The organism is Gracilimonas sp., from assembly GCF_031581265.1.
Classification (GTDB): Bacteria; Bacteroidota; Rhodothermia; order Balneolales; family Balneolaceae; genus Gracilimonas.
The window spans coordinates 1-54,134 of sequence record NZ_JAVLBQ010000020.1; the positions used below are offsets into that span (position 1 = coordinate 1).

Sequence of the window (54,134 nt, forward strand, 5' to 3'; positions counted from 1 at the left end):
TAACTGCTAACTGCTAACTGCTAACTGCTAACTGCTAACTGCTAACTGCTAACTGCTAACTGCTAACTGCTAACTGCTAACTGCTAACTGCTAACTGCTAACTCTCCTGCGATCCATCCCCCACATTAGCTTGTTGCGAAGCGTTTCAAAATAGTCCTGCCCGGGTAAATGAATGAGATTAAAGGTAAGATCTGATTTCAAAATTTCGATACTAAAGGGGAATGACTCAATCTCGTGTACCTGTCCGTCATAAGAAAACAGTACTTCATTTTCTTGTTTCTCGATGGTCACTTTTAAGGGATGATTGGAATTTAACACCAGTGGCCGTGTAGTAAGGGTGTGCGGATTAATGGGCGTTACTAAAAAAACTTCCGTGCCCGGAGCAACAATGGGCCCGCCAGAAGCAAGACTGTAGGCCGTAGAGCCAGTTGGTGAAGCTACAATCAATCCATCTGCCCAATAGGTATTAATAAGACTTCCGTCATATTCGGCACTGACATTTACCATTGAAATAGAATCTTTTCGAGTGAATAGGAACTCATTTAAGGCATGAAAGGTAGTACCGTCTTCGGTGGTGGCTTTCAAAAAAGAGCGTTTGTCGAGCACAAAGTCGTTTTTAAGGAGACATTCCAACGCTCGTTCCAAATCTTCAATTTGGGTGTTTGCCATAAAACCAAGTCGTCCGCTGTTCACCCCTAAAATGGGCTTGCCAATATCTTTAGAAATCCGTGCAGTGTATAAGATGGTTCCGTCTCCGCCAACAACAAAAATATAGTCACAAGCAGCTATGGATTCTTCATCGGTACCAGTTTTCTGAACTGCTGAACTCTCAGGAAGCTCCGTTTCTTTACAGGTTCCTGTGGTTATGAATAGAGAGATGTTTTTTTGTTCCGCCCATTTAATGGTTTTTTCAAGTACTTCCCGAACTTCATACTTCTTTGGATTGGCTATAATTCCCAATTTCATTAATTGACCTCGTTTAATTCAATGGATGATACATCAAGATTCCATGGAGCTGCCTCAATTTTAATACCTGAAACAGAGTTATGATGAAGAATATACAACGGTGCTCTCCAAGATAAAATTGGTCTTGCATTTGAATATGGTCGGGTGCTAAAAGCTGTGATATTATTTATGGCATAGGTCGGGCTCATACTAAAAGTATAGCCTAAGCTATTGGCTACCGGACCAAGATTATTTAATAGATACATTTCGAAAGGATGCTCAGTTTGAGTAGATATAAGTTGAACACTGTCTGTTTCATTGACTGTTAAAGAGTCGGGGATGTAGGTGCTTATAGAACCCAAAGCCGGACTACTTAGTAAATCATCGGAATTTAAAGATTTAAGCAGGTGATATGCCTGTTGTCTTTGATTTGAGTCCCTGTTGTAGTAAAGGTTATAATAAGAATAAACGGAGGGGGATTGCAGCGCGTAATTTTTATAGATGCTTGATTGTAATGTTCCTGTAGAATCCGCTACGGTTGTAAGGATAGATGGGCTAAGTTCAATAAGTGCATGCAGATTAGTGCTGGCAAATTCCTGGAATAAATCTCGCTCAGATAAACCAGAAATAACATCTAAGCGATTAATACTGGGTTTTTGTCCGAAATAATCTTCATTGACTGTTAATAGGTGGCTGTTGTTCTCATGTTGAATAAATCGAAACACTCCACTTCCGGCTGCCTGTTGAATGGTAGCTCTTGATGAGGGGACGTTTTCACGCGGGTATACTGATGCCCTTGGATGAGCAAGACGGGTTAAAAAATTTCCGGATGGCCGTTTTAGAATAAAACTAATTGTAGAATCATTACGAACCCGAATACCCTCGATAGAATTTATAACTCTAAGTTCTGGGTTCTTCACATACTCGTTTTCATTTTGATACGCATTAAACCCTCTGATATCATTGAAATAACGAGAGGCGAAACCGGGAACATTGGCTTGTGCCATACGTTCAAAAATATACTTCACATCCGATGCAACCACTTTCCGTCCTGTATTACCTTCAAAAACAGGAGAATCATGGAAAAAAGCATCCGATCTTAAATGAAAAGTATATTGTGTAGAGTTATTACTTACGGTCCACCTTTTAGCTAATGCAGGGCCGATGTTTCCGTCCAAATGTAGTTTCACCAGTCGGTCATAAACCAGGTTCAATATCCTGAATTCACTGTTTGAGGTAGCAAAAAGGGGATCAAGTGATTCAATTTTAGCAATTTCGCCCAGCTTAATATGAATAAATTCTTCATCTTCTGAGGTTTCTGTTTCAGCGGATATAGAATCTGTTGGACTAAATAAATTAGAATTATCGGCGTTGACGGTGACTGTTTCAGGTCCTTTACCACATGAAATCATTATCACCATCGAGAATAAAAGTAGCAGTACATTTTTCATAGGACACGTCCTTCTTTAATAAAGGTAAAATTATCAGGCCTGAAATAATTCCATGTCAGCAAATACCTAACTCTTGGAACCTTTTAGCCCCTTTATTCCCTGTACAGCTTTTTCACTCAAAAGGTTGGTTTCATAACTACGGATTCTGCCATTTTTCTGCCGATGTCGCTTCAACCCAATATCAACCAACTCTTCGAGCAATGCATCAAAAGATAATCCCGATTCTTCCCACAGGTAAAAAGAAAAAGAGCCCGGGATGGTATTAATTTCATTAAAATAGACTTCTTCTGTGTTTGCATTTACAAGGAAGTCGAGCCGTGCCAGTCCTGCCGCATCTAAAGCTGAAAATGTTTTAACTGCGAGTTTCTGAATTTTCTTGGTGAGATCATCAGAAATATCAGCTGGAATAACCCGGTCGGCCGAGGCCATTCCTTTGTCACCACCTTCACCACTCTGGTATTTATCCTCAAATGAAAGCGTTTCAGTTTGTCCCAATGGTTTTTCGCAAACACTGGCCCGGCAGTCATCCGGAGTTCCAATCACCGAGCAATTGATTTCCATGAGGGGATTTACGGCTTCTTCAATAAGTAAGTGGGCATCATAACGAAAAGCAGTTTCGACAGCGTCTATGAGTTCTTCCCTGTTGTCAGCAATGGCTACTCCTATGCTGCTCCCCAAAGAAACAGGCTTTACAATCAGCGGATATTCATATTCTTCAGCCACAGTGATGATGTCATCCTGTTCTTTTTCCCAATCACTTTCATAAAAATTCACGGCTTTTGTAACGGGAATTCCGTTTGAGGTAGCAATCGTCTTGGCTTTTACTTTATCCATACCCAACGAAGAACCTAAAACCCCACTGCCAGAATAAGGAATATTCATCATTTCACACACGCCCTGAAACGACCCGTTTTCTCCTTCACTTCCATGGAATGCACACAGAACGGCATAGACGGATTGACTTTTGGGTTTGGAGAAAAAGCCGCCGCCATCTTGTTCTTTCAGAAAAGTTTTCCCGGTATCGTCTTTTACAAAAGCACAGGAAGTGCAATCGGCCTCAAGCTGTGATAAGTTTTTATAGTTGCTTAAATCCAGCAATTTTTCTCCGGTTAGCCACCGTCCGGATTTGGTGATGTAAAGAGGAATGCAATTGTAGTTACTTTCTTCGAGCGCACTTATAGCTTGAATAGCCGTTAAAACGGATACTTCGTGTTCGGGAGACATCCCCCCAAAGGCGACAATGAGATTTTTTTGTGACATAAACGGATTTTCTGTTTCTGCGAAAATAGTATTGTTTACGGATAATTGTTAAGAAGAGATAAAAGAAATCAGAACTTAATATTTGATACCCTCTGAGTTCTGAATTCCAGCTTCTATTTTCTTTTATTATAGTAAACTTGAACTTGTTCCGTATTGGGATATTTTCAATACTTGCCGTCCTATTCAATCGTCAAAATATAAGCTCATGAGTAAGGTAATCACATCTGTTAACCAATTAGATTTTTCACTTTCCGATCTTGAGGATATGCCGGCTCCCGGTAAGGTGTTGCTGGTTAAACCGACCTACTTTTCTGTAGAATATGTGATCAATCCCCATATGGAAGGAAATATCGGGGATGTTGACAAACTTCAGGCCCAAAATGAATGGGAACACTTGAAAAGTGCCTACGAAGAATTGGGGTTATATGTACATGTGCAGGAGGGCAAGCGAGGATACCCTGATATGGTTTTCTGTGCCAATCAAAGCTTGCCGAATATCACCAAAGAAGGGAAAAAAGAGGTGATCATGGGGGTAATGCATTCCGACCAACGTAAAGGGGAAGTGCCCTACATACAAGAAGTCTATGAAAAAAGTAGCTACGATATTGTCCATTTGGATAAGGATCGTTTTAGTGATTTTGAGGGAATGGGGGATGCCCTCTGGCACTTCGAGAAGAGATTAATTTGGGGCGGATATGGTTACCGCTCTTCCAAAGAAGTGTATGATGTGATCTCAGATACTTTTGATACTCCCGTAATCGCATTGGAACTTATTGACGAGCGATTTTACCATCTTGATACCTGCCTTTGCATACTGGATTCGGAAACAGCACTCATTTACCCAAAAGCGTTTACGGATGAAGGACTGGAACTCATCAGGACGATCTTTAAAAATGTGATTGAAGCGTCAAAGTATGAGGCTGAAAAACTGTTTGCCTGCAATGCCACTTGTCCCGATGGCAAAAATGTATTCATTCAGCAGGGCTGCGTGGATGTAAATCATAAACTGAAAGATGCCGGCTTTAAAGTCCACGAATTCAGTACCTACGAATTCCTCAAAAGCGGCGGCTCTGTTTTCTGTATGAAGATGTTGCTGTGGTAGTGTTGTAATTTTGAATGTTACGGATGACCATAATAAAAAAATTGATGTAGTTGGGAGATTCTGAATAATGCACGAGTTGGCAAGCCGTGGAATGTCGCAAATGGGCTGACAACTTAGAAAGGTTATAGTGTTTTGAAATTTGGTTAAAAGGACAAACCAAGCAACGTTATTTGATCAGTTGCATTTTGATTTCTTTTGTGAATACTTCTCCGGATGTCCCCGTGGCATTCATTTTCGCGATATAGACTCCACTGGCTAAATTTTCTGCATCAAAGGAGATCTTATGAAATCCGGCTTTTTTATAGGTATGTACCAACTCTGACACTACCTGTCCCATGATGTTATAGACCCTAATAGAAACCTCTGAGTCTTCTGGTAAATTAAATCTTATTTCAGTAGTGGGATTGAAAGGGTTGGGATAATTATTTTGCAGTGCAAACTGTTCGGGCAGATCAACCTCCGGCTTTTCAAGTCTCTTGAGGGGAGCCATTCCATTGGTTCCCACACGATTTGAAGGATAGGACTCTAAGTCATTATCAACGACGGTTACATAGTAGCAAACTAAAATATCTTCCTGAGGGTCAATAAATACTGAATAATCGGTCCAATTCGTATTTGAAATGGACCATGAGGAATAAAAATCATCCAGATCCCCACAACTTGAAGCTCCGGTTTCTGCATCCCGGTAAATATTATAAGAATCGGCCCCGCTTACTGCATTCCAATCGATTTGAGGGTGTGTTCCTGAAATATCAATTGTTATACTTGGGGAATCGGGCAAACTCCCGACTCCTTTATCAGCAAATGCATATCCAATTTCATCCATATAATTGCCAAATAATAAACTTTGATCCGCGGCAATCATAGCATCCCTGAACTCCAAAAAATCAGAAGAAGAACTCATTCTGAACAATGCATCAAAGACTATCTCATCGGTATCAGATGAGCCTATTTCATCGCGAATATCCCATAATATGGACGAAAAAAATTCCCCACCAGCATGTTTACCAACAATCAAATCCCCGCTCCCATCTGCAACCTCAGTATAATGGGTTTTATCAGGATTTTTCATATCTCTAGAAAATGAGACCCCTTCTATCTCTGTTTCAGAATATTCACCAATTAATGAACGGCCAGTAAATGAACCTGAAAAGTAATCAGACAATCCTTCACTAATGGCCCCTTGTTCATCATCAAAATAACTTAGTCCTTCCCCTACAATATAGCTGGTCACTGCATGGGTATATTCGTGATATACCACTTTATCTTCTCGGGTGAAGGGAAAAGACATTTCTATATAAAAACCGGGCCAGTCAAATCTAGCTTCAGAACCGGCACCATTCTCAGCAACGCCACCTAATACTCTTCCATCAATTTTTTCAAATAGATTATTATCTACATCAAGTCCTTCAATATAATCTCTTCTAAAAGTATCTATATGGTAATACATACTTACTCCATCAAAATTCGTTACCGTATATGCATCATCGTAATGGAACTCTAACGAAGAACTGTAGGCATCGGGATCCTCTGTATTTTCTATATCAACATATTCTCCATTCAAATATCCACTACCATCTAATCCGGGTAAATCTTCTATGGTGGTGTTTAGCGTTCTAAGAGGGTGTTCTTTATAAACGGTTCCTTCTCCGGTTGCAATTGGTACTCCCGATGTATTATTCTTATTCTTGGAATTAGTCATCATGTTCATAGGACTATTACTCGAATCAGTATTTGCAAAGTTATACTGATTAAAACGATGGGCTTTTTTTATAATTTTTCCATCCTTCGCATCAACGATATACTTCCACGGATTAAAAGCATTAAGCACAACTTCATATGCCAGTGTTACGGTACTATCGGTAAAAGGATAAATCAACAATTTAGTTTTTGAGTCAAATGTATCTTGTTCACTTAACCCTAAATCATTTCTAACGATGTCATTTGCTTTGGTATTTGAAATCGAGGGAGTGGCTGATATTGAAACACCAGGGTAATAATGACCATTTGCCATATCTACCCTTCCTGACTCTCGTATATGCACTTTATACTCTGCCTTATATACCGGGAGCTGCTTGTAATATTGCTGAAATGTTACATGATGAACCCTCTGTGGGTTAACGTTTTTACGTGTCGTAAATCTGTTAACCCTTCCTTCATCGAAAATAAAGACCGATATTCAGTTAAAAACTGGCGAGCTATTGATTCGGGAGTTCCCCTGTAGCCCTTGGTTAGTCCACCAACAATAGTTCGCGGTACGTCTTTGCCCTCACTCCATCTTATGTTCCATTCAATTCCCTCCTTTGCTTCAAATGAATTCCATTCAGTTTCACGGTTATTCGTGTTTCCATCTTGAGCATATAAGTTATAGGCTCCAATTAAAATGGCAAGGATTGTTACTAAGAATATGGTACTATAGTTGATACGCATTGTAACCCCCTATTTTCGATTTTAAAATTGTAAATTTTACTTATGCTAAGAATTGGCCTCTACCTCATAATGCCAATCAATATCGTCCACGGTTGCATCAAGTTCAGTTAACCGGAAGTTTTGAATATGCCTCCAGTTCAGGTTGTATAAGTCAAAAACAAGTTCCCCGGTCTCCAAATCATAGCTTACTATAAACAGACTTTCTCCTTCTGGATACCAAAGCACCTCCTTCAGGTAGCCCACTTTTATATCTCTGGCAATGGTCTCCCGTTTACCTGTATCAATATTAATAAGAATTACATCTTTTAAATCTGTTTGATGGTTGTGGCGCAAGAAAAGAACTTCATTCTCCCTGATCCATTCAAACCATTCGTAGTCTTCCCCTAAAGTGGTCAGCCGGAAACTTTCTCCTTTACCACTCGCATTAGCCAGATACAAATCTTCCCGCCAGTGGTCTTCCTCCTCATCCTGGTATGCTCTTCCGGAAGAATACACAAGATATGCCCCATCCGGACTCCATGAGGGATACCATCCCCCACTTATGTATTTGAGTGAATCACTTTCCAAGTCATATACGGAAACAAAGCCACAACCCGGAAAGCCCAGACATCGATTAAAAGCAATCATGTTTCCATCTGGACCCCAAGAAGAGTGCGCACCTGTAATTTCATCATCTGGGTATGGACTACTCATTCCCATGGGACCTTTTCCACTGCCTTCCTCATTCATTAGGTAAACACACGGATCTCCAGAACATTCAATTAGATCCGTTGAGTATGCAATTCGGTTGCCATCCGGGCTCCAGGCAGGATACCCCGATGCACGGCGATTATCAGTCAGCCGGATTAGCTCGCTGCCATCTATGTTCATGGTGAAGATTTGCCGCTGCTCCGTCGCTGAGTCTTCCATGGAAAATACCAGTTTTCCGCCAACCGGGGGCGGATCTTCAAGCGGGGTTTCCTCTGAGTCATTTTCCCCTAACAGGGTACAAGCCCCAAAAACAATCATGAGCGTGACAAAACTAATTCTTTTAAAGACCTTTATTGTTTTCATATCCCTTACTTTAATTCTCTTCGTTATTCTATATAAACCATTAAAAAATTGCAAATTAGAAAATGGTTTTTGTTTTTCTTCAGAGCAAGGCTGCTGGATGGCTGATATGAGTAAAAGGGTATTTGCTTCGAAGTTAGAGGGGGAGCCTAAGGTAGGGTGTCCGGCCCTAAATGGAGATTAAACTAAGAGAAGTTGCCCTTAAAGTATACAAATTCAGCACCTATGAATTCCTCAAAAGCGGCGGCTCTGTTTTTTGTATGAAGATGTTACTCTGGTAGTGTTGTAATTTTGAATGTTAAGTGTTAAATGTGGGGTGTTCATTTAACACTTAACATTTTGCATTTAAAATTTCCCCCATGAACTATGTAAAGTCGGGAATATCTTTTCTCATCCTTATTACCCTAATAATCTCCCTCAACACCAAATTCGGAGCCGTTCCGCCGTTGGGAAAGTTTTTTGATCCGGATGCAGGTTTCTGGGCGAATGCTGTAACGTCAGAATCAGAATCTCTGTCGTTGGAAATTCCGGGACTACAGAATGAAGTCACCGTCTATTTTGATGACCGGAATGTGCCTCACATCTTTGCTCAGAATGAACACGACCTTTTTATGGCGCAAGGTTATATCGTAGCTCGCGACCGCCTTTTTCAAATGGAAATGCAAACCTATGATGCCGCCGGTCGATTGGCTGAAATTGTGGGCCCTCAGGCTATACCAAGAGATTTAAACACGCGCCGGATGGGAATGGCTTACGGTGCAGAAAAAGCAATGGAAGCCATCTCGGAAGACCCTGAGATAAAAGGTATTTTGGGGGCATACTCACAAGGGGTAAATGCTTTGATCAATGAACTTTCTCCGGCAGATTATCCCGTAGAGTATAAAATTTTGGATATGTCACCGGAGCAGTGGGAGCCTAAAAAAACGGCCTATTTATTGAAGAATATGACCCGAACGCTGGCCGGTCGACATAATGATGTCCGTACCAGTAACACCCTGCAATATTTTGGGGATGATTTCATCGAGAAATATTTTACCCAAAAGCCGGAACTCAATGATCCCATCATTCCTCCATCGAGGGAATGGAATTTTGAAGCTGATATTCCGGAAAAGCCGGATTCATTGTTTGTACCTTCCGTTTCTAAGGTGATTGATCCGTTTCCGCATCCGGAAGGAATTGGCAGTAACAACTGGGTAGTCAGTGGTGAGAAAACAGCGTCGGGCTATCCCATTCTGGCCAATGATCCTCACCTTGGGCTTACCCTTCCTTCTATTTGGTATGAGATGCAATTGTCAGCGCCGGGATACAATTCCTATGGCGTGACTCTGCAAGGTTCACCCGCAATCATCATTGGCTTTAATGAGCAGACCGCTTGGGGGACTACAAATGTTGGCTCTGATGTGATGGATTGGTATGAAATTCAATTCCGCGATGAAAGTCAGCAGGAATACTTTCACGATGGCGAATGGAAGCCAACGACGCAGCGGGTGGAGGAAATTAAAGTCCGGGGAGAAGAGACCGTGTTGGATACGGTCATATATACTCATCACGGGCCGGTGTTTGAAGTGGAAACGGCAACAGGAGAAGGAGAGCCGGTGTACCATGCGCTGAAATGGATTGCCCACGAAGCTTCTAATGACCTCCGTACGTTCTATGGTTTTAATAAGATGGAGAACCTGGAAGATTATAAAGAAGCAGTTAGCAATTATACCGCGCCGGCTCAAAATTTTGTATTTGCGGATACGGGCGGTAATATTGCTTTGTGGATATCAGGTAAACTCCCGAAAAAGTGGGAGCATCAGGGACGAACGGTAAGCGATGGGACTGACCCAACTTATGACTGGCAAGGCTGGATTCCGACCGATCAAAATCCTCATATTATAAATTCTGAACGGGGGTTTGTGAGCTCAGCCAACCAAGAATCGGTTGCCCCCGATTATCCCTATTACCTGGATGATGATTTTGCTCCCTATGAACGGGGCCGGCGTATTAATGATCTGCTGGAAGAAATGGAGAATATCACCCCACAAGATATGCAGAATATGCAGATGGATAACTTTGCCTACAACGCTTCCAACATCATTCCTGAAATGGTAGCATGGACTGATACGGAAAATCTATCTGATACAGAAATGGAGGTTTTGGAGATGATGCGAAACTGGGATTTCATGATGGAAGCCGAACTCATTCAGCCTACAGTATATCAGAACTGGTTCAATCAATTTTATTACGATGTGTTCAATGATGAGTTTAGTTCGTTAGCGGCAGAGCTGAGATATCCATCCCGAGATATTTTTGTGGAAGTGATTAAAAGAGAACCGGACATGATGTTTCTTGACAATATTAATACTCCGGAAGAGGAAGCATTGGAAGAAATAGTGACAGCAAGTTATAAAGAAATTATAAGCAGATTGGCAGATGCCTATGGTGATGACCATGAAAATTGGAAATGGGGATATTTAATAGATAACGATGTGGATCATATTGCCAATATTCCCGGGTTTGGAGCACAAAACCTATTCAGCAGTGGTGCGGCCGAGGCGATCAATGCTACTCGTGGAACACATGGCCCTTCATGGAGAATGGTGGTAGAGTTAGGCCCTGAAGTTAAAGGTTGGGGTGTATATCCCGGCGGACAATCTGGAAATCCAGGCTCACCCATTTACGATGATATGGTAGAAGACTGGAGAACCGGACAGCTATTTGAACTAAACTTTATGCGGGATGAACCAACTGACTACTTATATAAAATCGAAATGAAGAGTGAGGGGTGACAACTTCTTGAAGCTTTTAATCGAGCTCAGGAAAAGAGAATAATTGGTACCCTGCTCCGTAGGAGCAATATGTTGTTACAAGGGTAATGATGAGATAATTGCCTATATCATTCGCTCCGACGCAGAGCATCAGGAGCGAGTCAGTGAAGAGGTTCACCGTTGAACGTCGGATGTCCTTTGTTCAATATCCCCTTCGTTCTTCATTCCCAAAAACTTATCGATAGCTAAAAGAGCAGGAGATGAAATGAAGATAATCAACAACGTAGCAGCGTGTGAAATAGTGGCATAGGCAAGTCCAGTGGCCTCAGGAACACCATAAAAAATGAAAAGCGCTTTAGTAATAAAGAGGTGATAGGAACCAATTCCCCCCGGCGTTGGAATAGAAATGCCGACCGCGCTGACAACCGTTAAAACGATAGCCTCGGTAATGCCAAGATTAAATTCTGTCTGCATGTCAAACATCCAGAATCCGGCATACGTCATAAAAATGTAGAGCACCCAGATCAAGCCGGAATGAAAGATGAAAAGTGGCCAGTTTTTGAGTTCGCGAATAGCTAAAACCCCATCCACAAAAGTTCTTATGATCTTTTGAATTTTGGTTACGATTTCAAAGATCTTCCCTTCAGTTTTCTCTGCAGCAAGTTTGAATAACCAGTACAGTAGTCCAATTCCAGAGAGTCCAATAATCCCAAAAATTCCCAGGGTTAAAAGTAGGTCAATTTGTGTGTCCGTATTGGTGATATCAATCCCAAACAAACGTGAAAGCACTTGCGGATCAGCGATCAGGAAAACAACAACAAAAGCCATCAAAAGTAACATTCCAATTAGGTCTACTACGCGCTCCAATACAATAGTACCGATGATCTTGGAATTACTTTCTCCTACTTGTCGGGCCACATATACCGGTCTTGCTACTTCGCCTACACGGGGCAGAGGAATATTAACGAGATAGCCAAACATCACGCCGGTATAAAGTGTGATTTTAGAAGGTGTTTTTTCTTTGTTGGTGAACAGCATTTCCCAGCGGAGGGCGCGAATATAGTGTGCAAAAAGAGTAGCTGCAGTAAAAGGAGTCAACCACCACCAGGTCATTCCCCGGGCCGATTCCATAACTTCCGAAAATTCAATTCCTCGGAAAGCAAGCCAAAGGAATAATATCCCAAGCAGTACACTACCAGTAATTTTTAAAACCTTTTTCCGGTCCATTCGCTAATGGTTCTTGTATTGATTATAAAGGATTGTGTTGTAATGATATTGAAGAATAACAAATAACCATTAACCAGATTAATAACGCATATCCACAATTTCGGCATCCTCTGGGTAGTCGAGTTCAAATAATCCGGATTCAGGATTGAGGAAGCGCCCGTTGTTGAATGTAGTTACAATTTCATTATCTGAAATATCCCAGGCAGTAATACGCTGTGGGCGAAGCTGGTTATCTAATACAATTTCAACGAGCGTGAATACGGAAAAATCATCATTTGAAGTGAGCGTGATGATAGTGCGCGAATCTTCTCTTTGTTCGGAAACCGAATAGGTTGAATCGATACCACTTAGCATTCGTGAGGGAGCAAAATCGTCATCTTCAGGATTGTAAGTGTCAATGATGACCCGGTTTCTGTTAGCATCATAAACGCGGGAGGTTTCTCCATCAACTACAATAGTTTGTCCTTCACTTTGTAGTTTATATCGATTTTCATCAATCCAGATATTACCGGAGCTGCTGGTAGATTCTTCGGTATAAGAATCAGTATAAATATGGTCGAAGTCAGCTGCAAAAACCTCCCCGGAATCAAAGCGTTGTTTAAGCTGATCGAAAGAAGAAGTTTGGGCGAACAGATTAGGTGTGAGAAATAAAAATCCTAAAACGAAAAATATACCTTTGCCAAACATTTTGGAGGCAAAGCTTCCGATATGCATTCCGAACGAGACGTTCGGAACGAGGGCTCTCAGAGAAAACTGTTCACTGTTCACTGCTAACTGCAAACTGTCACCCCTCATACTCGTCCAGATTGTCCAGAAGTTCCTGTAATTCATCTTCGTCATCAATAAGCACATCTCGTGCCGTACTGCCCTGATATGGTCCAACAATGCCTGCATTAAATAATTGATCTATGATTCGCCCGGCGCGATTATAACCGATTTTCAGTTTACGCTGCAACAATGAAACCGATCCCTGCTGATGCAAAATCACCAGCTTGGCTGCGGCCTCAAAGTATTCGTCTATATCATCTAACGGATCAGGAATGTCTGTGGTATCATCTTTTATAATAGGCAGATGAAACGGTTGTTTGTAGCCGGCTTGTCTTCCAATAAATTCATTTATTTTTTCAACTTCTTCCGTAGAAACGAACGCATTTTGAATACGCGTTAATCCCGTTCCATTGTTGAAAAGCATATCGCCCATTCCAATCAGTTGGTCGGCACCGCCTTGATCTAAGATAGTGCGAGAATCTACTTTAGAAGCTACCTGATAGGCAATTCGTGCGGGGAAATTTGCTTTGATGGTACCTGTAATTACGTTTACTGAAGGGCGTTGGGTAGCTACCACCAGGTGAATCCCAATGGCGCGAGCCAGCTGAGCAAGTCGGGCAATGGGTTCTTCAATTTGTTTTCCGGCGGTCATCATCAAGTCGGCAAGTTCATCAATAATCACAACGATGTAGGGCAGATGCCGGTGTCCTAATTCATCGTCCAGTTCACCGGTTTTATATTTTTCGTTGTACGATTTGATATCCCGAACCATAGCCATTTTGAGCAGATCGTAGCGCTCGTCCATTTCTTTGCACAAGCTTTCCAGTGTTTCCTGAGCTTTGGAAGTATCTGTGATGATGGGTTCGTCAGAATCCGGCAGCATAGCCAAAAAATGGTTCTGAATATTGCGATACAGTGAAAGTTCAATCTTTTTAGGATCAATCATCACAAACTTCAGATTATCCGGATGGCATTTGTAAAGGAGGCAGGTAATGATGGTATTAATTCCCACCGATTTACCGGAACCGGTTGCACCCGCAATCAACAAGTGGGGCATTTTGGTGAGGTCGATCATAAACACCTCATTCTCAATCGTTTTACCAAATGCGATAGGCAGGGTGAAATTGGTTTCTACAAATTTCTTGGTATTGATAACCTGTTTGATAAAAACCGTCTCTCGCGTGCTGTTTGGAACCTCGATTCCAACAGCTGATTTTCCCGGAATGGGTGCGAGCATTCGTAATCCTTTAGAGGCCGTAGCCATCTTCAGGTCATTGGAATAGCTTTCAATCTTGGAGATTTTGACATCCGGAGCCGGCTCCAATTCATACAATGTGACTGTAGGCCCAACGATCGCATTTATCCCAACGATTTCAATTTTATGACGCTTTAACTTATCTAGGATGATGCGCTTGTTTTCCTTGATCTCATCCAAATCAACTTCATTCCCTTCATTAGGCGGGGGGTCAAGTAAATCAACTTTTGGGAATTTATATTTGATAACTGGTTTTTCTTCTTTGGCTTTTTCCCGGTTTTTTTTCTCTAAATCTTTTTCGTCCGCTTCTTCTTCGCCTTTACCTACAAAAACCGAGACTTCAATATCATCCTCATCGTCATCAATCTCTTCTTCTTTCTCAAGAGAGGCTCTTTGCCGAGTATCGAGCGTATTAACCTGCTCTTTTTCCTGCTCTCGTTTTTTCTGATCTTCTTCTTCCGATTTTTCTACAATTTCATCGATTGAAGCCACAGGTTTAACAGGTTCTTTTTCATCTTCAGGCTCTGTAGTTTCTTTTTTCTTTACATCTTTGTCTTCGGATGTTTCTTCTTTTTGAGCTTCTTTCTCGGCACGTTTTTGTGCGAGTCTTTCTTCTCGTTCTTTGGCTTTTTCCTCCTTGCGTAACTGTCGGGCTGCGCGACGTTCTTCCAGTTTCTCCTGTACACTCTCTATCCATAACTTCACATTATCGATCGTTTTTTGAAGATCCCTGTCTACGAGCATGAGTATGGTTACCAACATCAATACCGAAAGGATGATGATGGAACCAATGTTGGTGATATTGTACATCACCTGTGCAATAGCAATTCCGGCAGCCCCGCTCCATATGGAGTCATCAGGAAATCCGGCGTTGGAGCTTAGCCATCCAATAAAAGTGGAAAGCAAAACCATGCCCCAAATGGCTAAAACTGTCAGCCATCCCAGTTCCCTAAAATCACGACGTCTAAAAGTGTGCCAGCCATGATAGCCTACAATGAGGGCCAAGATGATACTCATGTAACCAAAAAGGCTGTGAACCAGGTAATGAGATATGTATGCGCCAACCGGGCCCAGCCAATTTTGGACAAGGCGTGAATTGGCATCAGGGTTGAAAAGATCTAAAAAAGAGATGCTGCGTGCATATTGGTAATCTTCTGGTGTATAGGAGAGAATACTGAGCCCCAATAACACAGCAATTGACAGTATAATTATGCCAATGATCTCTTTCTTGCGGTCAGGATCTAAGCCCGCTTTTCCGGTAGATGTATTTGATTTATTTTTAGCCATTCAGGTTTGTCAGAATTCCATCCCGCATTCCGGGAAGTACATCAAATTCATTTACTTTACAACAAAATTTAATATCGTCATTTGGAACCAGTTCAGCCAATCTTTTTGCATGATCACTTTTTCTGATGGCTCCCACTAAATCATCCCCAAATTTTTCGTAAAGACCAAATGCGACTTTTGCCCCATCTGTAGCCGAATCCGGAAGCTTGCCATCAGAAAGAGCATGCAGTACTGAACCGGCAAAAAGGGTGTCTTCAATAGAAAGTCTTCCCCGCCAGCCGGAGCAAATTAATACAACCTGATCATCATGTTCATCCAGGATATTTAAAATACTTTGCTGATTGAGGAAGCTGCCGATATAAACTTCGCTGGCAAGAGCTGCCTTTTTAATAGCTTTGGTACCATTGGTTGTATTGAAGATTAGGGTCTTTTCCTCAACAGCTTCCGGAGTATATTCGGCGGGTGAATTTCCCAAGTGGTAGCCTTCAATCTTAGAACCATTTTTTTCTCCACAAAGCAGGTAGTCTTTTTGATCCATGGTAGAGGCGATTTTCATGGCATCGCTCATATCTGCAACGGGAATAATTTTTTTAGCACCACTGCTTATTGCCGTGGTGATAGAGGAGGAGGCTCGCAAAACATCGATAATAACAGCAGATTTACCACGCAACTCCTCTTCCTGAAAAGCCTGTACCGAAAAGAAAACATCTATGTAATTTAATGCTGGCATATACTCTTAATTGATTTATTTCTTAATGAATGGAGGTTTTTTGACAGTGGCATCCGCGGTTCTATTTCGGATCACAATTTGAATACTTGTGCCTTCCTCGGCGTATTCTTTTTCCACAAAACCCATTCCTATACCTTTATTTAAGGTGATGGACATTGTACCGCTCGTTACCTCACCAATTTTGGAACTTTCACTATTCTGAATTTCATATCCCTGTCTCGGGATGTTGCGTTTTCCTTCCACGGTAAATCCAACAAGCTTTCTGTTTAATCCCTCTTCTTTTTTCTGCTGAAGGGTTGCCTTGCCGATAAAATCATCTTTATCAAATTTGGTAATCCAGCCAAGCCTGGCTTCCAGTGGGTGGGTGTTTTTAGTGATGTCGTTTCCGTACAATGCAAAACCCATTTCGAGTCGCAGAGTATCACGGGCTCCCAAACCACACGGTTCGATATTAAATTCTTCACCTGCTTCCATAATGGCATTCCAAACAGCTTCAGGATCTACGTGATTCTTATCAAAATAAAGCTCAAACCCTTTTTCGCCGGTATATCCTGTTGCTGAAAACACAACGTTTTCCATTCCGGCCAGACTTCCTAATTTATACGAATAAAAGTCAATCTCACTTAAGTTAAGGTCTGTGAGTTTCTGAAGAGTTTCTACCGATTTAGGCCCCTGAACAGCCAATAAACAAGTATCATCAGATTGGTCTTTGACTTCAGCATCAAAAGAATTGTTATCCAAAATCCAATTCAAATCTTTGTCGATGTTAGAAGCATTTACAACGGCGATATATCCCATATCATCGAATAATTTATAGATGATCAGGTCATCTACAATGCCACCGTCATCATAGCACATGCACGTATATTGTGCTTTGCCTTCAACCAACTTTGAAACGTCGTTTACCGTAACCATCTGCAACAAGTCGAGCGCTTCCGGGCCGTGGATGTAAAATTCACCCATGTGTGAGACATCAAAAATACCAACAGCTTCACGAACGGTTGCATGTTCCGATTTAATCCCTTCATATTGAACAGGCATTTCAAAACCCGCAAAATCTACCAGCTTGGCACCGGCTTTTTCATGAATGTCGTAAAATGGCGTTTTCTTTGGCATGTAAGAAGTTAGATCTGTGTTTAATAATGAAATTAGGAGCTGCTTTACATCCCGAAATTTCTACCTCAGCAGGACTAAAGGTAAGGGTTTGTTAATCAAAAATCGGTTAAACATAGGTATTTCTTGGGAATGTTTTATATGTATGCGAATATGTCGCAAATTGATCTTTCGTCCATCGCAAATCATACTATACAGAATAGCAAATGACCGAGCGACCGATTTAATATTGAGAAGGCTCCTCCTGAGGGGAGGTCAACTCAAAAAAGCTTTCCTTTTTTGAGTTTCGCGGGGTGTTCTCGCCAAGGTGTGATATGATTTTATTCCTTAAACTCGTTTCCAACATTCCTTTATGGGAATTCAGGCCCGGACCTCTTAGCCCAAAATGTATACCATCAATGGGTACTATTTCTCACATTTAACCAACTTGTTCATTTTGGCTTGATCCAAAACGAACCAAAAAATCAAGGCTGCGAAAAAAGAGCTAAAGTTGACTTCGTTTCACTAAAATAAATCAATGCTCCTTCGCGAGGGTTGATTACATCTTATTTAATCAGCGGTATGATTTATTTTTTTAACGTTCCACTCCGTCATCTTCTGAACGCTCTTTTTTCTAAGGCCAGAGGAAATTCGATCCCAAAGGAGAGAATGTGAAAATCAGTTGTTGTAGCATATATAAACTAGTTGTAGCATATATAAACTAAAAGACTCAACATCTGCGACTATTCGCCCAATCCGTGTCATCTGCGTTCAATAATTTTTGTTTTTGCGAGGCAAATGGTGCACGCTTCGACTTTCATTATTTGGTAATTCCCACTTGGTTCTTGGAATTTATTCTCCACAAGAATCATTATCTTTACTGCCCGAAATTGAAAGTATGACCGTTCATCAACATTAGGTTCAAAATAAATTCATGTCAATTAACAAAGAACAGGTTAAATCAGCACTCAGCCAAATTTTACATCCTTCCGAGCAGCGTGATCTTATTTCACTCGATATGGTCCAGGATGTGATCGTTCAGGATAAATATGTGTCTTTCACGCTCGAATTTCCTGAGAAGGATGAAAACCTGGAAAATCAGCTTCGTGATAAGTGCGAAGAAGCCATCCAAAAATTCATTGATAAAGAAGCGATTGTAGATATTCAGATGGCTGTGAATCTCTCCAAAAAACGAGAGATGGAAGAATCTAAGCCGGGGCAACAACAAGAAAGTCAGCAACAAGAAATTCTGCCCGGCGTGAAGAATATAGTTGCAGTAGCTTCCGGTAAAGGTGGAGTAGGTAAATCTACCGTGGCTGTGAATATCGCTGCCGCTCTTGCCAAAAAAGGCCATAAAGTTGGATTGATGGATACCGATATTTACGGTCCAAGTATTCCAACTATGTTCAATATTCACGACCGACCCAACATCACCACACAAAAGAAACTGGTGCCGCATGAGAAATTTGGCATCAAGCTGGTTTCTATGGGCTTTTTGGTGGATGTGGATCAAGCCATGGTATGGCGTGGACCGATGGCAACCAGTGCAGTTAAGCAGTTTATGACCGATGTGGAATGGGGTGAGTTGGATTACCTGATATTGGATCTGCCTCCCGGAACCGGCGATATTCAGCTTACCATTGTACAAACGGTTCCATTAACGGGAGCAGTGATTGTATCAACGCCACAAACCGTGGCACTTGATGATGCCCGCAAAGGCGTAGCCATGTTTGGCAAAGTGAATGTGCCTGTCTTAGGAATGGTGGAAAATATGGCCTATTTCACTCCGCCTGATATGCCGGATAAGAAATACTATATATTTGGAAAAGGCGGAGCGGCACACCTGGCACAGGAAATGAATATTCCTGTGCTTGCGGAAGTCCCGTTGCAGCAATCTTTACGTGAAGGCGGCGATTCTGGAAAACCGATTGTATTGGAGGATAGTGAATCTCCTGCTGCAACGGCACTCATGCAAGCCACCGGCAATATGGAACAACAGCTGGCCATTCGAAATAAAGAACAAGGGCCGACGAAGAAGGTGGATATTAAATTTCGGCCGTAGTCGAAATAAATTCCAAGTACCAAGTGTCAAATTCCAAAATTTTGGCACTTGGATTTTGGAGATTGGTACTTTCTCACATCACTCACTTAGTCGTAAATAGATATCATCTACCTCCTCGACCTTATAGGTACCTTCGTCTTCGCCATCAGCGGTATTCGTTTAGCAGCACGTACTGATATGGATATTTTTGGAGCATCCGTGGTGGGATTTGTTACAGCGATTGGTGGTGGAACCGTTCGCGACTTGCTGCTCAACAACCACCCCATAACCTGGATGGCCGATATAACCTATCCCTTGGTGATATTAGCTGCCGTTCCCTTTACCTTTGTGATGGGCAAAAGACTCAACAACTTCAGTAAAACGCTTTTCATTTTTGATACCATTGGAATTGCCCTATTTACCATTATCGGGATGGAAAAAGCACTTTCATTAGGTCTGAGTCCCTTCATTGCGGGGTTGATGGGAATGATCACAGCCGTGGTTGGTGGAGTAACCCGGGATGTTTTATGTCGTGAGATCCCACTTATTTTCAGGTTTTCGATTTAACAAATTTTGATAGAGAATTTTACGGAGGTGAGAAAATCAATAATTTTAAATTACCAGAAAAAGAAGTCTCTCCGAGAACTAGTATCTCTGAAATAAAAAGTCTTACAGAAGGAACAAGTGCATTTGCTCAAATATTTCTGACTGAGAAATATTTAATACAACACATGCAAATAATGACTAAAGAGTGGTTCGATACAAGTGAGTATTCAGCAAAAAAAATGGATTAATATTTTATAAGCGTAATAATCATGAGTTAGTTCAAGAAATTACTCTTGAAGGGAAAGTTCCTTTAGCAGTATACAATAACCAAGTTTATATGGTAGAAAATTTTAATCCAGACCAATTTACTGTAGGTATTTATGATATTATTGATGAAGCTGAATAGTTTATTAATTTTAGTTTGTTTTATTAGCACATTGGGTTGTGAAAGAAATATGTATGCTTCCTACTATGATAAACCAGCTAAAGAATGGAGTCAATACGCTAAGGAAATATCGAATGGGAAAATTAGTTCGTTGGATAATACTGTATTACTTGTTTTAACTACAAACGAGTGTTCCCCTTCTATTGATGAATTAAAAGAATGGAATAAATTTAAAAAATTAGGTAATGCTGTAAATGTAGAAATGATAATATTGGAAAAATACAGTACAACTGTAAAAGTGCTTCTTGAGCAAGAAAATATTAATTTGACAGCATATCAGGATTCGACCTACAAGATTCTAGAAAATGACCTTTTACCAGCAACACCTATGAAGGTGTATTTCGGGGAGAATGGAGAGGTTGAAAAATTGGGAAGAATAGGTGGAGATAGAGACCCAAACAAATTTATCGATAAACGCTAATAAGATCATGAGCTAATTGACAAGTGATCAAAGATCAATATCAAAATTGGTTCTTATAATTTTGAGCTTATTAACTACTCCTTCACCATCTCCTCAAAGTGCTCTTCGATCTTTTCCGGTGTTTGGGTGAATGTGCTAACGATCCAGGTGGAAAACAGGCCAAGAGTGAATCCGGGAATGAGCTCGTACATGTTGTCTTTCAACACCGGCACGAAATACCAGATGATGGTTACGAAAGTCCCGGTGAGTAATCCCGCAATGACCCCTGCTTTCGTCGTTTTTTTCCAGTACAGTGCCATAATGGAAGTCGGACCGATAGAAGCTCCCAATCCTGCCCAGGCAAACAGCACTAGCCAGAAGACGATGTTTTCAGCAACCAGGCCAAATATCAGAGACAGTATCACTAACATCACCACCACAATACGGCTGTAAAGCACGAGTTTCTTTTGCGAAAGCTCTTCGTCTTTTTTGAGGAGCTTGTCATATACATCCCGTACTACGCTGGAGGCAGCGACCAGAAGCTGGGAGTCGGCGGTGGACATAATGGCCGCAAATATAGAGGCGATCACCACTCCGAATAAAATGGGATGAAGCTGAGTTTGTGCGAGAAGCGGATATAGGTTTTCGGTATCACCACCGGGCAGCATGGAGACTTCCGGGAAATACGCACGACCAACCAATCCTATCATCACAGCTCCGCCCGCCATCAACACATTCCAGATAGTGCCGACTAAAGCGGCATATTTCAACTGTTTAGGATCGTCGATCGACATATATCGGGAGAGAATATGGGGATTTCCCGGAGAGCCCAATCCAATTCCCACAAATCCAATGAAAGCTCCAAAACCCAAAGCAAAAGGGTCGATGAAGCCAATTTCGTGCAGGGTTAGTTGTTCGGCCATTGCGCCCCATCCTCCTAAATTCCAGATGCCGATGATCGGCAAGAAAACTAAGGCAATGATCATGAAGAATGCCTGAATGGTATCAGTAAGGCTGACCGCCATAAATCCACCTAAGACGGTGTAAAGGAGAATGATAATGGCGGTTAATATGACTCCGGTTGTTTGGGTGATTCCAAAACTGGAAGCAAAAGCTTTTCCTCCGGCCACGAATTGTGAAGAAACATAACCCACCATAAAGATCAGGAAGATGATAACAAGAATAGCGCGAAGACTGCCTGTTTTATCGTCAAAGCGTTCGGCAAAGAAATCGGGGACGGTGATACAGTCATAGGTTTCAGTAAAGGTGCGAAGCCGTTTGGCATAGTACATGAACAGAAACCATTCCACCACAATATAGCCAACGGTAGCCCAAAGCGCGGAAGCACCTTGCGCATACGCCATGCCGGTCACTCCAAGTAAAAGCCAGGCACTTCGTCCGGATACTACAGCGGAGAGAGCAACCACCAGACGGTTCATTTTTCGCCCCCCAATAAAGAATTCGGAGATTCCCTCTGAAGAAAAGCGAGCCGAGTAGATGCCGATTCCAAAAAGAATCACTAAATATCCAATGAATGCAGCAAGCACGTAGCCGCTGCCGTCAATCGATATAGTATTTAGTTCATCCATGGGGAGAAATTCCAAAAATCAAACCCCAAATTCCAATACTGAATGTTGAAGCAGGAAAGAACTTGGTTCCGACGCGGAGCATACGGAACCAGTTTTTGGGGGTTGAATAAAGGAGCTTGCGATTTGATATCAAGGGAAAATGCCCATCTGCTCATACATGATTCCAATCTTATTTATGGCGCTTATAAAAGTGGCTGTACGAAGATCGTCTAAATCATGTTTATTTCGGATGTCCACCACCTCCTGATAGGAAGTGATCATGGTTTCTTCTAAGCCGGAGTCAACCAGATCATATTCCCCGGCTCCTTTTGCCAGGTTTTCAAGCTCAGCTTCAGTAAATTTACGATCCGAAATGTTTTCAATCACACCAAGAATTTTCTTAAAGCTGGTTTCATCAAATCGCTTACCCATACGGCCAAAACGAACGTGCTGTATATTTTTCAACCATTCAAAATATGAAACAACCACACCACCGGCGTTTAGGTAAGCATCAGGTATAACAAGTTTCCCGCTATTTTTAAGGATATCGTGTCCGTCTGCAGTAGTGGGTCCGTTAGCCGCCTCAGCTATAATTTTTGCTTTTACTTTATCGGCATTGTCGCCGGTAATTTGACTTTCTAAAGCCGCAGGAATCAGGATGTCACATTCGAGAAATAAAGCATCGTCCCGATTTTTCAGTTCCTTAGTATTTCTAAAACCGATAATGGTTCCGGTTTCCTTTCGGTATTCCATAAGGGCTTCAAGGTCGATGCCGTTTTCATCATAGATTGAGCCTTCGATTTCTGCAATACCTACCAGTTTCGCTCCTGCCTCAGTCATATATTTGGATGCATGATATCCTACATTACCAAGCCCCTGTACTACAAATGTTTTACCGTCAACCCCGGTGTTGAGCCCAATTTTGCCCATATCTTCTTTGATGTTGCAGGCCTCTCGAATTCCAAAATAAACTCCGCGTCCGGTGGCTTCGGTTCGTCCCCGAATACCGCCTTGCTGAATAGGCTTTCCGGTCACACAAGCCTCAGCATTTAAGTCATCTTTCATCTGCCGATAGGTATCGAGAATCCAACCCATTTCACGAGCACCTGTTCCATAATCCGGAGCCGGTACATCTACGCCGGGACCAATAAATCCTTTTTTGATCAGCTCGTAGGTGTATCGACGGGTAATTCGTTCAAGTTCAGTTTCTGAGTAATCTCGGGTGCTGATTTTGACACCACCTTTAGCTCCGCCAAAAGGCACATCTACAATGGCACATTTGTAAGACATCAAAGCAGCTAAAGCCATGGTTTCATCTTCATCTACTTTGTGGCTGAAACGGATTCCTCCTTTAGTTGGTGTTTTATGATGGCTGTGTTCTACCCGCCAGCCTTCTACAACCTCAATGGTTCCGTCGTCTCTCTGAACCGGAAAAGTAACGTGGTAAACGGTGTTACAGATTTTTATTTGAGCCAAGATCCCCTTGTCAAACCGGGTATATTTAGCTGCTTTATAAAAATTTTTGTTTACCTGTTCATAAAATTTATAAGTAGACATCTTGTGTAGCTCCTGTGCTTAATTTAGGCGTGTCTGATGGTCGCAATTATCTAACACAGAAACAAGCAAAAGGATGTATCATTCAGGGGGAGGAAGTGAAATGTGAAGATGATCTGCTGTACCCACATGCCGTATAGTACCAAAACCTAATATTTCGAGTGATTGCTGAAGTAAAAGATTACGAAACTCACTGCGGCCGATGGTTCTAAGATCAATGGCATGAACATATCCGTTTTCCTGGGTGAAATGGAGTGAACTCTGGTTTATCGGTAATCCCATGGCGGAATAATCCTCCGGAGGGCGTTTGATGTCTGTGATGACTAAATCTCCATCCGCTAAAGTAGTAGTGGCTACCGCAACACGCAGTACAGGGTGCAATGAACGGTACACCCGTTGTACTTGGTCACTTTTGGCGTGAACCGAAGAGAGATACATCACCCCATACAAACAGAAGGTCACAACCAGAGACCCAAATCCATAGAAACTAAACTTGAGCAGTCTTTTCTTATTCTTGGTTCTTCTGAAAAGTAAAAAGAGATAGATGGTTAGCAGGATAATTGCCGCCAGAATGCCACAGGATAAGGAAGTCCAGCCACCCAAAGAATAATTCAGGTTCAAATAAACGGAAGTACGGATTAGGATAAAAAAGGGAAGAAAGACTAAAACAGGGATTAAGAAAACCCATAACAGAATCTTGGATAAGAGGCTTCGGTTCTTTTTTTCTTTCACCGAGCCTGATGCAGATGAGCGGTCATTAATCTGATCCTGATTTAGATTCAGCAGCCAGTCGATATCTTTTTGAGAGACTTTTTCCATGTTGTATTTAACGAAAGGCTCTGGTTGTGGTTACAAGAAATTTTGAGTTCCAGAATATATTGTTTCAGAAAGAGGCAATAATAAACACGGTTGCAGTTGGTTAATGAATTGTACAAATTCCTTACATAATTAAAGAAAAGTAAGAATTATGGCTACGGCTACAATTACATCCAAAGGACAGGTAACCATTCCCAAAAAAATCAGGGATGAGTTGGGGCTGAAACCCGGGGATAAGGTTGATTTTGAAGTGAATGAAAAAGGAAAGCTTGAAGTATCTACTAAAACGCGTTCTATTATGGATACGGCCGGAATATTGTATAGACCGGGACAGAAGGCTGCTACTATTGAAGAGATGAACGAAGCAATCGGGGAAGCTATAAAGGAACGATATGAGCGCAGTTGATACAAATGTTTTGGTGCGTTTCCATGTAAGAGATGATGAAGAACAGTATCAAAAAGTAAAAGAACTTTTCAGTAGGGCAAGTAGCAAAAACCCAATTTTTATAAACTTTATTGTCCTGATTGAATGGGCTTGGGTGTTAAGCAATTATTATAAAGTTGAAGATCAAAAAATTGCTGCTTTGATTTCAACTATGTTAGAAAGCTCCGATTTTGAACTTGAAGACGAATCAATTGTTGCGAATTCACTTTCTCTTTTTGAGAAATCAAATGTTGGTTTTGCGGACTGCTTAATTAGTGAAGTGAATAAACATCATGATAGAAATCCCACTTTCACCTTCGACAAAAAAGCATCCAAGCTAAAAGGAATGAAGCTATTGGAGTGAAACTCTATCTCGCCTTAAAAAATGCTTTTACCTCATCAGCACTCTTCGCATTCAACACACGATCCTTCCCGTACTTCCCCTTTCGAGCTATGCTTATACCAATGGCAATATCATCGATACCGTCGATAGTATGGGCATCAGGGTTGATGGAAGTCATCATGCCCACTTCCCGTGCTTTATTGCCGAAACGCCAGTCGATATCAAGGCGGTGGGGATTGGCATTAATTTCTATAGCCGTATTGTGCTCTGCTGCTAATGCAACAAGCTCATTAAGATCCAGATCACTGCCATTGCGTTTTAGGAGCAATCTTCCGGTAGGGTGACCAAGAATCCGGGTATATGGGTTTTCGATGGCATTGCGCATCCGCTCCATCATTTGTTCCCGAGGCATATTTAAGGATTGATGGACACTGGCAATAACAAAATCAAATCCTTCTAAAATTTCATCTTCATAATCCAGCGAACCATCCGCAAGGATATCTGATTCGATTCCCTTAAAGATCACAAAGTTCTTGCCGGACTCTTTGAACTCCTCATTTAGATGATCGATTTCTTGCCACTGTTTTTTAATTTCCTCTACCGATAACCCACCGGCATAAGCAGCCGTTTTGGAGTGGTCGGTAATACCGAGGTACTCATAACCGCGTTCCATACACGCTTCAGCCATTTCCCGGATAGAATATTTTCCATCACTCCAGGTACTGTGGGCATGAATGACTCCCCGAATGTCATCTTCAGTAACAAGATCGAATGTCTCCTGATTTTCATAGATCTCAAATTCTCCGCGATCTTCCCGTAGTTCGGGGGGCACAAAGTGAAGGTCTAATTTCTCATAAATTTCTGACTCACTCGAAAATTCAACAGGGGCATCAAAATCAGTATCGCCTCCCTGATCCAGTTTAAAAAGTCCGTATTCATTGAGGGCCATCCCCCGTTCCCGGGCTCGCTGCCGCAAGGCCACGTTATGTTCCTTGCTTCCCGTGAAGTACATTAAAGCGGCCGGAAATTCATCAGCAGATACAATACGCAGATCTACCTGCCGACCCTCTTTAGTTCGTACAGAGCTTTTTGTTTCTCCTCTTCCGAGTACTTCAACTACACACTCATGATTGGTAAATACATCAAAAAGTGGCTCGATGTGTTCATCTTTTGCAGCAATAAGTATGTCAATATCACCAATGGTTTCCAATCCCCTTCGGTACGAACCTGCTACCTCGATCTGTTGTACACCTTCCTGCTCTTTGAGGCTTTCAAAAATAGTGGTCGCAATTTCCTGAACCTGATCCAACCGACAGCGTTCATCAAACTTCTCCATCCAGTCGATAGATTTTTTTATTTTCTCAGCTGATTTCTTCCCTAACCCTGAAAGCCCGGCTACTGATCCGTCGTCAATCTTTTCCTTCAATTCTTCAATAGTGCTGATGCCTAATTCCTTATGAATTTTATAGGCATTTTTTGGCCCAAGTCCGGAAATATTTAGCCAGTCAACAAGACCTTCAGGTACTTTTTCTTTGAACGCTTCCAGTACCGGCATTTTTCCGGTTTCATCTAAAGCATAAATGTCTTCAGCAATAGATTTACCGACTCCTTTTATATCTGTGAGGTTTTTGTCGCGGATATAGTCGCCGATGTTTTCTTGCAATCCCTCGATGGTCTGAGCAGCTTTATCGAATGCAATAACTTTAAATCGATTTTCTCCGGCCAGCTGCATTAGCTGAGAGACTTCTCGAAGTTTTTCGGCTATTTCCTGATTGGTATAGGGCATAGGGTAATTTTAAATGTTGATTTTAGGGGCGAGGTGTTAGGTTTTAGGTGTTAGTGTTATTTCTAAAACCTAAAACCTCATTTCTAACACCTACCTAAAAGCATCTTCAATGTGATTAAATTCTGGGGCTTCGTTGTTTTTTTGGACGATACCTATGATATCAAACCGCATCGGCGAGCCTTCCATTTTTCGCTCATACATCCAGGCTTCAGAGGCTTTAAATACATGTTTCACTTTTTCCTCGGATACATGTTCTATAGGATGTCCGAAATTAGTAGACGAGCGTAATTTTACTTCTACAAAAACAATTGCGGTGTCATCATAAGCGACAATATCTACTTCGGCATGTTCAAAGAAATAATTTCTTTCCAGGATTCTCCATCCTTTTGATTCCAGGTATGCGCAGGCCAGGTCTTCGCCTTCATTGCCAATTTCACGACGTGATTTCTTAGTCATTATCTGTTTTTCCTTTCAGAGACTCTTTTACCTCAACCAGCTTCACCAGTTGTTTTAAAAATTTCAAATTCTTCTTGGTGATGTATGGCAGCAACGCCCCGGTGAAGCGTTCAAACATTTCCAGGAACTCCATATAATTTTCTATGCGGACTTTAAACTCTTTGCTTTCCTCATCATTGAGTCCGCCGGACTCCAGGGTTTCTATACATTTGGCGAGATTTTCACGAATGGGTTCAATTTCACGCTGTTGCCGTTCCCTGATAATGGTAGAGACAATTTTCCAGACATCGGTTTCAGCACTGAAGTAGTCTTTACGGTCTCCTTTAAACTGAACTTTGTGGATGAGTTCCCAATCCAGCAGACGCCTCAGGTTCATATTGGCATTACCGCGACTGATATCCAGCGTATCCATGATGGTGTCGGTATCCAGGGGATTGGATTCAGCATATAGCAGTGCATGAATTTGGGACATGGTTTTATTAATGCCCCAAGCTGAGGCCATTTCACCCCAGAGAAGAACGAATTGATCCAAAGCCTCCTGATATGCCTTACTGTGTTCCATATAAGTCGGTTATTCGTTAATCGTTATTTGTGTATCTGACATAAGATACGAATAACGATTAACCATTAACGAGTTATGATTTTAATTCTTTGGAGATTCAGTATTGGCTTTGCCAGATTCATTTTCAGATGGTTCGCCAGGAGTTGAACTTGCTGATTTTCGTCCGCCGTTTTTATAGTCGGTGACATACCAACCATCACCCTTGTAAACAACGCCACCGCCACCGCTTATAATTCTTTTAACTTTTTGTCCGGTAGTGGGACAAGTTGTCAGCGCGTCTTCATTCATTTTCTGGACAACCTCAAAAGTAGTTCCGTCTTCTCTTTTATATTCGTATGTAGGCATAATCTCATGAATTTTTTTAGTAGATGTTTGACGAATAGATAATCATCAAATTTTGTGCCAATTTAGAAGGAAAGATACGCTAAAGCCTATTTATATCCATTCGATTATCAAATAAACGTACGATAGATATTGTTTTTTTCTCGGGTTGAATTTGATAAAAGATAGATGTCTGTTTAGAAAGTACAGATCGTCGAAGTTGAGGCTTAATTTCAGATGCTTTAAAAATTTTAGGATACTTCCCAATGATCTCAATTCTGTTGAATAGCTTTTCTTTAAAGTTCTGGATTTCTTTTTTTGTCCACTCCTTTTCCAGATAATCTAAAATTTGATCAAGATCTTGTAGCGATTTTTCAGACCATTTAATTTTGAAACTAAAACCCATATTTGGTTTTCACCTTTTCATGGTCTGTAACCCGGGATTCCCGAATGTCTTTTAATCCCTCTTCAATTTTACTTTTTTGGTTTTCAGAAAGGGTTTCCCAAAAGTCTTCATTATTCGCCGCCTGTTCAATAGAGTCATGAATGGCATTTATGAACTCACTGTCATTTGAATCAGTGATGTACTTGATGATGTTTAGTTTTTTTTCTTTTTGCTTAGTAGCCATAATTTTTGTGCTTTAAATAAATATGGACAAATCCAGGTACTTTATCAAAGTTGATTAGCTATTTAAATCAAACTAATACAGACTTTGACAAGAATAAAGCTCACTGAACATTATCTTCAGGATTTCAGTTATTTCAACCCAAATAAAACATCAAAGGAAATTTTAAAAGATATGATTGAAACCGGATCAAAAGCAGATTTTGACTTCACAGTTAAAGCCGTTCAAAACGGGGAAGAAAAAGAAATCAATTTTAAAGATTTACTGGATAAGCCCACGATCGTATCCGTATATATGAAAAACAATACCAGCGGTTGCGATCGCCAAACCAAAAATTTAGCCGAGCATGCCGGATGGTTTACAGATAAGGGCTACAACTTGGTGGCCATCAGTAAAGATACTTGCGGTTCTCACAAAAGATACGCGGAGAAACAAGGCATCGACTTTACTTTAGTTTCTGATCCGGATTATAAATTTGCTGAAGCCACCGATTCCATCGTACAAAAAAAGATGTTTGGTAACGAATATGAAGCGCCTTCACGTTCGGCCTTTGTTATTGATACAGATGGTACTATTTTGGGGACTATCGAAAAAGTGAATACCAAAGACCACGCCGGAGAGTTAAAAGAGCTGGTCGAACAATTGAATTAATATCTTATTTATTACATGAAAAGTCTCGTCATTGTAGAGTCACCTACAAAAACAAAAACAATTAAAAAATATCTTCCTAAAGGCTATACGGTGGATTCATCTATGGGTCACATTCGTGATTTACCTTCGTCGGCTAAGGAAATTCCAGCCAAGTACAAAAAAGAGAGTTGGTCGAATTTGGGCATTAATGTAGATGATCGATTTGATCCGCTATATGTGATTCCATCTTCCAAAAAGAAAGTGGTTTCTAAGCTCAAAAAGTTATTGAAGGATGCTGATGAACTCATTTTGGCTACTGATGAAGATCGTGAGGGCGAGGCTATTTCATGGCACCTTAAGGAAATTCTAAAGCCTAAAATTCCAGTGAAGCGAATGGCGTTTCGGGAAATTACCAAAGAAGCCGTTTTGGATGCCCTGGAAAATACCCGCGATATTGATATGAACTTGGTGCATGCCCAGGAAACGCGTCGAATTTTGGATCGGCTGGCCGGTTATACTGTGTCACCGTTACTTTGGAAGAAAATTTCTCCGGGTCTTTCTGCAGGTAGAGTTCAGTCTGTAGCCGTGGAGTTTTTAGTAGAGCGGGAACGCGAACGAATGAAATTCAAAAGTGCGACGTATTATGATTTAAAAGCACAGCTTCATAAAGATGGCGATGATTATAAGGATTATAAGTTTGATGCTGACCTGACCCATCTGAATGAAAAACGCCTTGCCACCGGTAAAGACTTTGATGAAAACACCGGCAAGCTGAAGAAGCCCAAGTCAGTCGTTCTGTTGGATGAGAACAAAGCAAGCTCACTCGTTGATGATCTTAAGGAAGCAAAATGGTCAGTCATCAATGTGGATGTTAAAACACAGAAGCGAAATCCGGCGCCTCCGTTTATTACTTCAACCCTGCAACAGGAAGCCAACCGTAAGTTTGGGTTTTCCGCCCGCGATACGATGAGTGTTGCTCAGAAATTATACGAAAAAGGTTTTATTACCTATATGCGTACCGATTCAACCCGGCTTTCAGGACAGGCCATTGGCGCTGCGCGAGATTCCGTTACCGAAGAATATGGTGATGATTATTTGTTTGAACGCGTTCGCAACTACAGTAAAAAAGGAAAAGGTGCACAGGAAGCACACGAAGCTATTCGTCCCTCAGGTTCCCGATTTGTGAAACCGGATAAAGCCGGATTAAGTGGTCGTGAGTTTAAATTGTATGACTTGATCTGGAAGCGCACCATTGCTACCCAGATGGCAGAAGCTGAACTGGAATTTACGAATGTTACAATTCGTGCTTCGCACAATGGAACCGATGCTGATTTCCGAGCCGGCGGTAAGAAGATTTTATTTCCCGGTTACTTCCGTGCTTATGTGGAAGGTAGTGACGACCCTGAAGCAGCACTTGAAAATCAAGAGAACTACTTGCCTGCAATGAACGAAGGTGACACAACAGGCTTGGATGATTTGAATTTTGTAAGTCACGAAACCAAACCTCCGGCACGTTTCACGGAGGCTACTTTGGTTAAGGAATTAGAGAAAAGAGGAGTAGGACGACCAAGTACCTATGCTTCCATTATCAGTACCATTCAGGATCGGGGATATGCAAAAAGTGCAGGTAAAACCTTGGTACCTACTTTTACAGCTTTTGCGGTTTCATCGTTATTAGAAAATCACTTCCCGGAATTAGTGGACAGTAAATTTACCTCTGAACTGGAAGATAAACTGGATGGTGTAGCTGAAGGAACACAAGATCCTGTAAAATATCTCGAGGATTATTATAATGGCGAAAATGGCCTGAAAGCTAAAGTAGATCGGCAGGAAGATAAAATTGATCCAAAAGAAGCCAAATTGCTGGACTTACCTCTCGATAACCTGGACGGAATTAAAGTAGCGGTAGGGAGATTTGGCCCTTATGCTCGTGTTCAGCGAAATGGAGAAGAGGTTACTACTTCTCTCCCCAATGATATGGATCCAAGCGACCTGACGGCCGAAAAACTGGAAGAGCTGATAAAGATGTCGGAAGAAGAGGATAAGCCAATTGGCCATGACCCGGAGACTGATGAACCCATCTTTTTACTGTCCGGAAGGTACGGGCCGTATGTGCAGCGCGGTGAAGTGACGGAGGACAACAAAAAGCCGAAGCGAGTTTCATTATTGAAGGGAATGGAGCCAAAAGACGTGGACTTTGATCTGGCCCTGCAATTACTTGAACTCCCCAGAAAATTGGGTGAACATCCTGAGGACGGAAAAGTGGTACGAGCCGGAGTTGGACGTTATGGTCCGTATGTGGTACATGATGGTAAGTTTAAATCCATCCCGAAATCAGACAGTGTGCTTGACATCGAGCTTGATCGTGCCGTTGAGTTATTGGCTCAGAAAAAGAAATCGACCAGGGGCAGTAATGAAATTAAAGACCTTGGGAAACATCCTGAAACAGAGAAACAAGTGCGGGTTATGACCGGCCGATATGGACCGTATATAAAGCACGGTAAAAAGAATATCAGTTTACCAAAAGGTGAGGCGCCAGAGGATTTTACAATGGATAAAGCTGTAGATCTAATTAAGGAAAAAGGATAATAACAAGTAGATGTTCAACCTTGGTTGAAGGCACGATATATTAAAAAGGTGTTTGATATTGTCTGCTAAAATTCCGGTTGTAAGTGCCTTTAAAAAATTTTTTGTAGATTTATATTTACTACTGTCAACATTATTAAGACAGCGCAAAGGTGCCATGCAAATTAGAAGCGATTTTTACTTCAAGTATCCGCCCAACATCCATGAGCTGGATTTGGCTACGATGGTAAACATGTATCGCAGTCGGGGTGAACCGCGTAAAGCCCCTCCGGGAGAATATGTTGCATGTGCTGAAAGCGGACATCTGCTGAAAGAAGCAAAATGGTGGTTCGGGAAGTACTATTCCCAAAAAACCTGGGACGAAATGCTTACCAAAGGTAGCGAAGGTTTTCCCCTAACCGACGTAGAGCTGAACGTACTTGGCATGGTGTATATAAGTGAAGATGAACCCCCGCATCGGGAATATGTAGAAAAACATTCCGGAGTTACCGAAAAATTAGCGTACCTGATCGTCAATGATCTCCGCAGTTTTGGTTTTTTGGATGAAGATGACAGTGGATTTCTGCGAATCGCCCCTAGGGGAGAAAAAGGCCTACATGGAATAGCCCGCCGTATATATGAAAAGCGTTTTATGCCGGAAATGCTCCGAACGTTTACCCCATCCGACGAGCCCCAAATTGAACAAGCTAAAAAAGAAGACGAAGAGCAAACCAGTCTTTTTTAGAACCTGCCGATACAATTCTTGCTCATAAATCCTGATTGGTTATATTCCAAAGGCATATCAACTAATTCGGAAAAATTATGAAAAGGACATTCGGATATTTTTTAACCATACTTCTCTCAGTAACACTAACGGCAGAAATTTTTGGACAGGGCACACAGCTTCTCCGTGAACCAACCATCTCTGAAAACAGCATCGTTTTTGTTCACACCAATGATCTTTGGAAAGTGGATAAATCAGGTGGCGATGCCATTCGCATGACTTCCAATATCGGGGGTGAATCCAATCCTCACTTTTCTCCGGATGGCAGCATGATTGCTTTCACCGGACAGTATGATGGAAATACGGATGTGTATGTGATTCCCGCAGAAGGCGGTTCTCCTGAGCGGCTAACCTGGCATCCATCCACGGATGAAGTAACCGGTTGGACTCCTGAGGGTGAAGTGCTTTTCCGTTCAACCCGTACGGCTCATCCCACAAAATTTAACCGTATTTGGAAAGTAGCTACCGATGGTGGTATGCCGGAGCCTTTACTTGTTGAACGGGCAGCACGCGGTGAAATGTCGGAAGGCGGACAATACCTGGCTTATAATCCCATCACCTTTTGGGACTCGGAATGGAGAAATTACAGAGGCGGTCAGGCACAGCCTATCTGGATAGTGAACCTCGAAAATTATGAGTTAACTCAAACACCCCGAACCGATAATGAACGTCACACCGATCCGGTTTGGCATGATGGTTCAGTGTTCTATTTATCCGAAAGAGATTTTGCGACCAATATCTGGTCTTTCAATCCTGAAACAGGAGAAGAACAGCAATGGACCATGCATGCTGATTTTGATGTAAAAAGCCTGGATGCCGGTTTTGGTATGATTGTGTACGAACAAGGGGGTTATCTTCACTTGTTAGATCCTGAAACAGGGGATACCGAACAGCTCGAAATTCATGTAGCAGGTGATATGAATTGGGGACGACCACGCTGGGAAGAACCAAGCGCGTACAGCCTAACCAATGCAGCCATTTCACCTACCGGAAAAAGAGCAGTCTTTCAATTTCGGGGTGAAGTCATCACGGTTCCTAAAGAAGACGGGACGTGGAGAAACCTAACTAATTCCTCAGGTAGTGCAGAGCGATATCCGATATGGTCGCCGGATGGAAGTCAGGTTGCATGGTTTTCAGATCAAAGCGGGGAATACACGCTGATGATTGGAGATCAATATGGGCTTGAAGATCCGAAGATGATCGAACTTCCAAACCCAACCTACTATTTCCGCCCGGATTGGTCTCCTGATGGCGAATACATTGCTTATACGGATACCGATTACAATCTTTGGTATGTGAATGTAGAATCCGGGGAAGCTGAAAAAGTAGATACGGATGGATACGCCCATCCCAACAGAACCATGAATCCGGTTTGGTCGCCTGATAGCAAGTGGATTGCTTATGTGAAATTATTGGATAATCAGTTTAAGGCCGTCCATGTTCATAATGTGGAATCAGGGGAAACACATCAGCTGACCGATGGGATGTCGGATGCCATCACCCCGGTTTGGAGTGAAGAGGGCAAGTATCTCTATTTCGTTGCAAGTACCAACTATGGACTAAACACCGGCTGGCTGGATATGAGTTCGTACAACATGCCGGTTACCCGGGCTTTATATATGATTGTACTGAATGACGATGATCCTTCCCCACTGCTCCCCAAAAGTGATGATGAAGAAACAGGTGAAGCCGAAGAAGAAAGTGAAGAATCAGAAGAAAGTGCTGATACCGAGGTAGTTATTGATATGGACGGTATTGCCATGAGAACGCTGGCGGTTGATATCCCCGAGCGCAATTACACCGGATTAATGCCGGGTCCGGGCGGTGATGTTTTTTATACCGAATCAGTTCCCAATGAAGGAACAAGACTGCACAAGTATGATCTGAATGCCCGGGAAGGAAGTCTGTTTATGCCGAACTTCAGCGATGGGGTAGTTTCTCAAGATCGCAAGACGATGTTATACCGAAGCGGTGGCACCTGGGGCATGGTGGATACGGGAACCGGCGAGAAAAGTCCTGGTACCGGCGCGATCAGTATTTCTGGAATACAAGTGAAAGTGGATCCACAGAAAGAGTTCCACCAAATATTTAGAGATGGCTGGCGCTTTATGAGGGACTTTCTTTATGTCGATAACATGCATGGTGCTCCCTGGCAAGATGTTTATGAATGGTATGCTCCGTGGGTTGATCATGCCAAGCATCGCACAGATCTGAACTATGTGCTGGATATTATGAGCGGTGAGGTTGCCGTTGGACACTCCTACGTAGGCGGCGGAGACTTCCCTGACCTGGAGGATGTTCAAGCCGGACTGTTAGGAGCTGATATCTCGCTGCAAAACGGAGCCTATCGCATCGATAAGATTTACACAGGTGAAAGCTGGAACCCTGATTTGAGAGCTCCACTTTCAGGTCCCGGCATTGATGTGAATGAAGGGGATTATATTTTAGCAGTGAACGGGGAAGAGATCTCTCCGGATGAGAATTTCTACACCCATTTTGAAGGAACCGTAAACCGACAAATTCAGCTATTGGTCAATGATGAGCCCAATACGGAAGGCGCCCGATTAGTGACGGTGGTACCAATATCCAGTGAAGGCGGATTGCGAACGCGCGACTGGGTAGAAGGAAATCGTCGCATGGTTGACGAAATGTCGGACGGTCAGCTTGGCTATGTTTGGGTTCCAAATACGGGGACCGGGGGCTACGAATATTTCAACCGCTACTATTTTGCTCAGCAGGATAAAAAGGGAGCTGTGATTGACGAGCGAAATAATGGCGGAGGCTCGGCAGCCGATTATATGGTAGATATCATGGCGCGCGAACTGCACGGATTCTTCAACAGCAAAGCCGGAGATCGGAAGCCGTTTACTACGCCCGGCGCAGGAATCTGGGGACCAAAAGTGATGGTGATTAACGAACGTGCCGGTTCCGGTGGAGACTTGCTCCCATTTCTATTCCGCAAGATGGAAATTGGTCCGTTGGTAGGAGCCAAAACCTGGGGCGGATTGGTTGGAACCTGGGATACTCCTCCATTCATTGACGGCGGATATTTTGTAGCACCGCGCGGTGGTTTCTATAACCTGGATGGCGAATGGGATGTAGAAGGCGAAGGTGTTGCTCCCGATATCGAAGTGATGCAAACGCCTAAAGAAGTCATCGACGGCCATGACCCACAACTTGAATCCGCAGTTGAGGAAGCATTGAGGTTATTGCAGAATTATGATGACCCAATTGTGCCAACACCGGAGGATCCGGTTCGCTGGAAACGGCCTGATTATTGGGATAATTAATTTAGTGATCCGAAAGAGACCCTGCGAGCGTCCATAGACCTCGCAGCGTTCGGACCACAACGCTCGTAGGACCTACCGGACGCTACGAGGTTGTTCCCATTGCAACAATCGAGAAATTTTTACTCAATCTTCGTCCATAATTAAGGCGGAGGTTTTTTATTTCAGTTTGATTTGCTACTAACCTGAGTTCGATTATAAAAATCAAGAAGTTGTCATCCTGAGCGCTTAAAATTTGTTACTAAAAATAGTTGCTTAACGCGAAGGATCTCAAATCCTCAAATACCTGAGATACTATTGTTCTTTTGTCCCGAGCTCTGGATCGCGTTAAACATCGGAAGTATTTGAAAATTATGGTGCACTCAGAGTGACAACTCTAGCTATTTTTAAATCAATATAAATCGAACTCAGGTTATTAAATCTTTTAGTTCATAAGCAATAATCCTGATCATCCTCAAATTCTGAGAATCAAGGCTCAAAAGGAAATTGTATGATAAGTCCCAAACCCACCCATCACCCCGCTCTCCTTGATTCAAACAAACTTCCCCAATTAGAATGAGCGGAAAGATGGATTAAAATGGGTCCCCGGAAACAAATGGAAAGCCTTTATCAACGGAAATCATCTTGGGTAAACTATGAATGGTTAAAAGATTGGGTACGTACTAAGATGTATAGTGTCGAGACTAATATTAAGGCGAAAGGTTTAATATCAACCTCGGAGTAGTCTAACGATTCTTTAACTTACCCAGCCATCTTCGGCTCAGCGAGCCGAGGTACGTTGTTTTATAGCATTATCAAATAGGTGATTTTGGCGACCGCAGCCTGACTGTTCATGATTAAATCTTTGCGGGGGTCGAAAAGGGTTTCGTTATCGCCGGTGAGGTGATAGGAGGTGTTGAAGACTAAGAAGAGGTCGCTGCCGGGAGTATGGATCCAGTTGATGCGGATGTTGGCTTGTAAGTTTCTGGAAAAATTATCGTATTGAATGAGTGCTTTGGCAAATAGTTTGCGGCTAACAGCTCCAAGAATAGAGGTTGAGACGGTAGTTGCATCAAATTCACCATTAGCAATCGGGAGATCAATTAATGAATGATTGATTCTACCTTCTATGTGCAAGTGTTTAGATTGCCTGAATCCAATGCTTCCATTGAAATCGATCCTGTTACCATTAAAAAATTCACCCATATCAGTTGAAACCGTCCCAAAAAGCCGTTGACTTTCATCCGTTCTGATATCTATCCCAAATCGATTAAAGGTATAATCCCCGGCCGGAATTATAGCATCTGAACGAATTGAAAATGGAGAGAAAAGTCGTTCAAAGTCACGATCAGCAGACATGGTTACACTTTGACGCCGACTGAATTCAGCCCTTACGGAACCCGACCACTGTGTTGTTTGCTTAACACCGTCTTGTCCTTCAAAATAATCATAGGAAGTGCTGAATTGAAATCTTCTGAGCCCTGATAAAGCATTAATATCTACAGTAGGTTTATAGGCAAGATTTCCCGTATAGTGTCGCATATTTTGTCTCCTGACAAATCCAAGATCCGGCGCATAGTTTTTACCAACACTGGTAAATGAACTTCCGGCTGAGTACAACTCGTTTTCAAACTGTAGGCTTGCATGTCCTGCGGCATCATCAAATGTTTCATCATCATCCCAAACTTTTGTGAACCAGGCATTGAACTCACTGGAGCTCCAGAATCGGTACTTAGTGTCAAAACCAAGGGCACGGTTATAACCATTTACTTCTTCTACATTTGTGATAATAGAGCCAACAGTGGCACGTGGAAAAATATTGGTTCGTATGCGAGCAACCGTATTGTTTGTGGATTGACTTCCAAAGGCCTGCTTCATCTTATCGCCGGTTTCGATATTTAAGGCTCCTATAGAAAATCGCCCCACTTGTCCCGTCATTCGGGCCCCGGTAAGAATTTGATCGGTCAACCCAATTCTTCTGGAGAAAAAAGTTTGGGTAGATCGGTTATTTCCGTGTTCAAAAAGTCCGGCTCGCTCAAGGAAAAACTCCCGTTTCTCAGGAAAGAATAAACTGAAGCGAGACAGATTTAGCTGAACGTTATCTGATTCAACTTGGGCAAAATCGGTATTCACCGTCATGTCGAGAGTGAGGTTGGAAGTGATGCCCCATTTAAAGTCCCCACCGATATCGTAGGTATAATCTATATCGGTATTTTCATTTTGAAGGTCAGGGCGAATCTCCTGTGCACCGGATATCAGGTAAGGCTTGATCTCAATATTGTTCCCGCGGCGAATATTCTTGATCCCTGTTACGGTACCGTATTGAGAAGCCGCTGCCAATACTCCAAAACTTCCACCATATTCCATCCCGATAGCCGGCCAAAGAACCCGCTCATTTTTGCGGTTGATCATACGGGAAAGCATAAGGCCGAATTCTAATTCTTCTCCTTCCGGGAAACGTAATTGCCTGAAGGGAATAGATACTTCGAGCGTCCAGCCCTCATCATCAATCTTGGTTTCACTTACAAAAACAGCATTCCATGAAAAACTATCGTATGTGATCTTTTCATCCGTAATCAATGCATCATCTTGGGTCCCTAAGGCGTTCATCTCAAATAGATAAGCATTTCTGCCTTCTTTAAATGTGTCGATGCCGATGTAGGCGTGATCATCTCTGTTATTACGTCCACCACGCTCAAGGTTTTTGGCACGGATCAATTCCGGGTTATCGTCATAAAATCGAAAGGCGAAATAGAGGTTATCCCGGTCGTAGGCGATACGTACTTCGGTGTCTTCGGTAGCAGGAGATCCGTCATCAGGCCAAACTTGCGTAAAAGTAGTTATCGGGGAGATACCTTTCCATATCTCATCATCTAATTCCCCATCTATGAAAGGAGCTGTTTCGGTAAAAACGGCGGTAACTTCAAAAGCAGAGGGAGGTGTTACATGGTCTGTATTTTGTGCTGCAGCTATAGAGCAAATACATGAAAGAAATAAAAACAGGAAAGTAAGTAAAAGGCTTTTCATCAATAAGTTAGCATGTTGAACTTGTCTTAGACACCAATTTTTGAAATTACTAATTCTGAAATCCTAAGGATTGTAAAAAGAGATAAATAAAGAACTATGTATTTTTCTTAATAGCCTGCGCTACCTGTTGTGGCACTCGTTCATCGAATGGGCTGGGAATAATTTTATCCGCTGAAAGATCCTCTACACAATCTGCAATAGCTTTAGCAGCGGTTATAAACATTTTGGTGCTGAGCTTAGTCAGACGAGCATCCAGTGCTCCGCGAAAAATACCCGGAAAAGCCAATACATTGTTGATTTGATTGGGAAAGTCGGACCGACCGGTTGCTACTACTGAAGCACCGGCTTCAAAGGCATCTTCCGGCATAATTTCAGGGATGGGGTTGGACATCGCAAAAATCATGGGGTTCCTGTTCATCGTCTTTACCATGTCTTTTGATAAAACATTGGGAACTGAGACCCCGATAAAAACATCCATTCCCCTGACGGCATCTTCGAGACTGCCTTTGCGCATTTGTTTATTGGTAATTTCCGCCATTTCTTTTTTGGTATCATTCAGGCTGTTACGTCCTTTATAGATGATACCTCGGCTGTCGCACATTATGACGTCCTTCACCCCGGCAGCAAACAACAATTTCACAATAGCTACTCCTGCTGCTCCTGCACCATTTATGATTACTCGCAGGTCTTCCATTTTCTTATTGGTGAGCTTCAGCGCATTGTAGATTCCCGCAAGTGTTACAATGGCGGTTCCGTGCTGATCGTCATGAAAAACGGGGATATCGAGTTCTTCTTTTAGTCGTCGTTCTATTTCAAAACAACGGGGAGCAGAAATGTCTTCCAGGTTAATGCCGCCAAATCCCGGTGCGATATTTTTCACGGTTTGAACAATCTCATCCGTATCCTGCGTGTCTAAAACAATTGGGAAGGCATCAACTCCGCCAAACTTCTTAAATAACACTGATTTTCCTTCCATAACCGGCAGGGAGGCTTCAGGGCCAATATTTCCTAACCCCAAAACCGCTGAGCCATCACTTACTACCGCTACCATATTGCCTTTAGTGGTGTAGGTGTAGGCTTTTTCTTTGTCAACGGCAATTTCTTCGCAAGGTTGAGCCACGCCCGGGGTGTAGGCAATGCTGAGATCGTCTTTCGTTTCCAAGGGCATTTTAGGCTCTATGGAGATTTTGCCTTTGTATTTTTTATGAGCTTCTGTAGCTAATGTAGCGTAATCTTTTTTCGACATAGTGAGTTTAGGTTGATTCGACTGCTAATATAGTCGAAGTCTGTCTCTTTCGATTTAAATAGAAATTTTATCCAATAAAAAAGGCGTTGCAATTTGCAACGCCTCATTTGATGTCTCAAAAATAAGAAATTATTCGTTCAACATTGAAGCGACATCAAAAGAATTATTTTCGAGGTTGACATCCGCCAAACGTTGACTTGGATCTATAGTGATAGTCTTGATATCACTTGAAGCCCGGTCGATAGTAATTTTGTATTCAGGCTGAACCCAAGGCCAGTCTTCCAATACGGTTCGGCTTATTCCGCTTTCTGAAGGTTTTTCACCGCGCATCATTCGCAGTGGGATATAGAATAACTCGCTGCTTCCATCGGTGTACTCCACAACTACATCCAGGGGCATAGGCATAAGGCCAATGCGTTCCATATTAACCACCGTTTTATTAGCATCGCCTACTACTGATTTTATACCATAGTCAATGGTTTTGGTGGTTTGAACGAAATATTCGTAGTACCAATCCAGGATCATACCTGATTCTTTTTCCATGATCTCTACAAAATCAAGATCAGTAGGATGTTTCAGTTTCCACTCATCGTGATAGCGCTTCATTCCATTTCGGAAGTCTTCCCGGCCTATGATATAACTGATTTGTCCCAAAAATACCGCCCCTTTAGAATAAGCTGCTACACTATACGCACGGTTGGTGTTATAATGATCGGCATGTGTTACCATTGGCTCTTCATCCCCGCTTTCTACAATAAACCGGTAGCTTCGGTAGGAACCGGCGTAAGGGAAATCGGCCCCTCGGTCAAACAAATGATTCATTGTTTCGGCTGAAGCAAAGCTGGTAAATCCTTCATCCATCCATTCATATAAACTTTCGTTCGTAGCAATCACATTTTGATACCAGCTGTGATACATCTCATGAACCATTACTCCAACCAGGCTTCCAAGACTTCGTCCACCGGTGATAAGCGTTCCCATGGGATATTCCATGCCACCGTCGCCACCTTGTAAGTTTGTATATTGAGGATACGGGTATTCTCCAAAATTTTCGTTCGCATATTCAAAGGCACGAATGGTGTAATCTACAAGCTCTTCCCAATTCTGGGTGTATTGGGCATTTTGATCTTCAGAAGCCCCTTCTACTACGGCCGGCTGCTGATAGAGAAAGTGCAATTTGGGTCCATCAGGAACCTGCGCGGTTACATGTTTGAAATCAGGATCGGCTCCCCAAAAGAAATCGATGACATTTTTAGCCTGAAAGTGCCAGGTCATTTTGTCTCCTGAAGGACGGTTTACTTCGGCTCCTTCCTCTTCATAACCATATCCAATTTCATTTGGATTTTGAAGGATACCGGTTCCGCCTAATACATAATCTTTGTCGATTGTAATTTTCACATCGAAGTTACCAAATGGAGCATGAAATTCGCGTCCAACGTACTCGTTAGGATGCCATCCCTGGTGATCATATTCAGCCAACTTTGGGTACCACTGACTCATAGAAAATTCTACGCCTTCAGTGTTATCTCTTCCTGAGCGGCGCACTTGAAGTGGAACTTGAGCATCCCATTCCATTTCAAAAGTAGTGGATTCCCCGGGTTGAATGGGATCGTTGAGCTCTACCACCAATACCGTTCCGTCGGTTTGATATTCAACAGGTTGTCCGTCCTGGGTGAGGGAATTCACTCGTTGATATCCAATCTCGTCATCTTCCAAATGGAGGATTCGGTCCCGAACCCGGCCATCAGGATCTTCGATGGTACGAGAGCGAATGTCCATCATGCTATTAGGCTGAAATGCGTTGAAGTATAGATGGTAGTAAACACGATTGAGGACATCCGGGGAGTTGTTGGTATAAACCAAGGTCTGATTTCCGGAGTATTGATGGTTTTCAGCGTCCACATCAATTTCCATCGTATAATCGACATGCTGCTGCCAATAATCCCGATTTTGTGCGTGAAGACTTGTTGAAATTAAAATTAGTGTAAGGAATAAACTAAGTAACTGTTTCATACTGTATTTTTTTACCGCAGAGAGCGCGAAGATTGCGCAATGTACACGGAGTTAAAGGTTGTTTACAACTCGGCGAAAACCGTTTTTAAGTAATTTTGTGTTGAAATTAATAAGTAATCCCAATTTAGATTCAGATAATTTCAATAATAACTTTGTGATTGACAAATATATCTACTCTATATACAACTTCCATTTAAACTTCTTTATAAACTAACGGAAGTCCTCGCTCTGTTTCAACATGAAGTCCTTGTTGTTCCAACTCATAAGCCAAGCATTTCTGATAAGCTGACTCAAGTAATCCCGGTCCCAAAGCTCGGTGAACCTGAATAGCTAAATCCAAAACTATTTTTGATATCTCATTCTCTGTCATGGCAAATATATCTAAGCATTCCTTGCGAAATCTCTGCGTCCTCTGCGGTTTCAAACATGTTTTATTAACCACTAGAGGATGTTGTTAAATCATAGCCTAAATTCATTTCGAAGCAGAGCGATCGGAATGAGTATGAAATAATCATCAATCGAAAATAATCAATCATAAATCAAAAACTATTTCGGCTGGCGAAGGCTCGGCTTAGGGTTGCTTCATCGATAAATTCAAGTTCGGTGCCCATTGGGATTCCGTAGGCAATGCGAGTTACTTCAACTTCATAGTTCTTCAACAGCTTGTTGATATAATATGAAGTTGCTTCCCCTTCTGCATCAGGATTTAGTGCCAGGATAATTTCATTGATTTGGTCATCTTCGCCTACGCGCTTGAGTAATTCCTGAATGCGAAGTTTATCAGGTCCAATATTATCCATGGGAGAAATCACCCCGCCAAGCACATGATAACGACCCCGAAACTCATTCGACTTTTCAATGATATACACATCATTAAATTCTTCCACCACACAAATAGCCGAGGGATCCCGCTTTGGGTTATCACAAATTTTGCAAGGATCGGAATCGCTAACGTTTCCACAAACGGAACAACGAGTAACTTTTTCCTTTAGATCAACAATAGCCTGAGCTAATTTATGGGCATAATCATCATTTTGTTTTAACAGATGAATAGCAATTCGCTGAGCCGATTTCCGCCCCGTACCGGGAAGTTTAGCAAGCTGCTCAATAGCCCGCTCTAAATATTCTGAGGTTATCTGCATTTATAATGTTAAGTGTTAAATGCGTAAATGTTAAATGTGAGAACTCATTTAACATTTAAAACTGAAGCATTTAAAATTATTATAGTCCTAATTTTGACATATCCATTCCGGGGATGCCACCGCCGGGAATCATGCCCTTATACATTTCCTGCATTTTTTCTTTGGAAGCCGTTTCTGCTTTTTCAAGCGCTTTATTTACTCCGGCTACGATAAGGTCTTCCAGCATTTCTTTGTCCTCAGGGTCAACCACATCCGTATCCATTTCGATGGAAACGATTTGCTTATTGCCATTGGCCTTCACTTTTACCATTCCGCCGCCGGCCTCGGCTTCAACAATAACGTCGTTGAGCCCTTCCTGGGCTTCCTGCATTTTAGATTGCATTTCCTGAATTTTGCCGAACATATCGGCCATGTTAAAGTCACTCATAATTCTGAATTTTTATTAGATGATTTTTCTTTCTGCCACAAAAACACGAAAGCACAAATTTTAGTGATTTCATATAATTTTTTTCGTGCTTTAGAGATTTAGTGGCAATTTTTAATATTCCAATTCGGCCCCAAAGATGTCCACAATATCACTGATGATGGGGTCTTTCTGTTGAATTTGTTTGAAGCGCTCGTACACGCTCATGGGTTTATCCTCTTCGGATTGCTCACCTACGGAAATATTAAAACGCAGTAAGGTACCGACACATTCCTTCAACTTTTTCTGAAGTTCCATTTTTTGCTCGCTCAACATTTTTTGAGCAAAAGCATTATCACAATCCAAATGAATTTCTCCGCCTTTAACCTTTTTCACTTTAACGCGTTCCATCTGGGAATGCAAAAGCATAGGGAAATCACCTTTTAACGTGTCAACATATTCCGGCCATTTTTTAGCTACAAATTCAGTTGTAACCTTCTCCGGAGCTTTTTCTTCAGTTCCGTTATCTGTGGAGACTTGGGACTTTGGATCACCTTTTTTTTGCTTCTTTTCAGTTGAATGCTGTGCTTTTTTGGAGAGGTTAGTCACGAGTGCCGGAGCGCCAATATCAAAATCATCATCTTCCTCTTCAAAGTCGGTATCATCGTAATTGGCTTCTTCCGATTCAAACTCTTCTTCCGGTTCGGTTTCTTCTGAAATTTCTTCGTCAGCATTCCCCGGAGCTTCTACAGGATTAGATTCCTTAGAGTGATCTTCTTTTTGATGATTTGAAGAGTCAGAAGATGTTTCCGCTTCTGCTTCAGTATTATTTTGGTGTGAACCGTTTACGAAGTTATCGGAGTTTTTTTTTAATTCCTCAAGGCCGGCAAGCAACTCCAAAAGCCGTTCCGTTCGTTCCATATGGATGAGCTTCAGCAGGGTGATCTCAAATTGAATTCGGGGCTGACTTGCATCCTTCAGCTTTATCTGCGCTTCACTGATGATATGGAGCATACGCATGAGATCATCCCGCGTGAAATCTTGGGCCGTTTGCTTATAGCGCTTCTTAGTTTCTTCGGATTCCTCTACTAAATATAGTTTCGAACTTTCTTGTGCGATATACAGATTCCGGAGATGCTCCGTCAGCCCAATCAAAAATTCCTGAATATCATAACCTTCCTGAAGAAGCGTATTGATAAGCTCAAGTCCGCTATCGGCATCATTTTCTTTTACGCACTTCATGAACTCAAACAGGCGGTCGGTTCCTACTACATTCAGTGCTTTCAGTAACTCATTATGGGTGATGGTGTCTCCACAGAAAGCTATGGCCTGATCCATTAATCCAAGTGCGTCTCGCAATGCCCCATCAGCTTTTTTGGCAATTACGTGAAGCGATTCTTCATCAATGGAAATATCCTCATCGAAAGAGATCTTACGAAGTCGCTGTACGATCTCATCCACTGCAATTCGCTTGAAATCGAAGCGTTGCACCCGGGAGAGAATGGTCGGAAGAACTTTGTGAGGCTCCGTTGTAGCAAATATAAAAATGGCGTGCTCGGGTGGTTCTTCCAGTGTTTTCAGCAGCGCATTGAAGGCCGCTTTACTGAGCATGTGAACCTCATCTACAATGAAAATTTTGTAGCGACCGTTTTGGGGTGGAATTCGCACACTTTCCCGCAGGTGATGCACATCATCTACCTTATTATTGGAAGCGGCATCCATCTCCACGATGTTCAAAGTCTGATTCAGCGACTCTCCATCAATACTTGCGTCAATCTCGTTGATAGTTCGTGCAAGCACGCGAGCCATAGTTGTTTTACCAACACCCCGAGGCCCACAAAACATGTAGGCATGAGAAAGGCGGCCTTGCTTTATGGCATTTTTGATAGTACTGCTCACATGCTCTTGAGAGACAATATCTTCAAAAGAAGTAGGCCGGTATTTTCGTGTAAGTGCGCGGTAGGTTTCTGACATTGATAAACTGGTTTTTCAATCAAAACAATGTACAAAAAGGAGAGCAAAAATTTGAGGCGAATTGGGGGTATTTGGTAATGATAAATTGTAAACGTTTAATATAGATGGGGTTTTGATTTCCATTTAACATTCAGCATTCAACATTTAGAAATTAATCTCTCAACTCAAACGAGTCACCTTCCGTCAGCAACTTAAAATTCACCCCAATATTTCCCGATTTTTGCATGGCTTCGAAAAAACCATTTTCAGGATCTTTCATACCGTCATCGGCGAGAGGAAAAGTGCCGAAATGCATTCCAAAACTGATGTCTGCCCCAACATCTTTATGAACCTGAATGGCCTCTTCCGGATTGACATGCATCGGCTTCATAAACCAGCGTGGTTTGTATGCTCCGATTGGGATTAGTCCTACCGTGATGTCGTATCGTTCTCCTATCTCCTTGAAGAAATCACCATACCCGGTATCTCCTGCAAAATAGATGCTTCCCGAAGGCGTATCGATTACATAACCTGACCAAAACGTTTTATTTCTATCGAACAAACCCCGCGCGGAAAAATGCTGAGCTTGCACAGCATGAATAGTGATATCGCTGTCTATAGGGTTTTCATCCCACCAGGTGAGGGCTTCGGTTTTTGTGATGCCTTCCTTGTTTAAATATTGATCTACCCCGAGTGGGACAATGACCCTTGGCTCAAAAGTCTCATTCAGTTTTTTCAGCGTTTTAATATCAAGATGGTCGTAGTGGTTATGACTGATGAGAATCAGGTCGATGGGAGGCAAGTCTTCCAACTTAACTCCGGCGGGCCGAAAACGTTTGGGACCTGCAAAGGAAACCGGGCTGACTCTTTCACTCCATACCGGCTCGGTTAAGATGTTGACGCCGGCGGTTTGAATCAGAAAAGTGGAGTGATTTACATAGGTGATAACCATGCCATCGGTGACAGCATCAGCAGGTTTGGAGGCAAAAGTGACTTCTTCTTCAGGCACGGCCGTCCATTCTCCTTGATCTCGCTGAACGTACCATTTCATCACATCAAAGAAATCCTTGTCCGGAACTTCCCCAGGGTTTTCAAAAGTCGATCCATTGAAATGTCCAGTGGCAGGGCCATCATAGCCGGGTTCCGAGACCATCCAGCCTAAAAAGGTGATACAAATTGCAGTGAGGGTCAGCAGGACGATCAGCCAGAGCATGATTTTTTTGAATAAGTTCATGATGGAAGATAGGGAATAGGGGAGATAAGTGGATAGGGGAATAAGGTGTGATACTTATTTCATTATCCACTTATCTCCTCCGGTCACTTCAAATGCTTTTCAAAGAATTCGTAAATCCTACGATACTCATCATACCAGGCGTCTTCATCGCGGAAACTGTGGCGTTCGGTGGGATACATCATCATCTCAAATTCCTCATTACCTGATTGCACCAGTCGTTCGATGTAGTGAACTGCATCCTGAAAACCGACATTACTGTCAATCAATCCATGAAGGAGAATTACGGGTTGCTCCAAAGAATCAGCATAAGTTACGGGCGAACTTCGGGCATAGTTAGCAGAATCAGCTTCGGGTGTTCCAAGTCTTGGAAGTGTATAACCGGGATTGGCGTAATAGTAATTTTCCCAGTTAGTAACTGATCGCAATCCTGCTGCTGCATCAAAATGTTCAGGAGAAACACCGACGGCATAAAGGGCCATGAAACCACCGTAACTTCCGCCATAAATACCTACGCGGGAGGTATCTGCCATGTCGTAATTATCGGCGAGGAAAGCGAGTCCGTCTTCGATGTCTTGGGTCTCATACTTCCCCATCCAGTTGGTGACATCTTCCCGGAACTTCCGGCCATAGCCGGTACTGTGACGGTAATCAACTTCGATCACATAATACCCTTGCTCATTCAGGAACTGATGGAACATATATTCCCGCCAATAATTATTGGACCAGCCTTTGTACACATTTTGCAGAGAACCGGCTCCGTGAACAAAAACTACCACCGGATTTCCATTAGGATTTCTTCTCTCAGGTCTTAATACCGACATGGAAAGTTCGGTCTCGCCATCACGACCTGTAAATCGCACATAATCTTCCTTTTGCCAGTCATAGTCATAAAAGGATTCGGGAACAGTATTGGTCAATTTAATTTCACGTTGAGGGATCACCGTGTCAACCACATAAAGGTCGAAAGGTTCGTTAAAGTAGGTCTTACTATAGACTATATAACGTCGATTGGGCCCCATTCTGAAGTCTCGGCGATGACCAACTTCAGAAGTCAGTTTAGTACGATTGTTTCTGATGATATCTAATTTGTAGAGCTGAATTTCACCGGGATCCATCTCGCTGGTAGCCATGGCGATGTAGCGACCGTCAATCCAAGAGGCCCAGGGGATGTCAAATTTTCCAAAAGTATGTTGGGTGAAATTAGAGCCGTCCGGATCTACCGTATAAATATGGTTCCATCCGTCACGCTCACTTTGTAACATCAGTTTATCAGTTTCAGGAGCAAAAGCCATATTGGTGCCATAAAGCCATCCATCAGTAGAATCTTCAAATACTACTGTAGATGACATATCCTGAAGATCATAAACCGTCATGGTTCGATTTTTTTGTGGAGGATCGGTGGCATCCAAAGCAAGATAATTTCCTGACGCACTCACATCAGCATTCACGTAGCCTTTGTGTTCCATTACCACCTTAACTTCTCCGGAATCAATGGGAGCAACTGAAATTATTCGGGAAGGGATTCCTCTTCGTGATTCACCGGGATCTACCAAGCGGCCGGCATATTCCGGGAAATAATACGTTTCATAATCGGAACTGTCCCATTGACTGAGTACCAGTTTATCATTGGCCCAACCCACAATGCTGTATCCGGGTTGATCGCCTCTGCGAATAGTAATTTGTTTGATGTAAGCTTCTTCAATCCCGGAAATCCAAATATCTCCGTTTTGTACAAAGGCAAACTTGGTACCCTCTTTGTTCCAAACCGGGTTATAGTCATACCCCTTTGAGGCTACGATTACCCTTTTATTTTCAAAATTGGCATCAGCCAGGACCAAATCGCCCCCTTCATTATATAGAAGGTGATCTCCGTCAGGAGAAAGTTCATAGTTGCCGATGATATCATCCGGAGCTGTTTTATGATTCTTGCCACTTAGGCCAACTTGATACAAGTCCATTTCAGAGGAAGTAGAATCACTCCATCTGTAGTAAATGGTTTTTCCATCGGGGGAAAAGTGGGAAAAGGAAGCACGAATACCAGGAATAAAGGGTTCGTGAAAAATTTCTTTAAGGGATAAAGCATCAGGATATTCCTGGGCTTTTGCATCAATGCTAATAAATGCAAAAATCAGAAGGATGGATAGTAGCTTCTTCATATTAAGTGGGATGAATTTAGTCTTGAAAGTAAATCGATAGAGAGAATAAAAACTTTGAAGGAGAAAAATTGCAAAAGTTAGTTTCAGACCTGAGTTCGATTAATAAATTGTCATTAACGTTATTATGGTGAGATTTTTTTAATACCACCTCCCAACCCCTAAAAACCAGTCATTGCGAGGAGCCGACCGTTCACAATGCAGACCTGGTTGCATTACGACGCGGCAATCTCTTTAATACTACTTGGGAGCTTTAACAAAGAGGCGGTAGCAAGTGCATTTCCACAATCAAACAGATTGCCACAGGTTTTGCTCCCATTCGGTCGCGGAAACCTTCGCAATGACGATGTTGTGGTAGATTTAAATACTACCTCATAACCCTTAAAAAAGCCAGCCATTTATAGTCGCGATGAAGGTTCATTTATGGTCTACTTAATTCGAACTCTGGTTTTCGGGGTTAATCAATATTGTATAAACATTGGTCAGTATTTGGCATTTAAAGAGGATATGAAAGTTGTATAATTAGAACGAAATAATAATCAAACTAAAAAGCCTGATGAAAAATATAGTATTAAATATAGACGGAATGGGATGCAGCGGATGCGTGAATACCATAGAAAATACTCTTTCCGCATTACCGGGAGTGAAAACGGCCATTGCTAATCTCGAAAAAGGGATCGCAGAAGTAGATTATGATGATAACGAAGTCAAGGAGTCAGACTTCAAAAAAGCCGTAGAAGAAGCGGGTTATCAGATGACAGGGATTCAGTCCTGAAATATGTTATTAAACATGAACTTATATATAGAATTGTCATCCTGAGCGATTAAAAAATTATATAAGACTAGTTGCTGAACGCGAAGGATCTCAAACCCACTATTATCTAAGACGTTATTCAAGCATTGAGACTCTTCGCGTTCACTATACTTCTTTGATAAGAGTTTTTAAGCGCTCAGAGTGACAAGTCTTCATTTCACACAACAAACACCCTAAACCATGAAAAAAGCAACACTTCAAATTGATGGCATGCATTGTGCCGGATGCGCCAATGCGGTTGACAAACAGCTGGAAAACCTGGAAGGCGTACAGTCTGCAAAAGTAAATTTGGCCACCGAAACGGCGTTGGTGGAATATGAGGGAGACCTGACTACCGCTGATTTTTCGGAAGTTATCTCCAAAGCAGGATATACGTTGGTGGAAGAAGAATCCGACTCTAAAACCAAGGCCGATCAGGTAGAAGAGCGCGAGCAGAAAAAGCTGGATACCGCTCGCCAAAATATGATCTGGTCGTGGGTGCCAACGATAGCCATGTTGCTCTGGATGCTGCCCATGTGGATTGCCGATTATATGTTCTTGGGTAACATTGGGATGGAGTTGGGGATGATTCTGCTCTCCGGTTTTGCCATTTTTGTGCCGGGTCGGGAAACGATAAAGAGCGCCTGGAAATCAACAAAAAATCTTAGCCCGAATATGGATGTATTGATTGCCATGGGTGCGCTGGCTTCGCTTTCAACAGGATTTGTGGTGTTGTTGCATCACCTTGGCTACGGACCCGAATTCCACAGCTTTGCAATGATCGGGGGTATGATTATGGCCTTCCATCTTACCGGGCGATATATCGAAACCAAAGCCAAGGGCAGTGCCTCGCAAGCTATTCGAAAATTGTTGACCCTGGGTGCTAAAGAAGCTTCGGTCTTACGGGATGAAGAAGAAATTAAAATTCCGGTCAGTGAATTGAAGATCGGAGACATTATGTTGGTGCGTCCGGGAGAAAAAATTCCCACTGATGGGGAGGTTATTGAAGGTGAAAGTAGCGTAGATGAATCGATAGCTACGGGCGAATCCATGCCGGTAGAAAAATCTGAAGGCGATGAAGTGATCGGGGCTACACTGAATACCAACGGGGTGTTAAAAGTGAAGGCGACCAAAGTAGGCAATGAGACGTTCCTCAATCAAGTCATCAAAATGGTGGAGGAAGCGCAGGGTTCTAAAATTCCCATTCAGGATTTCGCCGACCGGGTGACCAAAGTATTTGTACCGATTGTATTGCTCCTTGCGGTGCTGACACTCGTTTCATGGTTACTATTTCCACAATTCTTTGGTGGACTGGTGGAATGGGCTTCCAGCTTTATTCCATGGGTGAATCCTGAAATGAGTTCCGTATCTCTCGCTTTCTACGCAATGATCGCAGTGCTGGTAATTGCCTGTCCGTGTGCCCTGGGCTTGGCTACCCCTACGGCGCTGATGGTCGGTTCAGGTCTCGGAGCTGAAAACGGTATCCTCATTCGAAAAGGGGAAGCCATTCAGCGTATGAAAGATGTGGACACTATAGTGCTGGATAAAACAGGCACCATCACCAAAGGAAAACCGGAAGTGACGGATGTGATTACCTTCGGGGAGATTTCTGAATCAGAGTTATTGCAAGTGGCAGCATCGATAGAAAACAATTCCGAACATCCCTTAGCACGTTCTATAGTTAATCGGGCTTCGGATAATGACATTGACCTACAGGAAACCTCCGGATTCGAAAGTTTTAGCGGAAAAGGGGTGAAAGCCAAATTTGGGGATGAAGAGGCCGGAGTAGGATCAGGCAGTTTAATGGAGAAACTTGGAGTGGAAATCACCGAAGGTGAAAAGACCCAAAAACAGGAATTGGAAGAACAAGCAAAAACGGCCGTCTTTGTGAGTCGGGCCGGAAAATTAATCGGGCTGATCGGGATTGCAGACGAAGTAAAAGAAGATAGTGCAGAAGCCATTTCTGAATTCAAGAAGCTGGGCTTGAAAACGATCATGCTTACCGGAGACAATGAAAAAACAGGTCGTGCTATTGCTGAAAAAGTAGGCATTGATGAGGTCATCGCCGAAGTGCTTCCGGATCAAAAATCAGACGAAATCAAAAAACTACAGGAGGCCGGGAAAGTGGTGGCTATGGTAGGCGATGGAATTAACGATGCCCCGGCGCTGACCCTGGCCGATGTGGGAATCGCGATTGGAACGGGGACGGACGTAGCGATAGAGTCCGGCGATATTGTATTGGTGAAGGGAGACCTGCCGGGCGTATTGCGCGCTATTAAGCTAAGCAAGGCCACTTTCACCAAGATAAAACAAAACTTATTCTGGGCTTTCTTCTACAACCTGATCATGATTCCATTGGCAATTATCGGATTGTTGCACCCACTGCTGGCCGAGGCCGCGATGGCGTTTAGTTCCATTAACGTGGTCTTTAACTCGAGAAGATTGGGGAAAGCTGAGTTGGATTAGGGTTGGTTAATGGGGTAATGGTTAATCGTTATTCGGTTTTGCCACTTATTTTTGCTAAGGGGTTGTTTCCCAGAGCGCCCGGCAATTTGAAAGGTTCTGGATGTTTATCGCGAAGGGTCTCAAATTATAACATGGCAGGCTATTTTATCTCGCTCCAAACCACCCGGTTGGGAGTGGAAGCCTGGACCACCGGGTCCAAAATAAGTGTGCCACGAAGCAGTATCCCTCACTTACTACCTGTGGACCGGGTGGTCCGCGAAGGCGTTCCGAACGAGGTTAAAGCTAATATAGGCAAATCTACTCGTTTGCTTTTAATACCTCCAAGCCTAATCATTCGTCAGACCCCTTCGAATTTGAAGTTGGCTTTTTTGTCCTGTTCAGTGGTCAGACGAGAACGTTTTGTATTCAATTAACGATTACACCATCAACCAATAACAAATAACGAACTACAAAATATCCATAAAACAAATTTGCACGAAGAAGGTTATCTTTAATGCAATCACCCAAAATTTTTTTCAAATAATATTATGAGTAACAACAAGATTTTAATTGTAGGATTATTGATAACGGCAGGAGTTGCAGCATATCTGTTTTGGCCGGGTAATTCTTCAAGCAATTTATTGGCAAGCGGAACGGAAGTGAAAATGTATAAAAACGAAGGCTGTCAGTGTTGTACCCGCTGGGGCAGCCACATGGAGGAAGGTGAATTTACCGTGGAAGAAATTCCAGTTCCCGTACTTATGCAGGTCAAAAATGACAACGGTATCACTCGTGAATTGGCTTCCTGTCACACTGCGTTGGTAGATGGTTATGTTATTGAAGGTCACGTCCCCCGCGCTGATGTAGAACGACTCCTCGAAGAAAAACCGGAAGATGCCATCGGACTCGCCGTGCCGGGCATGCCTATCGGTTCACCGGGAATGGAAACACCGGGCCGCACTCCCGACAGTTACGATGTGCTGCTGGTTAAAAAAGACGGAACGACCAGCGTGTATTCTTCCTACTAAGAGATAGCATAGGCAAATTTAAGAAACTGAAGCTCAGTCATTTTTGGCTGGGCTTTTTTTATGTAAATGATCTAAGTTCAAAATAATAAAGTCTTTATTGAAAGTTTGAACCCTAAATAGGGAGATCTTTAAGAAACTGAAGTCTCCCCTGGAGGGGAGATAAATCAGTCAGTTGTTCCTGACTGATTTTGAGGGGTGTTGGTGCCAAGGAAAA

At 42.4% G+C, this 54,134-nt stretch carries 43 protein-coding genes; 14 read left to right on the top strand and 29 right to left on the bottom strand.

From position 1 onward, the window contains the following. Positions 1-90: 90 nt before the first annotated feature. The 3 genes from RI561_RS08390 to RI561_RS08400 form a co-directional block, all read right to left on the bottom strand. On the bottom strand, positions 91-966 hold the full coding sequence (locus RI561_RS08390) for an NAD(+)/NADH kinase (RefSeq protein WP_395079784.1): 876 nt from the start codon (positions 964-966) through the stop codon (positions 91-93). Further along, complete coding sequence (locus RI561_RS08395; RefSeq protein WP_395079785.1) at positions 966-2,396, bottom strand: ABC transporter substrate-binding protein; 1,431 nt, start codon at positions 2,394-2,396, stop codon at positions 966-968. The genes RI561_RS08390 and RI561_RS08395 overlap by 1 nt, the downstream gene beginning before the upstream one ends. Before the next feature lie 66 nt (positions 2,397-2,462). Next, complete coding sequence (locus RI561_RS08400) at positions 2,463-3,656, bottom strand: D-alanine--D-alanine ligase family protein (protein ID WP_395079786.1); 1,194 nt, start codon at positions 3,654-3,656, stop codon at positions 2,463-2,465. Between the two features lie 205 nt (positions 3,657-3,861). On the opposite strand from RI561_RS08400, the gene RI561_RS08405 reads away from it, so the two are divergent. Beyond that, the gene (locus RI561_RS08405) at positions 3,862-4,758 is read left to right on the top strand and encodes a dimethylarginine dimethylaminohydrolase family protein (RefSeq protein ID WP_395079787.1); all 897 of its coding nucleotides are present in this window, start codon (positions 3,862-3,864) and stop codon (positions 4,756-4,758) included. Between the two features lie 166 nt (positions 4,759-4,924). Here RI561_RS08405 and RI561_RS08410 read toward each other — a convergent pair whose 3' ends face one another. The 3 genes from RI561_RS08410 to RI561_RS08420 are packed head-to-tail and all read right to left on the bottom strand — an operon-like array spanning position 4,925 to position 8,241. Further along, positions 4,925-6,802, bottom strand: a complete 1,878-nt coding sequence (locus tag RI561_RS08410; RefSeq protein WP_395079788.1) for a M36 family metallopeptidase — start codon at positions 6,800-6,802, stop codon at positions 4,925-4,927. A 50-nt stretch (positions 6,803-6,852) separates the two neighbouring features. Continuing rightward, positions 6,853-7,188: a hypothetical protein gene (locus RI561_RS08415; RefSeq protein ID WP_395079789.1), complete on the bottom strand. Its 336-nt coding sequence runs from the start codon at positions 7,186-7,188 to the stop codon at positions 6,853-6,855. Positions 7,189-7,233: 45 nt separating this feature from the next. Further along, complete coding sequence (locus RI561_RS08420; RefSeq protein ID WP_395079790.1) at positions 7,234-8,241, bottom strand: TolB family protein; 1,008 nt, start codon at positions 8,239-8,241, stop codon at positions 7,234-7,236. Positions 8,242-8,597: 356 nt separating this feature from the next. Between RI561_RS08420 and RI561_RS08425 the strand changes: the two genes are divergently transcribed. Then, entirely contained in the window at positions 8,598-11,012 is a 2,415-nt protein-coding gene (locus tag RI561_RS08425; RefSeq protein WP_395079791.1) for a penicillin acylase family protein, read from the top strand. 153 nt (positions 11,013-11,165) lie between these two features. Here RI561_RS08425 and RI561_RS08430 read toward each other — a convergent pair whose 3' ends face one another. The 5 genes from RI561_RS08430 to gcvT form a co-directional block, all read right to left on the bottom strand. After that, a complete protein-coding gene (locus RI561_RS08430) occupies positions 11,166-12,218 on the bottom strand; it encodes a lysylphosphatidylglycerol synthase transmembrane domain-containing protein (RefSeq protein WP_395079792.1) in 1,053 nt (350 codons plus the stop codon). Positions 12,219-12,296: 78 nt separating this feature from the next. Continuing rightward, on the bottom strand, positions 12,297-12,932 hold the full coding sequence (locus RI561_RS08435; RefSeq protein WP_395079793.1) for an outer membrane lipoprotein carrier protein LolA: 636 nt from the start codon (positions 12,930-12,932) through the stop codon (positions 12,297-12,299). A gap of 70 nt (positions 12,933-13,002) precedes the next feature. Beyond that, the gene (locus RI561_RS08440) at positions 13,003-15,528 is read right to left on the bottom strand and encodes a DNA translocase FtsK 4TM domain-containing protein (RefSeq protein WP_395079794.1); all 2,526 of its coding nucleotides are present in this window, start codon (positions 15,526-15,528) and stop codon (positions 13,003-13,005) included. After that, positions 15,521-16,258 carry a 2-phosphosulfolactate phosphatase gene (locus tag RI561_RS08445; RefSeq protein WP_395079795.1) on the bottom strand — a complete coding sequence of 246 codons (738 nt, stop codon included), beginning with the start codon at positions 16,256-16,258 and terminating at the stop codon, positions 15,521-15,523. The genes RI561_RS08440 and RI561_RS08445 overlap by 8 nt, the downstream gene beginning before the upstream one ends. A gap of 15 nt (positions 16,259-16,273) precedes the next feature. Further along, positions 16,274-17,374, bottom strand: a complete 1,101-nt coding sequence (gene gcvT / locus RI561_RS08450) for a glycine cleavage system aminomethyltransferase GcvT (protein ID WP_395079796.1) — start codon at positions 17,372-17,374, stop codon at positions 16,274-16,276. A 910-nt stretch (positions 17,375-18,284) separates the two neighbouring features. On the opposite strand from gcvT, the gene RI561_RS08455 reads away from it, so the two are divergent. The 3 genes from RI561_RS08455 to RI561_RS08465 all read left to right on the top strand — a co-directional run bounded on the left by RI561_RS08455 (position 18,285) and on the right by RI561_RS08465 (position 20,803). After that, a complete protein-coding gene (locus RI561_RS08455) occupies positions 18,285-19,412 on the top strand; it encodes a P-loop NTPase (RefSeq protein ID WP_395079797.1) in 1,128 nt (375 codons plus the stop codon). 123 nt (positions 19,413-19,535) lie between these two features. After that, entirely contained in the window at positions 19,536-19,958 is a 423-nt protein-coding gene (locus tag RI561_RS08460; RefSeq protein ID WP_395079826.1) for a trimeric intracellular cation channel family protein, read from the top strand. Positions 19,959-20,392: 434 nt separating this feature from the next. Further along, on the top strand, positions 20,393-20,803 hold the full coding sequence (locus RI561_RS08465; RefSeq protein WP_395079798.1) for a hypothetical protein: 411 nt from the start codon (positions 20,393-20,395) through the stop codon (positions 20,801-20,803). A 74-nt stretch (positions 20,804-20,877) separates the two neighbouring features. Here the strand turns inward: RI561_RS08465 and RI561_RS08470 are convergent, their stop codons facing one another. The 3 genes from RI561_RS08470 to RI561_RS08480 form a co-directional block, all read right to left on the bottom strand. Then, a complete protein-coding gene (locus RI561_RS08470) occupies positions 20,878-22,371 on the bottom strand; it encodes a sodium/proline symporter (protein ID WP_395079799.1) in 1,494 nt (497 codons plus the stop codon). Between the two features lie 129 nt (positions 22,372-22,500). Continuing rightward, entirely contained in the window at positions 22,501-23,907 is a 1,407-nt protein-coding gene (locus RI561_RS08475) for a Glu/Leu/Phe/Val dehydrogenase (protein ID WP_395079800.1), read from the bottom strand. Positions 23,908-23,985: 78 nt separating this feature from the next. After that, positions 23,986-24,723, bottom strand: a complete 738-nt coding sequence (locus RI561_RS08480; RefSeq protein ID WP_395079801.1) for a hypothetical protein — start codon at positions 24,721-24,723, stop codon at positions 23,986-23,988. A gap of 148 nt (positions 24,724-24,871) precedes the next feature. Between RI561_RS08480 and RI561_RS08485 the strand changes: the two genes are divergently transcribed. Together RI561_RS08485 and RI561_RS08490 are read left to right on the top strand one after the other, a co-directional pair. Continuing rightward, entirely contained in the window at positions 24,872-25,126 is a 255-nt protein-coding gene (locus tag RI561_RS08485) for an AbrB/MazE/SpoVT family DNA-binding domain-containing protein (protein WP_395079802.1), read from the top strand. Continuing rightward, positions 25,113-25,508, top strand: a complete 396-nt coding sequence (locus tag RI561_RS08490; RefSeq protein ID WP_395079803.1) for a PIN domain-containing protein — start codon at positions 25,113-25,115, stop codon at positions 25,506-25,508. Before RI561_RS08485 ends, RI561_RS08490 begins: the two co-directional genes overlap by 14 nt. A 4-nt stretch (positions 25,509-25,512) precedes the next feature. Here RI561_RS08490 and polX read toward each other — a convergent pair whose 3' ends face one another. The 6 genes from polX to RI561_RS08520 form a co-directional block, all read right to left on the bottom strand. After that, positions 25,513-27,273, bottom strand: coding sequence for a DNA polymerase/3'-5' exonuclease PolX (gene polX, locus RI561_RS08495; RefSeq protein WP_395079804.1), 1,761 nt, complete (start codon positions 27,271-27,273; stop codon positions 25,513-25,515). A 90-nt stretch (positions 27,274-27,363) separates the two neighbouring features. Next, positions 27,364-27,729, bottom strand: coding sequence for a YraN family protein (locus tag RI561_RS08500; RefSeq protein ID WP_395079805.1), 366 nt, complete (start codon positions 27,727-27,729; stop codon positions 27,364-27,366). Next, positions 27,722-28,291, bottom strand: a complete 570-nt coding sequence (locus tag RI561_RS08505) for a GbsR/MarR family transcriptional regulator (protein ID WP_395079806.1) — start codon at positions 28,289-28,291, stop codon at positions 27,722-27,724. Before RI561_RS08505 ends, RI561_RS08500 begins: the two co-directional genes overlap by 8 nt. Before the next feature lie 81 nt (positions 28,292-28,372). Next, positions 28,373-28,636, bottom strand: coding sequence for an FmdB family zinc ribbon protein (locus tag RI561_RS08510; protein WP_395079807.1), 264 nt, complete (start codon positions 28,634-28,636; stop codon positions 28,373-28,375). A 79-nt stretch (positions 28,637-28,715) separates the two neighbouring features. Continuing rightward, positions 28,716-29,018 (bottom strand): type II toxin-antitoxin system RelE/ParE family toxin, encoded by a 303-nt coding sequence (locus tag RI561_RS08515; RefSeq protein ID WP_395079808.1) that lies wholly within the window; start codon positions 29,016-29,018, stop codon positions 28,716-28,718. Next, positions 29,008-29,241 (bottom strand): hypothetical protein, encoded by a 234-nt coding sequence (locus RI561_RS08520; RefSeq protein ID WP_395079809.1) that lies wholly within the window; start codon positions 29,239-29,241, stop codon positions 29,008-29,010. Before RI561_RS08520 ends, RI561_RS08515 begins: the two co-directional genes overlap by 11 nt. A gap of 84 nt (positions 29,242-29,325) precedes the next feature. On the opposite strand from RI561_RS08520, the gene RI561_RS08525 reads away from it, so the two are divergent. From RI561_RS08525 to RI561_RS08540, 4 genes are all read left to right on the top strand, one after another. Beyond that, a complete protein-coding gene (locus RI561_RS08525) occupies positions 29,326-29,889 on the top strand; it encodes a peroxiredoxin (protein WP_395079810.1) in 564 nt (187 codons plus the stop codon). 15 nt (positions 29,890-29,904) lie between these two features. After that, positions 29,905-32,457, top strand: coding sequence for a type I DNA topoisomerase (topA, locus tag RI561_RS08530; protein ID WP_395079811.1), 2,553 nt, complete (start codon positions 29,905-29,907; stop codon positions 32,455-32,457). 58 nt (positions 32,458-32,515) lie between these two features. Beyond that, positions 32,516-33,178, top strand: coding sequence for a hypothetical protein (locus tag RI561_RS08535; protein ID WP_395079812.1), 663 nt, complete (start codon positions 32,516-32,518; stop codon positions 33,176-33,178). Between the two features lie 77 nt (positions 33,179-33,255). Then, positions 33,256-36,507, top strand: a complete 3,252-nt coding sequence (locus RI561_RS08540; RefSeq protein WP_395079813.1) for a PDZ domain-containing protein — start codon at positions 33,256-33,258, stop codon at positions 36,505-36,507. A 780-nt stretch (positions 36,508-37,287) separates the two neighbouring features. Here RI561_RS08540 and RI561_RS08545 read toward each other — a convergent pair. The 9 genes from RI561_RS08545 to RI561_RS08585 form a co-directional block, all read right to left on the bottom strand. Then, complete coding sequence (locus tag RI561_RS08545) at positions 37,288-39,510, bottom strand: DUF5916 domain-containing protein (protein WP_395079814.1); 2,223 nt, start codon at positions 39,508-39,510, stop codon at positions 37,288-37,290. A gap of 94 nt (positions 39,511-39,604) precedes the next feature. Beyond that, positions 39,605-40,756: an NADP-dependent malic enzyme gene (locus RI561_RS08550; protein WP_395079815.1), complete on the bottom strand. Its 1,152-nt coding sequence runs from the start codon at positions 40,754-40,756 to the stop codon at positions 39,605-39,607. Positions 40,757-40,885: 129 nt separating this feature from the next. Continuing rightward, positions 40,886-42,769 (bottom strand): M1 family metallopeptidase, encoded by a 1,884-nt coding sequence (locus RI561_RS08555; protein ID WP_395079816.1) that lies wholly within the window; start codon positions 42,767-42,769, stop codon positions 40,886-40,888. A gap of 193 nt (positions 42,770-42,962) precedes the next feature. After that, positions 42,963-43,139 carry a GxxExxY protein gene (locus RI561_RS08560; RefSeq protein WP_395079817.1) on the bottom strand — a complete coding sequence of 59 codons (177 nt, stop codon included), beginning with the start codon at positions 43,137-43,139 and terminating at the stop codon, positions 42,963-42,965. Positions 43,140-43,308: 169 nt separating this feature from the next. Continuing rightward, entirely contained in the window at positions 43,309-43,911 is a 603-nt protein-coding gene (gene recR, locus RI561_RS08565; RefSeq protein ID WP_395079818.1) for a recombination mediator RecR, read from the bottom strand. A gap of 79 nt (positions 43,912-43,990) precedes the next feature. Next, positions 43,991-44,338: a YbaB/EbfC family nucleoid-associated protein gene (locus tag RI561_RS08570; protein ID WP_395079819.1), complete on the bottom strand. Its 348-nt coding sequence runs from the start codon at positions 44,336-44,338 to the stop codon at positions 43,991-43,993. A gap of 111 nt (positions 44,339-44,449) precedes the next feature. Next, positions 44,450-46,288, bottom strand: coding sequence for a DNA polymerase III subunit gamma/tau (gene dnaX, locus RI561_RS08575; protein ID WP_395079820.1), 1,839 nt, complete (start codon positions 46,286-46,288; stop codon positions 44,450-44,452). A 151-nt stretch (positions 46,289-46,439) separates the two neighbouring features. Beyond that, positions 46,440-47,480, bottom strand: coding sequence for an MBL fold metallo-hydrolase (locus RI561_RS08580; protein ID WP_395079821.1), 1,041 nt, complete (start codon positions 47,478-47,480; stop codon positions 46,440-46,442). A 104-nt stretch (positions 47,481-47,584) separates the two neighbouring features. Beyond that, a complete protein-coding gene (locus RI561_RS08585) occupies positions 47,585-49,657 on the bottom strand; it encodes a prolyl oligopeptidase family serine peptidase (protein ID WP_395079822.1) in 2,073 nt (690 codons plus the stop codon). A 553-nt stretch (positions 49,658-50,210) separates the two neighbouring features. On the opposite strand from RI561_RS08585, the gene RI561_RS08590 reads away from it, so the two are divergent. From RI561_RS08590 to RI561_RS08600, 3 genes are all read left to right on the top strand, one after another. Continuing rightward, complete coding sequence (locus RI561_RS08590; protein ID WP_395079823.1) at positions 50,211-50,429, top strand: heavy-metal-associated domain-containing protein; 219 nt, start codon at positions 50,211-50,213, stop codon at positions 50,427-50,429. A gap of 219 nt (positions 50,430-50,648) precedes the next feature. Continuing rightward, a complete protein-coding gene (locus RI561_RS08595; protein ID WP_395079824.1) occupies positions 50,649-52,913 on the top strand; it encodes a heavy metal translocating P-type ATPase in 2,265 nt (754 codons plus the stop codon). A 527-nt stretch (positions 52,914-53,440) separates the two neighbouring features. After that, complete coding sequence (locus RI561_RS08600) at positions 53,441-53,920, top strand: DUF411 domain-containing protein (RefSeq protein WP_395079825.1); 480 nt, start codon at positions 53,441-53,443, stop codon at positions 53,918-53,920. Positions 53,921-54,134: the final 214 nt, after the last annotated feature.

Excerpts from the sequence above, each read along its gene's own strand:
- RI561_RS08390 (WP_395079784.1), bottom strand. The coding sequence starts at position 966 with ATGAAATTGGGAATTATAGCCAATCCAAAGAAGTATGAAGTTCGGGAA.
- RI561_RS08395 (WP_395079785.1), bottom strand. The coding sequence starts at position 2,396 with ATGAAAAATGTACTGCTACTTTTATTCTCGATGGTGATAATGATTTCA.
- RI561_RS08400 (WP_395079786.1), bottom strand. The coding sequence starts at position 3,656 with ATGTCACAAAAAAATCTCATTGTCGCCTTTGGGGGGATGTCTCCCGAA.
- RI561_RS08405 (WP_395079787.1), top strand. The coding sequence starts at position 3,862 with ATGAGTAAGGTAATCACATCTGTTAACCAATTAGATTTTTCACTTTCC.
- RI561_RS08415 (WP_395079789.1), bottom strand. The coding sequence starts at position 7,188 with ATGCGTATCAACTATAGTACCATATTCTTAGTAACAATCCTTGCCATT.
- RI561_RS08420 (WP_395079790.1), bottom strand. The coding sequence starts at position 8,241 with ATGAAAACAATAAAGGTCTTTAAAAGAATTAGTTTTGTCACGCTCATG.
- RI561_RS08425 (WP_395079791.1), top strand. The coding sequence starts at position 8,598 with ATGAACTATGTAAAGTCGGGAATATCTTTTCTCATCCTTATTACCCTA.
- RI561_RS08430 (WP_395079792.1), bottom strand. The coding sequence starts at position 12,218 with ATGGACCGGAAAAAGGTTTTAAAAATTACTGGTAGTGTACTGCTTGGG.
- RI561_RS08435 (WP_395079793.1), bottom strand. The coding sequence starts at position 12,932 with ATGCATATCGGAAGCTTTGCCTCCAAAATGTTTGGCAAAGGTATATTT.
- RI561_RS08440 (WP_395079794.1), bottom strand. The coding sequence starts at position 15,528 with ATGGCTAAAAATAAATCAAATACATCTACCGGAAAAGCGGGCTTAGAT.
- RI561_RS08445 (WP_395079795.1), bottom strand. The coding sequence starts at position 16,258 with ATGCCAGCATTAAATTACATAGATGTTTTCTTTTCGGTACAGGCTTTT.
- gcvT (WP_395079796.1), bottom strand. The coding sequence starts at position 17,374 with ATGCCAAAGAAAACGCCATTTTACGACATTCATGAAAAAGCCGGTGCC.
- RI561_RS08455 (WP_395079797.1), top strand. The coding sequence starts at position 18,285 with ATGTCAATTAACAAAGAACAGGTTAAATCAGCACTCAGCCAAATTTTA.
- RI561_RS08465 (WP_395079798.1), top strand. The coding sequence starts at position 20,393 with ATGTATGCTTCCTACTATGATAAACCAGCTAAAGAATGGAGTCAATAC.
- RI561_RS08470 (WP_395079799.1), bottom strand. The coding sequence starts at position 22,371 with ATGGATGAACTAAATACTATATCGATTGACGGCAGCGGCTACGTGCTT.
- RI561_RS08475 (WP_395079800.1), bottom strand. The coding sequence starts at position 23,907 with ATGTCTACTTATAAATTTTATGAACAGGTAAACAAAAATTTTTATAAA.
- RI561_RS08480 (WP_395079801.1), bottom strand. The coding sequence starts at position 24,723 with ATGGAAAAAGTCTCTCAAAAAGATATCGACTGGCTGCTGAATCTAAAT.
- RI561_RS08485 (WP_395079802.1), top strand. The coding sequence starts at position 24,872 with ATGGCTACGGCTACAATTACATCCAAAGGACAGGTAACCATTCCCAAA.
- RI561_RS08490 (WP_395079803.1), top strand. The coding sequence starts at position 25,113 with ATGAGCGCAGTTGATACAAATGTTTTGGTGCGTTTCCATGTAAGAGAT.
- polX (WP_395079804.1), bottom strand. The coding sequence starts at position 27,273 with ATGCCCTATACCAATCAGGAAATAGCCGAAAAACTTCGAGAAGTCTCT.
- RI561_RS08500 (WP_395079805.1), bottom strand. The coding sequence starts at position 27,729 with ATGACTAAGAAATCACGTCGTGAAATTGGCAATGAAGGCGAAGACCTG.
- RI561_RS08505 (WP_395079806.1), bottom strand. The coding sequence starts at position 28,291 with ATGGAACACAGTAAGGCATATCAGGAGGCTTTGGATCAATTCGTTCTT.
- RI561_RS08510 (WP_395079807.1), bottom strand. The coding sequence starts at position 28,636 with ATGCCTACATACGAATATAAAAGAGAAGACGGAACTACTTTTGAGGTT.
- RI561_RS08515 (WP_395079808.1), bottom strand. The coding sequence starts at position 29,018 with ATGGGTTTTAGTTTCAAAATTAAATGGTCTGAAAAATCGCTACAAGAT.
- RI561_RS08520 (WP_395079809.1), bottom strand. The coding sequence starts at position 29,241 with ATGGCTACTAAGCAAAAAGAAAAAAAACTAAACATCATCAAGTACATC.
- topA (WP_395079811.1), top strand. The coding sequence starts at position 29,905 with ATGAAAAGTCTCGTCATTGTAGAGTCACCTACAAAAACAAAAACAATT.
- RI561_RS08540 (WP_395079813.1), top strand. The coding sequence starts at position 33,256 with ATGAAAAGGACATTCGGATATTTTTTAACCATACTTCTCTCAGTAACA.
- RI561_RS08545 (WP_395079814.1), bottom strand. The coding sequence starts at position 39,510 with ATGAAAAGCCTTTTACTTACTTTCCTGTTTTTATTTCTTTCATGTATT.
- RI561_RS08550 (WP_395079815.1), bottom strand. The coding sequence starts at position 40,756 with ATGTCGAAAAAAGATTACGCTACATTAGCTACAGAAGCTCATAAAAAA.
- RI561_RS08555 (WP_395079816.1), bottom strand. The coding sequence starts at position 42,769 with ATGAAACAGTTACTTAGTTTATTCCTTACACTAATTTTAATTTCAACA.
- RI561_RS08560 (WP_395079817.1), bottom strand. The coding sequence starts at position 43,139 with ATGACAGAGAATGAGATATCAAAAATAGTTTTGGATTTAGCTATTCAG.
- recR (WP_395079818.1), bottom strand. The coding sequence starts at position 43,911 with ATGCAGATAACCTCAGAATATTTAGAGCGGGCTATTGAGCAGCTTGCT.
- RI561_RS08570 (WP_395079819.1), bottom strand. The coding sequence starts at position 44,338 with ATGAGTGACTTTAACATGGCCGATATGTTCGGCAAAATTCAGGAAATG.
- dnaX (WP_395079820.1), bottom strand. The coding sequence starts at position 46,288 with ATGTCAGAAACCTACCGCGCACTTACACGAAAATACCGGCCTACTTCT.
- RI561_RS08580 (WP_395079821.1), bottom strand. The coding sequence starts at position 47,480 with ATGCTCTGGCTGATCGTCCTGCTGACCCTCACTGCAATTTGTATCACC.
- RI561_RS08585 (WP_395079822.1), bottom strand. The coding sequence starts at position 49,657 with ATGAAGAAGCTACTATCCATCCTTCTGATTTTTGCATTTATTAGCATT.
- RI561_RS08590 (WP_395079823.1), top strand. The coding sequence starts at position 50,211 with ATGAAAAATATAGTATTAAATATAGACGGAATGGGATGCAGCGGATGC.
- RI561_RS08595 (WP_395079824.1), top strand. The coding sequence starts at position 50,649 with ATGAAAAAAGCAACACTTCAAATTGATGGCATGCATTGTGCCGGATGC.
- RI561_RS08600 (WP_395079825.1), top strand. The coding sequence starts at position 53,441 with ATGAGTAACAACAAGATTTTAATTGTAGGATTATTGATAACGGCAGGA.